This window comes from Staphylococcus caeli, from assembly GCF_051413795.1.
GTDB classification, from domain to species: Bacteria; Bacillota; Bacilli; order Staphylococcales; family Staphylococcaceae; genus Staphylococcus; species Staphylococcus caeli_A.
The window spans coordinates 1-57,671 of the sequence record NZ_JBOIRQ010000016.1; the positions used below are offsets into that span (position 1 = coordinate 1).

At 34.0% G+C, this 57,671-nt stretch carries 54 protein-coding genes and 1 riboswitch (1 of these 55 running past the window's edge); of the genes, 9 read left to right on the forward strand and 45 right to left on the reverse strand.

What is annotated here, in order from left to right; translation table 11 throughout:
* Together ACSULM_RS08915 and ACSULM_RS08920 are read right to left on the reverse strand one after the other, a co-directional pair.
* Positions 1-2,172 (reverse strand): fibrinogen-binding adhesin SdrG C-terminal domain-containing protein (locus tag ACSULM_RS08915; RefSeq protein ID WP_436862217.1); only part of this gene is annotated, 2,172 nt, incomplete at its 3' end.
* 190 nt (positions 2,173-2,362) lie between these two features.
* Positions 2,363-2,680: a fibrinogen-binding protein gene (locus tag ACSULM_RS08920; protein ID WP_436862219.1), complete on the reverse strand. Its 318-nt coding sequence runs from the start codon at positions 2,678-2,680 to the stop codon at positions 2,363-2,365.
* Between the two features lie 324 nt (positions 2,681-3,004).
* On the opposite strand from ACSULM_RS08920, the gene ACSULM_RS08925 reads away from it, so the two are divergent.
* Positions 3,005-4,435, forward strand: a complete 1,431-nt coding sequence (locus ACSULM_RS08925; protein ID WP_436862220.1) for an APC family permease — start codon at positions 3,005-3,007, stop codon at positions 4,433-4,435.
* A 78-nt stretch (positions 4,436-4,513) separates the two neighbouring features.
* Here the strand turns inward: ACSULM_RS08925 and ACSULM_RS08930 are convergent, their stop codons facing one another.
* The 6 genes from ACSULM_RS08930 to ACSULM_RS08955 all read right to left on the reverse strand — a co-directional run bounded on the left by ACSULM_RS08930 (position 4,514) and on the right by ACSULM_RS08955 (position 8,657).
* Positions 4,514-4,924 (reverse strand): MarR family winged helix-turn-helix transcriptional regulator, encoded by a 411-nt coding sequence (locus ACSULM_RS08930; RefSeq protein WP_436862221.1) that lies wholly within the window; start codon positions 4,922-4,924, stop codon positions 4,514-4,516.
* 133 nt (positions 4,925-5,057) lie between these two features.
* A complete protein-coding gene (locus ACSULM_RS08935) occupies positions 5,058-5,972 on the reverse strand; it encodes an ABC transporter substrate-binding protein (RefSeq protein WP_436862223.1) in 915 nt (304 codons plus the stop codon).
* Between the two features lie 231 nt (positions 5,973-6,203).
* Complete coding sequence (arsC, locus tag ACSULM_RS08940; RefSeq protein ID WP_436862224.1) at positions 6,204-6,602, reverse strand: arsenate reductase (thioredoxin); 399 nt, start codon at positions 6,600-6,602, stop codon at positions 6,204-6,206.
* Positions 6,603-6,617: 15 nt separating this feature from the next.
* The gene (arsB, locus tag ACSULM_RS08945; RefSeq protein ID WP_436862307.1) at positions 6,618-7,910 is read right to left on the reverse strand and encodes an arsenite efflux transporter membrane subunit ArsB; all 1,293 of its coding nucleotides are present in this window, start codon (positions 7,908-7,910) and stop codon (positions 6,618-6,620) included.
* Complete coding sequence (locus ACSULM_RS08950; protein WP_436862226.1) at positions 7,907-8,224, reverse strand: ArsR/SmtB family transcription factor; 318 nt, start codon at positions 8,222-8,224, stop codon at positions 7,907-7,909. The genes arsB and ACSULM_RS08950 overlap by 4 nt, the downstream gene beginning before the upstream one ends.
* A gap of 226 nt (positions 8,225-8,450) precedes the next feature.
* Positions 8,451-8,657, reverse strand: a complete 207-nt coding sequence (locus ACSULM_RS08955; protein ID WP_069994611.1) for a hypothetical protein — start codon at positions 8,655-8,657, stop codon at positions 8,451-8,453.
* Positions 8,658-8,840: 183 nt separating this feature from the next.
* On the opposite strand from ACSULM_RS08955, the gene ACSULM_RS08960 reads away from it, so the two are divergent.
* Positions 8,841-9,311 carry a thioesterase family protein gene (locus ACSULM_RS08960; RefSeq protein ID WP_436862228.1) on the forward strand — a complete coding sequence of 157 codons (471 nt, stop codon included), beginning with the start codon at positions 8,841-8,843 and terminating at the stop codon, positions 9,309-9,311.
* A gap of 130 nt (positions 9,312-9,441) precedes the next feature.
* Here ACSULM_RS08960 and ACSULM_RS08965 read toward each other — a convergent pair whose 3' ends face one another.
* The 9 genes from ACSULM_RS08965 to ACSULM_RS09005 form a co-directional block, all read right to left on the reverse strand.
* Positions 9,442-10,587 carry a bifunctional cystathionine gamma-lyase/homocysteine desulfhydrase gene (locus ACSULM_RS08965; RefSeq protein ID WP_436862230.1) on the reverse strand — a complete coding sequence of 382 codons (1,146 nt, stop codon included), beginning with the start codon at positions 10,585-10,587 and terminating at the stop codon, positions 9,442-9,444.
* A 6-nt stretch (positions 10,588-10,593) separates the two neighbouring features.
* Positions 10,594-11,487 (reverse strand): PLP-dependent cysteine synthase family protein, encoded by an 894-nt coding sequence (locus tag ACSULM_RS08970; protein ID WP_436862232.1) that lies wholly within the window; start codon positions 11,485-11,487, stop codon positions 10,594-10,596.
* A 253-nt stretch (positions 11,488-11,740) separates the two neighbouring features.
* The gene (locus ACSULM_RS08975; RefSeq protein ID WP_436862234.1) at positions 11,741-12,637 is read right to left on the reverse strand and encodes an ROK family protein; all 897 of its coding nucleotides are present in this window, start codon (positions 12,635-12,637) and stop codon (positions 11,741-11,743) included.
* A gap of 92 nt (positions 12,638-12,729) precedes the next feature.
* Positions 12,730-13,665 (reverse strand): mannose-6-phosphate isomerase, class I, encoded by a 936-nt coding sequence (gene manA, locus ACSULM_RS08980; RefSeq protein ID WP_436862236.1) that lies wholly within the window; start codon positions 13,663-13,665, stop codon positions 12,730-12,732.
* 17 nt (positions 13,666-13,682) lie between these two features.
* Positions 13,683-15,656: a fructose-specific PTS transporter subunit EIIC gene (locus tag ACSULM_RS08985; protein ID WP_436862238.1), complete on the reverse strand. Its 1,974-nt coding sequence runs from the start codon at positions 15,654-15,656 to the stop codon at positions 13,683-13,685.
* Positions 15,657-15,735: 79 nt separating this feature from the next.
* A complete protein-coding gene (locus ACSULM_RS08990; protein WP_436862240.1) occupies positions 15,736-17,604 on the reverse strand; it encodes a BglG family transcription antiterminator in 1,869 nt (622 codons plus the stop codon).
* A 178-nt stretch (positions 17,605-17,782) separates the two neighbouring features.
* A complete protein-coding gene (locus ACSULM_RS08995; RefSeq protein ID WP_436862242.1) occupies positions 17,783-18,715 on the reverse strand; it encodes a lactate/malate family dehydrogenase in 933 nt (310 codons plus the stop codon).
* A gap of 35 nt (positions 18,716-18,750) precedes the next feature.
* Positions 18,751-19,572, reverse strand: coding sequence for a MetQ/NlpA family ABC transporter substrate-binding protein (locus ACSULM_RS09000; RefSeq protein WP_436862244.1), 822 nt, complete (start codon positions 19,570-19,572; stop codon positions 18,751-18,753).
* Between the two features lie 84 nt (positions 19,573-19,656).
* Positions 19,657-19,762: riboswitch (SAM riboswitch) on the reverse strand.
* Between the two features lie 207 nt (positions 19,763-19,969).
* Complete coding sequence (locus ACSULM_RS09005; protein WP_436862246.1) at positions 19,970-20,725, reverse strand: CPBP family intramembrane glutamic endopeptidase; 756 nt, start codon at positions 20,723-20,725, stop codon at positions 19,970-19,972.
* A gap of 208 nt (positions 20,726-20,933) precedes the next feature.
* Between ACSULM_RS09005 and panE the strand changes: the two genes are divergently transcribed.
* A complete protein-coding gene (gene panE / locus ACSULM_RS09010; protein WP_436862248.1) occupies positions 20,934-21,851 on the forward strand; it encodes a 2-dehydropantoate 2-reductase in 918 nt (305 codons plus the stop codon).
* Positions 21,852-21,934: 83 nt separating this feature from the next.
* Here the strand turns inward: panE and ACSULM_RS09015 are convergent, their stop codons facing one another.
* From ACSULM_RS09015 to ACSULM_RS09055, 9 genes are all read right to left on the reverse strand, one after another.
* Positions 21,935-22,711: an AraC family ligand binding domain-containing protein gene (locus ACSULM_RS09015; RefSeq protein WP_436862250.1), complete on the reverse strand. Its 777-nt coding sequence runs from the start codon at positions 22,709-22,711 to the stop codon at positions 21,935-21,937.
* An 18-nt stretch (positions 22,712-22,729) separates the two neighbouring features.
* Positions 22,730-23,323, reverse strand: a complete 594-nt coding sequence (locus ACSULM_RS09020) for a LysE family translocator (protein WP_436862252.1) — start codon at positions 23,321-23,323, stop codon at positions 22,730-22,732.
* Between the two features lie 300 nt (positions 23,324-23,623).
* Entirely contained in the window at positions 23,624-24,982 is a 1,359-nt protein-coding gene (locus ACSULM_RS09025; protein WP_436862254.1) for a PTS ascorbate transporter subunit IIC, read from the reverse strand.
* 23 nt (positions 24,983-25,005) lie between these two features.
* Positions 25,006-25,290, reverse strand: a complete 285-nt coding sequence (locus ACSULM_RS09030; RefSeq protein WP_436862256.1) for a PTS sugar transporter subunit IIB — start codon at positions 25,288-25,290, stop codon at positions 25,006-25,008.
* A gap of 5 nt (positions 25,291-25,295) precedes the next feature.
* Positions 25,296-25,736: a PTS sugar transporter subunit IIA gene (locus tag ACSULM_RS09035; RefSeq protein ID WP_436862258.1), complete on the reverse strand. Its 441-nt coding sequence runs from the start codon at positions 25,734-25,736 to the stop codon at positions 25,296-25,298.
* Between the two features lie 17 nt (positions 25,737-25,753).
* Positions 25,754-27,694 (reverse strand): BglG family transcription antiterminator, encoded by a 1,941-nt coding sequence (locus ACSULM_RS09040; protein WP_436862259.1) that lies wholly within the window; start codon positions 27,692-27,694, stop codon positions 25,754-25,756.
* A 379-nt stretch (positions 27,695-28,073) separates the two neighbouring features.
* A complete protein-coding gene (locus ACSULM_RS09045; RefSeq protein ID WP_436862260.1) occupies positions 28,074-28,805 on the reverse strand; it encodes an amino acid ABC transporter ATP-binding protein in 732 nt (243 codons plus the stop codon).
* Positions 28,802-29,521, reverse strand: coding sequence for an amino acid ABC transporter permease (locus ACSULM_RS09050; RefSeq protein ID WP_436862308.1), 720 nt, complete (start codon positions 29,519-29,521; stop codon positions 28,802-28,804). Before ACSULM_RS09050 ends, ACSULM_RS09045 begins: the two co-directional genes overlap by 4 nt.
* On the reverse strand, positions 29,505-30,299 hold the full coding sequence (locus ACSULM_RS09055; protein WP_436862262.1) for a transporter substrate-binding domain-containing protein: 795 nt from the start codon (positions 30,297-30,299) through the stop codon (positions 29,505-29,507). The genes ACSULM_RS09050 and ACSULM_RS09055 overlap by 17 nt, the downstream gene beginning before the upstream one ends.
* Positions 30,300-30,743: 444 nt before the next feature.
* On the opposite strand from ACSULM_RS09055, the gene ACSULM_RS09060 reads away from it, so the two are divergent.
* Positions 30,744-31,226 (forward strand): CHAP domain-containing protein, encoded by a 483-nt coding sequence (locus tag ACSULM_RS09060; protein WP_436862264.1) that lies wholly within the window; start codon positions 30,744-30,746, stop codon positions 31,224-31,226.
* A 78-nt stretch (positions 31,227-31,304) separates the two neighbouring features.
* Entirely contained in the window at positions 31,305-32,552 is a 1,248-nt protein-coding gene (locus tag ACSULM_RS09065) for an aminoacyltransferase (protein ID WP_436862266.1), read from the forward strand.
* Between the two features lie 137 nt (positions 32,553-32,689).
* On the opposite strand, the gene nagB is transcribed toward ACSULM_RS09065, so the two are convergent.
* Both nagB and ptsG read right to left on the reverse strand, forming a co-directional pair.
* Positions 32,690-33,430: a glucosamine-6-phosphate deaminase gene (gene nagB, locus ACSULM_RS09070; protein ID WP_436862310.1), complete on the reverse strand. Its 741-nt coding sequence runs from the start codon at positions 33,428-33,430 to the stop codon at positions 32,690-32,692.
* 75 nt (positions 33,431-33,505) lie between these two features.
* Positions 33,506-35,044, reverse strand: coding sequence for a glucose-specific PTS transporter subunit IIBC (gene ptsG / locus ACSULM_RS09075; protein ID WP_436862268.1), 1,539 nt, complete (start codon positions 35,042-35,044; stop codon positions 33,506-33,508).
* Positions 35,045-35,773: 729 nt separating this feature from the next.
* On the opposite strand from ptsG, the gene ACSULM_RS09080 reads away from it, so the two are divergent.
* Together ACSULM_RS09080 and ACSULM_RS09085 are read left to right on the forward strand one after the other, a co-directional pair.
* Entirely contained in the window at positions 35,774-37,360 is a 1,587-nt protein-coding gene (locus ACSULM_RS09080) for an L-lactate permease (RefSeq protein WP_436862270.1), read from the forward strand.
* A 196-nt stretch (positions 37,361-37,556) separates the two neighbouring features.
* A complete protein-coding gene (locus tag ACSULM_RS09085) occupies positions 37,557-38,216 on the forward strand; it encodes a hypothetical protein (protein ID WP_436862272.1) in 660 nt (219 codons plus the stop codon).
* Between the two features lie 112 nt (positions 38,217-38,328).
* Here the strand turns inward: ACSULM_RS09085 and ssuE are convergent, their stop codons facing one another.
* The 7 genes from ssuE to ACSULM_RS09120 form a co-directional block, all read right to left on the reverse strand.
* Entirely contained in the window at positions 38,329-38,868 is a 540-nt protein-coding gene (ssuE, locus tag ACSULM_RS09090; RefSeq protein ID WP_436862274.1) for an NADPH-dependent FMN reductase, read from the reverse strand.
* Between the two features lie 186 nt (positions 38,869-39,054).
* Positions 39,055-39,453 carry a DUF1398 domain-containing protein gene (locus ACSULM_RS09095; RefSeq protein ID WP_436862276.1) on the reverse strand — a complete coding sequence of 133 codons (399 nt, stop codon included), beginning with the start codon at positions 39,451-39,453 and terminating at the stop codon, positions 39,055-39,057.
* Positions 39,454-39,539: 86 nt separating this feature from the next.
* Positions 39,540-40,325, reverse strand: coding sequence for a phosphonoacetaldehyde hydrolase (phnX, locus tag ACSULM_RS09100; protein WP_436862277.1), 786 nt, complete (start codon positions 40,323-40,325; stop codon positions 39,540-39,542).
* Between the two features lie 4 nt (positions 40,326-40,329).
* Positions 40,330-41,421, reverse strand: coding sequence for a 2-aminoethylphosphonate--pyruvate transaminase (phnW, locus tag ACSULM_RS09105; protein ID WP_436862279.1), 1,092 nt, complete (start codon positions 41,419-41,421; stop codon positions 40,330-40,332).
* 16 nt (positions 41,422-41,437) lie between these two features.
* Positions 41,438-42,439: an extracellular solute-binding protein gene (locus tag ACSULM_RS09110; protein ID WP_436862281.1), complete on the reverse strand. Its 1,002-nt coding sequence runs from the start codon at positions 42,437-42,439 to the stop codon at positions 41,438-41,440.
* Between the two features lie 5 nt (positions 42,440-42,444).
* A complete protein-coding gene (locus ACSULM_RS09115; protein WP_436862282.1) occupies positions 42,445-44,064 on the reverse strand; it encodes an ABC transporter permease subunit in 1,620 nt (539 codons plus the stop codon).
* Positions 44,054-44,809, reverse strand: coding sequence for an ABC transporter ATP-binding protein (locus ACSULM_RS09120; protein WP_436862284.1), 756 nt, complete (start codon positions 44,807-44,809; stop codon positions 44,054-44,056). Before ACSULM_RS09120 ends, ACSULM_RS09115 begins: the two co-directional genes overlap by 11 nt.
* Before the next feature lie 146 nt (positions 44,810-44,955).
* Between ACSULM_RS09120 and ACSULM_RS09125 the strand changes: the two genes are divergently transcribed.
* Positions 44,956-45,705, forward strand: coding sequence for a DeoR/GlpR family DNA-binding transcription regulator (locus ACSULM_RS09125; RefSeq protein WP_436862286.1), 750 nt, complete (start codon positions 44,956-44,958; stop codon positions 45,703-45,705).
* A gap of 74 nt (positions 45,706-45,779) precedes the next feature.
* Here the strand turns inward: ACSULM_RS09125 and ACSULM_RS09130 are convergent, their stop codons facing one another.
* Entirely contained in the window at positions 45,780-47,429 is a 1,650-nt protein-coding gene (locus ACSULM_RS09130) for an APC family permease (protein ID WP_436862287.1), read from the reverse strand.
* Between the two features lie 515 nt (positions 47,430-47,944).
* Positions 47,945-49,342: an MFS transporter gene (locus ACSULM_RS09135; protein ID WP_436862289.1), complete on the reverse strand. Its 1,398-nt coding sequence runs from the start codon at positions 49,340-49,342 to the stop codon at positions 47,945-47,947.
* Positions 49,343-49,622: 280 nt separating this feature from the next.
* On the opposite strand from ACSULM_RS09135, the gene ACSULM_RS09140 reads away from it, so the two are divergent.
* Complete coding sequence (locus ACSULM_RS09140) at positions 49,623-50,564, forward strand: nucleoside hydrolase (protein WP_436862291.1); 942 nt, start codon at positions 49,623-49,625, stop codon at positions 50,562-50,564.
* Between the two features lie 65 nt (positions 50,565-50,629).
* Here ACSULM_RS09140 and ACSULM_RS09145 read toward each other — a convergent pair whose 3' ends face one another.
* From ACSULM_RS09145 to ACSULM_RS09180, 8 genes are all read right to left on the reverse strand, one after another.
* Entirely contained in the window at positions 50,630-51,256 is a 627-nt protein-coding gene (locus ACSULM_RS09145) for a nitroreductase family protein (protein WP_436862293.1), read from the reverse strand.
* 366 nt (positions 51,257-51,622) lie between these two features.
* The gene (locus tag ACSULM_RS09150; RefSeq protein ID WP_436862294.1) at positions 51,623-52,924 is read right to left on the reverse strand and encodes an MFS transporter; all 1,302 of its coding nucleotides are present in this window, start codon (positions 52,922-52,924) and stop codon (positions 51,623-51,625) included.
* A gap of 168 nt (positions 52,925-53,092) precedes the next feature.
* The gene (locus tag ACSULM_RS09155) at positions 53,093-53,533 is read right to left on the reverse strand and encodes an N-acetyltransferase family protein (RefSeq protein ID WP_436862296.1); all 441 of its coding nucleotides are present in this window, start codon (positions 53,531-53,533) and stop codon (positions 53,093-53,095) included.
* 130 nt (positions 53,534-53,663) lie between these two features.
* Positions 53,664-55,037: an MFS transporter gene (locus tag ACSULM_RS09160; RefSeq protein WP_436862298.1), complete on the reverse strand. Its 1,374-nt coding sequence runs from the start codon at positions 55,035-55,037 to the stop codon at positions 53,664-53,666.
* Positions 55,038-55,224: 187 nt separating this feature from the next.
* A complete protein-coding gene (locus tag ACSULM_RS09165; protein WP_436862300.1) occupies positions 55,225-55,962 on the reverse strand; it encodes an SDR family oxidoreductase in 738 nt (245 codons plus the stop codon).
* A 13-nt stretch (positions 55,963-55,975) separates the two neighbouring features.
* On the reverse strand, positions 55,976-56,389 hold the full coding sequence (locus ACSULM_RS09170; RefSeq protein ID WP_436862302.1) for a cupin domain-containing protein: 414 nt from the start codon (positions 56,387-56,389) through the stop codon (positions 55,976-55,978).
* 24 nt (positions 56,390-56,413) lie between these two features.
* Complete coding sequence (locus ACSULM_RS09175; protein ID WP_436862304.1) at positions 56,414-56,734, reverse strand: carboxymuconolactone decarboxylase family protein; 321 nt, start codon at positions 56,732-56,734, stop codon at positions 56,414-56,416.
* Positions 56,735-56,930: 196 nt separating this feature from the next.
* Positions 56,931-57,671, reverse strand: partial view of a LysR family transcriptional regulator gene (locus ACSULM_RS09180; protein WP_436862306.1) — the 3' portion only. Its footprint extends 84 nt past the window's final position; 741 of the gene's 825 nt are visible here — the last part of the coding sequence; the start codon falls outside the window, past its right edge; its stop codon occupies positions 56,931-56,933.

The following is a 57,671-nucleotide window of genomic DNA, read 5'->3' on the forward strand; positions in this document are numbered from 1 at the left end:
TCCATCTGGTAACGTGTCTTCTTCCCATTCTATTGGTTTACTGTCTTCTTCTTCAGTCTTACCGCCATTATGTCCACTTTCTCCATCTGGTAACGTGTCTTCTTCCCATTCTATTGGTTTACTGTCTTCTTCTTCAGTCTTACCGCCATTATGTCCACTTTCTCCATCTGGTGTTGTGTCCTCTTCCCAATCTATTGGTTTACTATCTTCTTCTTCAGTCTTACCACTTTTGTGTCCACTATCGCCTTCTGATGCTGAACCTTCTTCCCATTCTATTGGTTTACTGTCTTCTTCTTCAATTTCACCATTATTGTGGCCACTTTCACCGTCCGGTAACGTTTCTTCTTCCCAATCTATTGGTTTACTATCTTCTTCTTCAGTCTTACCGCCATTATGCCCACTTTCTCCATCTGGCGTTGTGTCCTCTTCCCAATCTATTGGTTTACTGTCTTCTTCTTCCGTCTCACCACCATTATGACCGCTGTCTCCTTCTGATCCTGAACCTTCTTCCCAATCTATTGGTTTACTATCCTCTTCTTCAATTTCACCATTATTGTGGCCACTTTCACCGTCTGGCAACGTATCTTCTTCCCAATTAATATCATTATTTTCAACAATTTCTGTTTCACCATTACCATTAGCATCACTTTGATAAAATACTAAACCATTGTTCCATGTTGCATGAGCTGCATAATGCGGATAATGCTCAGGATAGCCAGAAATATTAGTTTGGAAGTTTAGATTTTGTGCATCACTTTGATACATGCCTTCATATCGAATTGCATAACGTTTATTTAACGTATCGAAATGTAATTGATATTGGCTTTCACCAACGCTCAACATATTTTTAACTTCTTCAGTAACATCTTTCCACATACTAGTATCATTTGTATTTGCATATACACTTTGTGGTGGATTTTCCTTACCAATATATTCATAAACTTTGACAGTTGGTAAAACACCGTTTGTTGTGTATCCGTTCGTAATTCTTCCATATATTGTAGCACTTTGAATAGTGTTACCTTGAGGATTGATATATGCTATATGACTGAACTTACTTTGTTCAATATCTAATGTCTCAATTGCACCATTTACACCAACACCTGCATTGTTAATGCCATTAAAATGTTGTACATATATTTCTTTAGATAATGTTTTGCCATTTAACGTAGATGTTATTGTTTGATGGCTATCTTTTTGAACTACTTTTGGATCAATATATAAATTTAAAGACAATTGTGCTTTCACATTAACTTTATCCTTAATATAATCAGTGAATGTATATCTAATCTTACCGTTTTCCAATACCTGACCTGTTGCCATGATAATAGAACCATTTTTAATATCTGGCACTTTTTTTCTAGCCGAAACACCATACGTGTTCACATTATTAGAAATCATAAGATCAAAATAGTCACCTGGTTCAATGCCCTTGTTAAACGTTAAGTTATACTTCAACTGGCTACGTTGACCTCCATGTGGATTCACAACATTTTCACTTATAATTTGCGAACCATCTTTAGCAACAACTTTATTTGTTACATCAACACCCTTTGTTTGATTAACACTTTCACTATACTGTTTATTACTTACCAGTTTAGATGGCGCTTGTAATTTATTGTTATTTTGAGCTGGCTCACTTATTTTCTCTGTGGACGCTTTGTCTTGCTTGTCATTGTCAACACCTTGAACATTGGCTGGCTGCTCGCCTTGACCTTCCTTAACTTCAACTGGCTGTTTTTCTGTTACAATTGGTGCCGTTACTTGTTCCGCTTTATTTAATTTTGCCTTCGAATCTTTTTCTGATCGTGCTGTTGCATTAAGGGTATTTTCTTCATCTATTTTAGCTGATGTTTGACTCTCCATAACATCAACTTCTTTTGGTTCATCCTCTATTGTTGAAGGTTTCTGAGATGAGTCTTTTAATGATTCTTGTGACGTTTCTGCTTGAATTTCATTACTTTTGTCCGCTGTTACTTCTGACGAGGATTTCCCTGTTCCCTCTAGTTCACTGGTGTTGTTGGCAGTTCTATTTTCTACCTCATTTTGCTCAGATGCATGAGCCGACTCAGGTTCATATCCACTGACCCATATTAATGTTCCCAATAATACCGAAGATGCACCTAATTTGTACTTCCTTATACTAAACTTTTCATTTCTTATTTCCCTCATAATTAAGCTCCTTTTAAATTCTAAAAATTTGATTTATAAAAAATGTAACATTTTTTTATTGTATGATTATATAATTTAAAAAATGTTTTGTGTAAAAGGTGACGGATTAGTAAGCCCATATGACATTTTTGTAATATAAAAATCCTTGCCAAACTTTGGCGAGGATTTTCACACATCATTTTTGGATATACTATTTAATTTTATTGTATTTCAATACAATGTTGATTTGCTTTTGCAGTTTTTGTTTTTCGAGCGCATAGTGACCAGAAACGTGACCATGAATTTTATTCACTGCCTTTTGTGCCGCTCTATGTGTTTTAATCGTTCTTGTTTTCTTAAACGTATTCACTGCTTTCTGTGCTTCTACTACTTTTGCATCTAAGCTTTGTACTGTATCATATTTCACAGTACTAGCTTGCTTTGCATCTGCAGCTGATTCTACTACTGTAGTCGTTAAACCGAGTACTGCTAATGACAGTACTACTTTTGCTATATAATTATTTTTCATTTAATTTCTTCCTTTCAATATTAATTACATATATGATAGTACTTTAAAATTATAATTATTTGAATTAACTATTCGTTAACTAATTATTAACTATTTATTAACTTAATACTTTCTAAATATTAAGGTACATTCGTTAAAAAGTAACATTTTTACCTTACATTGCTATATTCAAAACTCATTTCGTATAATACGCCCTATTTGTGTACAATTACACAAAATTAATTTAAATTTTTCTGAATATTTAGATATATTTGTGCTATGATATACATTATTATAAATACGTTATAAAGTTTCACGATATAGAGTCATTGGGAGAGATTGTTTATGAGTGAATTTTTTAGAAAGATTTTAAAAAGGGAAGATCCATCCGTATATCAAGTAAAAGATGCGTACTTAAATCGAACTTTGCGCGTTAAAGATTTCCTTGCTTTAGGTGTGGGGACAATTGTTTCCACTTCTATATTTACATTGCCTGGTGTTGTTGCAGCACAACATACTGGACCTGCAGTTGCGCTATCATTCCTATTAGCAGCTGTCGTAGCAGCACTCGTTTCATTTGCTTACGCCGAAATGTCGTCGGCCATGCCTTTCGCTGGGTCAGCATATTCTTGGATTAATGTTGTATTTGGAGAAGTCTTTGGTTGGGTAGCAGGCTGGGCATTACTGGCAGAGTATTTTATCGCTGTTGCCTTTGTGGCATCAGGCTTTTCAGCGAATTTACGCGGTTTAATTTCACCATTGGGCGTCGAGTTGCCAAACGCACTATCTAACACTTTAGGTACTGATGGCGGTGTTATCGACATAGTTGCTGCGGTCGTCATTTTACTCACTGCTTGTTTATTAGCTTATGGTGTATCTGCTGCAGCACGTATCGAAAATATACTTGTCGTTATCAAAGTATTCGCGGTACTTCTTTTCATAGTTGTTGGATTAACTGTGATTGATTTAAGTAATTATGTGCCTTTTATACCTGAACACAAAGTTACAGAAACTGGAGACTTCGGTGGTTGGCAAGGTATTTATGCCGGTGTATCAATGATTTTCTTAGCTTACATTGGATTCGATTCTATTGCTGCCAACTCAGCAGAAGCAATCAATCCTCAAAAGACTATGCCACGCGGTATCTTAGGTTCGCTCGCTATTGCAGTCATCCTATTTGTAGCTGTTTCATTAGTACTTGTTGGGATGTTTACTTATTCAGCATATGCAGACAATGCAGAACCAGTAGGGTGGGCATTAAGACAAAGTGGATTTGGTGTCATTGCCGCTGTCGTACAAGCTATTTCAGTTATCGGTATGTTTACCGCACTTATTGGTATGATGCTCGCTGGTTCACGTTTATTATATTCATTTGGACGAGATGGCTTATTACCTTCATGGTTAGGAAAACTGAACAGTAAAGGATTACCAAACCGCGCACTTATTATCCTAACGGTTATAGCGGTTATAATCGGATCAATGTTTCCATTTGCATTTCTTGCTCAATTAATTTCAGCAGGTACGTTAGTCGCATTTATGTTTGTGTCTATCGGTATCTTTGGCTTACGCCCAAGAGAAGGTAAAGACATACCAATGCCAGCATTTAAAATGCCTTTCTATCCGGTAATGCCTATAATTACTTTTATAAGCGTGGTCCTTGTATTCTGGGGATTAAGCGCAGAAGCAAAACTATATACACTCATCTGGTTTATCATAGGCCTATTGCTTTATATTTGCTACGGTGTAAGACATTCTAAAAAACGAAATAATGAATAGTCATCACAATAATATAGTAAAGGACTGGAACGTGTTTGTAATATAAACACGGCCAGTCCTTTTTAAATATTATTTATTTTATTCATCATCAATTTGAGACAGTTTGCGAATATTAGTAAAGCTGACTTTATCAATTAAATTTTCATAAGTGTCTAAAGCCTGTTCCGTTATTTCTAATCCTGCATCTGTTAAATAAATATACATTGCACGATGATCTTCAACACATTCTTGTCTGACAACAAGAGATTGTGTTGGTTTTTCTATTCTAGTAATAAGTCGAGACATCGCACTCTGACTCAAATCAACAATTTTAATCAAATCATTAATTTTGTACTTCTTGCCTTTTGCCTTATAAATTTCATATAAGACATAAAATTCTTTAAGACTCAGATTATATGTTTCTTTTAAATTTTTTTCAATCATTGTCTCTATATAATGTACATATTTGGTCAATTGAACCCAATTATCGATTTTTTGTTGTTTTTTCATTATATCCTCCCAAGATATAAGTGTTAATGAACTAATCATAACATTCCTTTCCTTAATGTACTAAATCTCTGTCATTATACTCCTTATATGATAAAAAAACTGCCGTAATATCACTTTACGACAGTTTTATTAATTATTTATGTTTTAGTAACTTTTCTTTTAAATCTTTACGTTCATATTCTAATGAATATGGATCATTTAACCAATAGATACCTTCATCTACTTTGAATGTTTTACCATTTTTAACCGCTTCAGTATTTTTCCAAATATCTTTCTTTTCAAAAGATAGATCAGCACCTTTTGCAACTGGTGTTACAACATAATCACCAGACATTTCCGGAATTTGTTCCTCAGAAATATCAGCTAGGTCATTCTTCTTAGTTGCTTTCTCTACTTTAGCTGGCATCTTCAATCCAAATGAATCATATAAAATCTCACTACCGTGACCATATGTTTTACCTAAAGCATAGATTTTTTTATCAAAATCTTTGATAATTGAAACCGTCGTATCAGCTCCAATTTGATCTTTAATTTCTTGACCATCATTTTGTGTCTTTTTATCCCATTCCTTGATCCAGTCGTTGGCTTTATCTTCTTTTCCAACTATTTTACCAAGTTCTTTATGTTGTTCTTTATAATCATGTTTCATGTAGTCAAACGCAATCGTAGGCGCAACTTTATTAAGTTTCTTTAAGTTTTTATCTGTATTGTACGTAATAATTAAATCTGGCTTAAGTTTTGCAACACTTTCTACGTTCTCTGGATCTACTTTATCCACATCTTTAAATTTATCTTTTAAAACTTTGCTGTCATCCACAATATTTGCGACACCTACAACATTCGCATCTAGTTGTTTCAAACCACCTGCATATGTAGCACCCAATACAACAATACGTTTCGGATGTTTCGGTATTTTAACCTTATCACCTGAATCTTGTTTGTATGTTGTTTTCGCTGTATCTTTTTTCGACGCTTTGTCACTTGATCCGTTGCCACATGCCGCTAGTATAAGCATCAATGCAAGCAATGGTAATATTAATTTTTTCATTTCTATGTCCCCTTTTCTCATCTTATTCTCAATTATACATGATGTTATATGAATCTCAATCATATATTGCACATTATTTTTGAATATTAAAATATATTTGTTAACGAAAAATATAAAAGCGTTACTTTCTAATAAATTGAAAGTAACGCTTTTATACGTTCATTGTGTAAATAGATGGCGTATATAGCAATCATATATAATAATTCAACTTGCAAAGTATATTTTGAAACTTTATTTTTGTTCATTAAATACTTCAATAGCATGTTTGATTTCGTCTCTCACGCGTTGAAATTCTGACCATGGTTTCCCTGCTGGATCATCGAACCCCCAATGCACTTTTTGCACATTTGACGGTAAAGTTGGACAATGTTCATCCGCATTACTGCACAATGTTACAACTAGATCAGATTGCTTTAATAACTCACTATCAATGATATCGGATGTCTGATCCGAGATATCAATATCTACTTCTTTCATTGCTTCTATTGCTTTCGGATTCACACCGTGCGCTTCGATACCTGCAGAATAGACTTGCCAATCATCTCCAAGTATGACTTTACCCCATCCTTCAGCCATTTGACTGCGACAAGCATTGCCTGTACATATAAAATAAATCACTTTTTTATCCATGATAAACCTCTCTTTTTAAAATATGATAAGTGTTAGGTATAATCCAATCAATGTGAATAATAACACTGGAATCGTGATAATGATGCCTGTTTTAAAATAAGTACCCCATGATATTTTCACACCTTTTTGAGCTAGGACATGTAACCAGAGTAATGTAGCCAATGAACCTATCGGTGTAATCTTAGGACCTAAATCTGAGCCTATCACGTTCGCATATATCATACCTTCTTTAATGCTCCCAACAGCGTGTGATTGACCTATCGCTATCGCATCAATTAACACTGTAGGCATATTATTCATGATAGATGATAAAATTGCAGCTATAAAGCCCATACCTAACACACTACTAAATAAGCCATAATTTGAAATATGTGATAGTAAATCTGCTAAAACGGACGTAATACCTACATTTTTCAATCCAAATACAACTAAATACATACCAATTGAAAATACAACAATATTCCAAGGTGCGCCTTTAATCACTTGTTTCGTATGTACTGCAGGTGATTTGCGCGCTAATATGACAAAAATGAGCGCAACTAGTCCAGCAATAATAGATACTGGGATTTGGATAAATTCACTAATAAGATAACCAATAAGTAATACACCTAAGACAATCCAAGAAAGTTTAAAGAGTTTTTCATCCTTTATGGCATTTTTGGGCGATGCAATATCATTGGTATCAAATGTTTTAGGAATAGAATTTCTAAAATAGAGCCATAATACGACAATACTTGCTATCAGTGAGAATATATTTGGGATGAACATACGACTCAAATATTCTACAAATCCAATATCAAAGTAATCCGCTGATACAATATTGACTAAATTACTTACAATTAATGGCAATGATGTTGTATCGGCAATAAAACCACTGGCAATAATAAATGGGAAAATCACTTTTTGATTAAATCCTAAATTTCTGACCATTGCCAGAACTATCGGCGTTAGTATTAATGCGGCACCATCATTTGCGAAAAATGCTGCTACTACCGAACCTAAAAGCATAATAAAAATAAACATTTTCAATCCATTACCTTTGGATGCGCTCACCATGTGTCTGGCTGACCATTCAAAGAAACCAATTTCATCTAATATTAGCGAAATCAGTATTACGGCTACAAACGTAAGTGTGGCATTCCATACAATGCCGGTAACTTCTATGACATCAGCAAAGGAAACCACGCCAGTGATGATGGCAATGATGGCTCCAATGAATGCTGTAACACCAATATCTAACCCTTTCGGTTGCCATATGACAAAGAGTAATGTTAACAAGAAGATTGTAATTGCTAATATTGTCATTATGAACACGCTCCTGACTTCAGGTTATTACATATACATCGCTGATTAGCCGTATTCATCGTTTTAAGATTTTCATTTACCAAATCAAATATCTCATGGTTGAGTTGATACATATGTTTGTTGCCTTCTTTACGCGTTATAACCAAATCACAATCTACTAAGGCCTTCATATGATGGCTTAGAGTTGGTTGCGAAAATTGAAAATGTGCTAATAAATCACACGCACATAATTCACCACATGAAATTAAATCTAATATTTCTAATCTACTTGGATCAGATAAAACTTTTAATAACGTTGCCAATGCTTTATAAGACATAACAAACCTCCTAGACATAACATAGACTAACATCAATATAGATAACTGTCTATGTACTTTATACAAAAAGGAGTGGAACAGAAATCAAATTTTTAATAAAGATTTCGTAGTCCCACTCCCGAAAAGGATGACTAATATCGATAAGTTTACCTGAGCTAAAGCTCATGCATTAATCTCACTAACTTAATGAATTAAGCAGTGAGACTTTATACTTTTTCTTAGATCATTAAATCATATTAAGCAACCAAACGAGACTGACAACAAATAAAACAATTGTAATGATGTAAATAATTAGTTTTTGAACACTACTCAGTGACTTCTCTTCTTTTGAAAACAAGTGAAATAGCGTGCCATCTTTGCCCATTAATAATGTAATAGAATAAATAAGTAAGACAATAGCAATTACAAACAGGACTATAGCGATGAATAACATAGGTTCACTCCTTTATAAAGTCCAAATGACTTATTTCAAAACTATGTTCCATACTATCTTAACAGTGGGTCATTTTAAAGAAAGACGCATATTTTTATACTTAACCAATCAAAATGGTAACACTCCTTTGCTAACATTGATACAATAGTACCGGTTAATGAATCTTTACATAGGAGTGATCGTGTGACAGAGGAATACATTTATCAAAATACTGTACAACCAACTTGGATAGATAATAATAATCATATGCATGATGCGCAATACTATGCTGTATTCAGTGATGCAGTTGCTGGCTTTTTTGCTTCTCTTGGTTTTTCACGAGAATATCGCCAAAGTCAAGAAGTCACGATGTTTACCATAGAAGCACACATTTCATTTTTAAAAGAATTGATACTAGATGAAGCTTTTTATATAAAAGTACATATATACAATTATGACGCTAAAAGAGTTCATTTATTTTTAAATATGTATAACAACCAGGATGAGCACAATGCGACATACGAAGTCATGATGATGGGCGTCAGTAATCAACAACGCAAGAGTATGAATTTCCCTGAGCCTATTCAAGCAAAAATCAAAGCATATTTTGCTCAACAACAATCATTTGAAACACCTAAACAATTAGGTCATGTCATTGGCATTCCACAAAAATAATGACTTTCTGACATAAAGATAACCCGAGTATATGATATAACCTCCTAAAACAAATATTTAATATCTGTCTTAGGTTTGTTTATCATATTTCCAGGGTTATTTTTTATATGTTGCTGATCATTTTATTCAATTAATTTAATGTATCTAATGCTTGCGTTAAATCTGCTACTAAATCTTCTGTACCTTCAATACCCACTGATAAACGGATGAGTCCATCTGCAATACCTTCTTTTTCACGAATATCTTTAGGAATTGATGCATGTGTCATTAATGCTGGTACCGACACTAAACTTTCTACAGCACCTAAACTTTCTGCTAATGTGAAATATTGGAGTTTACTTATGACTTGTTTCGCACTTTCAATATCTGCAACTTCAAATGCAACGACACCTGTATGTCCTTCAGCTTGCGCTTGATGTATATCGTGATTAAGATGTTCAGCCATGCTTGGATGGAATACTTGTTTTACAACTTGATGTTGTTGCAACATTTCAATAATCGCTAATGTATTTCGTTGAACTTGATCCATACGTAGGCCTAATGTTTTCATACCACGAATGAGTAAGTAACTATCTTGTGGCCCTAGCACACCACCCGTTGAATTTTGGATAAATCCAATACGCTCTGCTAAATCTGCATCTTTTGTCGCTACTAATCCAGCTACTACATCACTGTGACCGCCTAAATATTTCGTCGCAGAATGTAAGACAAGATCTATCCCCAATGCTAATGGGTTTTGGAAATATGGTGTCATGAATGTATTATCAACAACTGATATTAAATTATGTTTCTGTGCAATTTCAGATGATTTTTTAATATCTGTTACACGTAATAATGGATTTGACGGTGTTTCTATATATAACATTTTAGTTTCTGGTTTAATATATTGTTCAACTGTGTCGATATGAGTTGTATCTATGAAATCCGCTTCGATACCAAAGCGATTAAATACTTTCGTCAATGCTCTATAAGTACCGCCATAAACATCTGAGTTAATGAGTAAATGGTCACCCTTATCTAGTAACATCATAACCGCAGAAATTGCTGCCATACCTGAGCCAAATGCAAAGCCATGTGTACCTTGTTCTAAATCTGCAATCAACCCTTCTAAAGCGCTACGTGTTGGATTCGCTGAACGTGAGTATTCATAACCTTGTCTCATGTCACCAATGCCATCTTGTAAGTATGTACTCGTTTGATAAATTGGTGTAGTTACTGCACCTGTATATGGATCTGTTGTCATACCACCGTGGATAAGTTGTGTTTTTTTATTCATAATGATTTACTCCTTATAATTTAAAATTTGTTTAGACATGTATCGATCACTACCATCTGGAAAAATAGTAACGATGACACCTTGTTTAATATGCTTTTTAATCTCTAATGCGCCTTGTAGTGCTGCACCTGACGAACTTCCAACAAGCAAACCTTCTTGTTGTGCAATGCGTTTCACATTATTGAAAGCATCTTCGTCACTGACCTTGATAATATCAGCTACAAGCGACTTTGACAGAAAATCAGGCCACTTTTCAGAACCAATCCCTTCAATATCATGTGCATGAGACTGGCCACCACTTAATATAGAGCCTTCAGGTTCTACAATAACACTCTCAACTTGGTGTGCTGTTAAATGCTTAGCTACACCTGTAAAAGTGCCTCCCGACCCTACGCCACTGACAAAATAATCGACATTGTCTAACTGATCTGTAATTTTCTTACCTAATGTTGATTCATAAGCTTGTGGATTATGTTTAGACTCAAATTGATTTAAATAATAAGCCCCCGTACTTTGTTCATAAGCTTGTGCAGCAACTTGAGCACCAGTCATACCCAATGCTTGTTCTGTTCGGATGACCTTTGCACCTAAAGCTTTAATGATCGCTATTTTTTCTTCTGAAAAACCTTCTGGCGCAAAGATAACTGCCTGCACATCATAGTGATTTGCTGCTAACGCTATGCCAATCCCTGTATTACCAGCCGAAGCTTCTACAACCGTATCACCTTGTTGAATTTTATTTTCTTTTATAGCCATTTCAATCAAGTGTTTCCCTAACCTATCCTTCACACTTCCACCTGGATTAAACTGTTCTAACTTTGCATATATCTGCACATCTTTATTACTAAATGACTGTAACAATACAAGTGGTGTGTTTCCTATTAAATCAAACGCAATCATTGTTTTCCTCCGAGCTAGCCCCATTTTCCATTCTCTATTCCTTACTATACCGATAAGAATTATATATTCTTTAGCTCGAATTTGCAAATAATATTTTTCAGATCTTAATTTCATGGTTCTGTGTCATCAAAACGGCTTCTTAAATTTTAACTGTCTAAACAAGATAAAAGACTGAAACATAATAACTGTCCCAGCCTCCTTCAAATACAAATCACTTTACTAGCCTGTGATTTGCCTCATAATTAATTAAATATCATTGTATATCTATATCATATAAACCTGTTAAAACATTCGACTCTAAATCACTTATTTTCACTTTAAATGGTTGTGTTTGGATTAATTGATGTGCTGCAGCATAGGCTTCAATACGTAATTTATATGGTAATCTACTCTGCGTAACACCACCGCCTAGCACGATATTATGACAATTAAATATGCTAAACAAATTTGTGCATAATCGCTGCGTTAATGCTAATACTTCTTCAATCATTTCAGTTATAGTCGCATTACTATCATAGTTATACATTGCTATGGCTTCTTGAGTGCTTACCGGTTTCTGTAATATTTCGCTGGCTTTCCGACTTATTGCTACACCGGAAATTTCATTTTCTATACAGCCATACTGATTACATACTGGGCACTGATACACACTATTACTTTTAAGTATTGTATGTCCTATTTCTCCAAAATTGCCTTCACTGCCTGCTACTAATTTACCATTTCTAACATATGCCATTCCTACACCTGTACTGATTGTTAAATAGATCAAATCTTCAACTGATGTTTGAAGATGACGATATTCTGCAAGTATCGCTGCATTGGTATCATTGACAAAACAAGGTTGGAAGTCGCTATGTTTAGCAATATAATCCCCTGCATGAAAACCATTATATTGTTGTAAATTAGGTGGATTTAAAAATAGTCCCTTCGAATAGTCACATGGTCCAGGCATCGCAATATTAAGTGTAGTTGTCGCAACATTATCGTACTGTTGTACATATTCATGTGCCACACGCACAATTTCTGCAAATTCTTTTTCAGGATTATCGCTATATGTCGTAAATTTTTGCGAAGTGACAACTTCTAAATCCTGATTAATTAAACCTACGATAGTCTTAGTACCACCGATATCCACACATATTTTCAACATTCATCATCAACTCCGTCTTAAATATTAATTTTAGTATGAACAAAAAAAGTCGCAGAGCAGTCTAAAAACAATGCAATTCTCTGCGATAATATCTATACATAGCTCGTGATCAATGTCATATTTCCCTCAAATGTAATATCTTGATCTTCCGTTGTTAAAATAAAGTGCGATCCTTTCGTTATTTCATAGGTATCTTTACCTGTCGTAACACTACCACTACCTTCAACAACAGAGACTAAGCAATACGCTTGTGGCTTTTCATATGTTAATTGACCATCAATCACCCAACGTTCAACTGTGAAAAATGAATTAGACACAAACTGCGTGAATTGTTGTCCTTGTACCTCTTTGTGCACTGGCGTTGTGTTCGGTGAACCTGATGTTAAGTCAATGACTGCTTTACTTTCTTCTAAATGTAATGCGCGTTGGTTTCCATTGGCATCTTTACGATCATAATCATATATACGATATGTCGTATCCGATGACTGCTGAGTCTCTAATATCAATATACCTTCACCAATAGCATGCACCGTTCCAGCGGGTACATAGAAAAAGTCACCTGCTTGAACTTTCACTGTTTTAAACAATGCATCAAATTGCTCATTATCAATCATTTCATTTAGTGTTTGTTGATCCGTTGCATTCACACCATAAATAATTTCTGCATCTTCTTTCGCATCTAAAATGTACCAACACTCAGTTTTGCCAAATTCACCTTCGTGCGCTTGCGCATATGCATTATCAGGATGTACTTGTACAGATAATTTATCATTCGCATCCAAAATTTTAGTCAATAATGGAAACTTTTCTTCTTTTGGATTACCAAACAACGCTCGGTCTGTATTCCAGACTGTTTCTAATGTTTCCCCTTGATGTACACCATTTATAATCGTATTCGGTCCATTTGGATGCGCGGAAATGCCCCAACATTCTCCAGTATGTTCATTGGGAATTTCATACTGAAACGCTTCAAGTGCACGGCCACCCCAAATACGTTCTTGAAATACTGGTTGTAAAAATAATGGCATCAGTTTGTCCCTCCATCTTATATTTCTTTTAGTATATCGTATATTGCTTTTTTATGTGTTGCATCGATTAAACTTTGGCGTGTCTCATCATCCATCAATGCACGTGATAGACGTTGTAAGAGTTTTAAATGCGTGTCACTACTATCACTTGGTACTGCAATGAGAAAGACAATTTGGGGTAATGTGCCATCTAAACTATCCCAGTTGACACCATGTTTATTGTTCATTACAGCCACAATTGGTTGCTTCACCGCTTCGGATTTTGCATGTGGAATTGCAACATTCATCCCTATTGCCGTAGTAGATTGTGCTTCTCGTTTCAATACATCACCTTTCAATAACTGCTTATCCGTAATATATTGTTGTTGTGCCAATTGATCTACTAATTGATCAATCGCTTCATCTCTTGTTAATTTTGTATCAACAAGTGAAATAACATCTTTATTAAATACTTCAGTTGATTCTGCTTCATTTGAATGTACTGTTGTGTCATGATGTTGTGGTTGATTTCCTGTTGTTTCTGAATACCCTGGCTCAACGTCCTGCTTATCATTCATACCTGTCGCAATTTCAGATGAATCTACAGTTAATGTAGGTGAATTTTTTCTTAAAATTAACACCAAACTCATTGTCACAACACTACCTACAATCACTGCAACAAAGAACCAAACAATTTGGTCAATACCACCTAATACGGCTACAATTGGACCACCGTGTGCAACTCTATCTCCGACGCCACCAATAGCTGCAATTACTGCAGCAACCATCGCTCCAATCATATTCGATGGAATAATACGTAATGGATCTTGTGCAGCAAATGGAATCGCACCTTCTGTAATACCAAATAATCCCATCGTAAACGATGCTTTACCCATTTCTACTTCACCTTGATTGAATTTACGTTTGTTGATAAACGTCGCTAAACCTAATCCAATAGGCGGCGTACACACTGCAACTGCAACCATACCCATCACGGCATAATTTCCTTCTGCAATTAATGCTGAACCAAATAAAAATGCAACTTTATTTACTGGACCACCCATATCAAATGCAATCATTGCTCCAATAATCAACGCTAAGATAACAATATTAGTACCTTGCATACCTTTTAACCATGTTGTTAATACTTCAAAAATACTAGCAATCGGTGCACCAATAAGGAAAATAAAGATCAACCCTACAATAATAGATGAAATAATAGGAATAATGATAATTGGCATAATCGGTACCATAACTTTCGGTACTTTAATGTTTTTTATCCATTTTGCAATATAACCAGCAATAAAACCAGCAACAATCCCACCTAGGAATCCTGCGCCTGCGTCACTACCATAAAAACTTCCATCAGCTGCAATCGCTCCACCAATCATACCTGGTACGAGACCTGGTTTATCTGCAATACTTACTGCTATATAACCCGCTAAAATAGGCACCATGAAACTAAACGCTAAACCACCAATGCTTTCAATTGATTTCCAAAATGAATGATCAGGAATTTGCAATCCTTTAGGCGTTGCTTCTCCACCAAGCGTCAATGCAATAGCCATGAGTAATCCACCTACAACAATAAACGGTACCATAAAAGATACACCATTCATCAGGTGTTGATAGAACATTTGCACGCCACTTTTAGCCTCATCATTGCCTTGATTTGACTGTGATGCACCACTTGCATCGTGATAAATACGTGCGTCTTTGTCGATGATACGTTGAATCAATGCCTTTGGTTGATGAATTCCTTCACGCACACTTTCATTAATTAACAACTTGCCATCGAATCGAGATAAATCCACTTGGCGATCGGCAGCAATAATAATACCATCAGCCGCTTCAATCTCTTTGGCTGTTAATACATTCTCTGCTCCAACACCGCCCTGTGTTTCAACTTTAATATCTACACCCATTTCTTGTGCAGCTTGCTCAAGTTTCTCTTGAGCCATATACGTGTGTGCAATCCCATTTGGACACGACGTAATCGCTAAAATTTTCATATTAATCATCCTCTCTTATTTTTATTGTAAGCGCATTCAACAAAGAATAAAAAAACATAATTGCCGTTGCTAGTGGCAATTATGCTTTGATGAGCTTCATTATATGTTCTTTAAACTGTTGATCATCATAACGCAATAACGATTGAACATCTGTTTCAGTTATGTTGACAATCCTTTGTATCATTTTCTTCATTATAGTTATGTCATGTTCTGCAATGGCTAAGAAAAATATGATTTTCGCTTTGTTTTGTTTCCAAGTAAATCCTTGTTGATTTTTAAAAATAATGACATGTGATTTCAACACCTTTTCCGGATCACCATGAGGAATACTGATTGCATTGCCGATATAAGTTGATGAAAAACGCTCTCGCTCTAATGCACTCTGAATATAATCAGTCATAACTGAGTAATCTCTATCAAATATCTCTTGCGCCTGTTCAAACACGAATAATGCATTTAACGATTCTTGTTTATCTGCAACAATATCAAACTGAATATTAGCTAGTTCATCTTGTTGAATGAGTGGGTTTTGTTTATGGTGCATCGATGTCAAAATCTTTTTGCCATCCTCTTCTGAGAATAATGGTGACACTGCAATTAATGCAACATGGTCTGGCAATTGACCCGTTTCCATTACATGTGTCGTTACGAGTGCGTCCACATTTGTAAAATCATATTGCTCAACTTGCTCTAATTTCAAGGTATCCACAATCGCAATACGGTCATCTAAATTTGCAATTTTCGCTTCTAATAAACTAGAAATACCTACACCATAGTAACAGGTAATCACAATATTAAATATCTCTTTATCATTTCTATCTATTGAAGACTGAAAATGTAATGCTAAAAAGGCAATTTCATCTTCAACCAAATGTATATCTGAGTCTTTCGACAGATAAGTGACCGTTTCATATAGCGCGTTGAACACAAATGGATAATGCTTTTTAATATCATCGGTTAAAGGATTATTGATATAGACATCTTTAGCAATTCTTAAATATGTACGACTAAAGTGTTCAAAAAGATTTTCTTGGAGAATTGGATCTTTCGAGAAGGCAATACCAACGATTTTTTCCATTTGGTAAATCATGCGTTCAATATAACTTTTAACAAATATTTTTTCCAAGCCTAAATCATATTGATTGAAATAGTAACTGATAAAAAATGACAATAGTTTTGCTGTTTCTTTAGTTAAGTTATAACCCAAGGCTTGATTAATTTGTGTAACACATTGCTGGGCAATCTCATATGCAGTATCATCAATCACCCATGATTGCCCATCTTCATCATGTGACCTTTTAAAAATAATAATGAGATGAATGAGTAATTGCTTAATTCTAATTTTCGAAGTATGAATATGATATATTTTCAGTGTTTCTTCTATAATTTGTGTCATTTTGACAATATGCGCTTTCGGTAATTCATTTAAAATAAGCGTATCAACATTTTGTACATTTTCAGATAGTTGGTTTAAATGTAAAATAGCATTTCTAATATTCATCTCGCTACCACTAACCGTAATACCTTTGCGCTTCATGACTTTAATTGTCACATCAAAAGAGAGGCTCCATGCACTTATTTTATTTAACAAGTCATTAATTTCTGCTTTAGTTAAGTGATATGTGTTGGCTAATTGTTCAATCGTGATAGGTTGTTCGTACATTAATAATTGATATGCCAATTTGATAAATATTTCACTTTCTTTATTCTTATAATCAGAGAGTACATCATCTATTTGAGTCGCATTATATTCATCAAGGTTTAGTTTGTAACCTCGGCCTTTAACACTAATAATGAGGGCTGTTAAAACCTCACTATTGATAAACTTAATATCATTTCTCACTGTTCGATTCGAAATATTTAAATCCATGGAAATTTCGTCTGCGTTTATATACTGATTGCGCTTATTAAGTAATAATTGAATCATTTTTGCATGTCTTTCTAACATTATTACCTCGCACCCTTCATTTCAGTTAAAATTGCATCTTATATTTAAATTCATTGTAGCCAGTCACCATGAGATTAGCAAGAAGATAACGAGCGACAATCGTTCGATCCAGTAACAAAACAAAAAGCACCCATACAAAAGCATAGTGCTCATGCATGGGTGCTCATTGATATCTAAATTAACTGCGTGCCGTGTGTATCGTTTGCTTAATATAAGTGTAAGCCTCTTGAAGTTGCTGACGTTCTTGTTCATCTAACGTAATCGCATATCTCTGCACAATTCCCGTTTCATCTACCAATGTAGGCAAACTATAAGCGCCATCCGTCAGACCGTATTCTGAACTCACAGATGTTAGTGGCACAATCGTGCGTTGATTGAGTGCCATCGATTGTATCAGTTGTATCGTCACACGTGATATCGCTGCATTCGTCCAACCTTTTTGATAAAAAACATCCATCGACACTTGATTAATAATCGACGTTATATGAGCTTGATCTAATTTTGGACTATTACTCAATGTTTCAAACTCAGCTAAATCCATCCCATGAATGCGAACTTTACTCCACACTGGCACTGCATGTGTACCATGTTCTCCAATGACAAATGCTTCAACATTTTTAGGGTCCACTTGGTAATGGTTGGCAATAATTGTTTTAAACCTTGATGTCTCTAATGCCGTTCCCGTTCCGATAATTTTATTTAAAGGATACCCGACTTCGTTAGCAATATATACCATTGAATCAACTGGATTTGAAATTAAAATTATGCGCGCATTTTGAGTAACAGCAGCAATTTGAGTCATCACATTTTTTATGATTGAATAATTACCTTGAGCTAATAATGTACGGTCACCATTATTGATATCCGTCGGTTCACTCGCGGCGATAACGATAAAATCAGCATCTGCTAAATCTTGATAAACACCGCTTCGAATTTTGATGTGTGCTGTGTTGGTTAAACCTTGTGCATGACTATGGTCCAACGCTTCTCCACTTGCCACATTTTCTCTATCATCAATTAGTATTATTTCTGAGAACAAATTCAACTGTTGTACATCCGTTAGTACTTGTGTACCGACTTTGCCTAAACCTATAATCCCTAGTTTTGACATAAATACATCTCCTTCTTAAATCATCGGTCTACATTCTATTTATTTTCGTAAGGAATCACATCTTTACCATATTTCTTTTTAATAAATTGTTTCATATCCTCTGACTGTAATACTTTAATCAATTCTTGATATTTCTTGTCGTCTTTATGACCTTTTTGCACAGCTAATATATTAGCAAATGGCGATGATTCTGTTTCACTGATAATCGCATCTTTATGTGGCGTCAAACCATTATCTAATGCATAATTAGAATTCATAATAACTGCCGCGCCTTCTTTACTTTCATACGTTTTAGGTAAGAACTCGGCACCTTGTTTATTGTTAAATTTCAAGTCTTTTTTGTTTTCAACGATATCTTCAAATTTTGCGTCTTCGATGCTGACTCCTTTCTTAATTTTTATTAAACCTTTATCTACAAAAAATGATAAGAAGCGACCTTCTTCAGCAGGATTATTTGAAACATAAATTGTCGATCCTTTAGGTATATCTTCTATATTTTTATATTTCTTACTATAAACACCCATTGGCGTTGTAAATACTTTGCCCACTTCTTCAATATTATACTTATGGTCAGCTTTTTCAGCTTTTAAATATGGCGTATGCTGGAAAAAGTTCGCATCAACGTCCCCTTTATCTAACAATTTATTCGGCACTTTATAATCATTCACAGTCTTAACTTCTAGGTCATACCCTTTCTTTTTCATTTCTTCCTTCGCATGTTTCAACACTTCGCCATGTGGTGCTGGTGAAGCTGCAACCGTGATTTTCTTGTCATCACCTTTACTATTTGAACCACCACAAGCTGCTAGGATAATCGTTAATACTAATAATGAACCAAATGCAATCAATTTCTTCATTTTATACTCGCCCCTTCATCATTTTAGAACTATTACTATGTAAAAAAACTTCCTCTTAATAATTTTAGAGAAAGTTCACACCTTCTCTCATCTCCAAAAGTTCAATAACTTTTTGTGAATTAGCACCATTTCGTTCAACGACGGTTGCTGGGTTTCATCGGGCACGTCCCTCCACCTCTCTTGATAAGAGTAAATTTATGTAATTGTAATGCTTATATCCTAGCATTATGCTCACATTTAGTCAATGAATTTTTAGAAAATTCCAAATAATATCTTTGTAGTTATTGTTGCCAACACTAACAATGGCCGAGCCAACAATTGTCGGATCGACCTATATATATCGTTTGATTTTTAATTCAATCAGCTACTGCCTAATTGAAAAACATACTACGCTTAGTTATGTAATGATTGTTATAATATATGCAAACAAATTATTCATTGCATGCAATGCGATCGCTGTAGCAAGGCTGCGTTGCGTTTTTAAATATACATAGACAATGCCGACTGCAATAACGATATACATCACGATTTCCAGTGGCGACTTTGCTGAAGTGACATGCAATGATGCAAATATAAGCACAGAAACGACCGACATAACAATAAAGTTGAATTTCTTTCCTAATTCGCCAATAAGCAAGTACCTAAATAAGAATTCTTCTGTAACTGGTGCAATAATCACAATCGTAAAAAATGACAATGCAATAGCTAATGGCGATTGATACATACTTTCAATCAACTTATCATTCTGTGTTTGTTCAAACTTCCATTGTTCAGGTGCAAATATATCGACAAGAGTTGGATAAATTGCATTAAAAACAAACATAATAATAAAAGTAACACCGATGAGTTTCCAATGACGTTTTATATTCTGAAACCCTTGATACAACTGCTGCTTAAAGCTCTTTCTGTGAAACAACATCCAAAATCCAAATATAATAAGAAAGCTTACTATTTCTAAAGTGACTGTTGCGACATCTGATAAGCCGACATTAAAACTATCCGTCCCTTTGCCCTGTACTTCATTGATAACAATCAGAGTTGTCATAATTAACATAGAAAGTACGAAATTACCTACAAAATAAATCAAAGGTAAGAAAAAATCCCGGCCGTTAATATCTTTCCATCGATACTGATGCTGATTTCTAAATGTCATATGCTTCCTCCTTACATATCATATGGGTTACTACTATTTTGCACAAATTGTATTGTTTCAAAACATATTATAGTTAAAATAATTAATTTTTTGTTCGTTTTACATTTTTAATTTTAGTGTCACATGCGTATGTGGTATTACATTGTGGTATAAATAAATAAATAAATAAATAAATCAAATTCACATCATGTACAAGGAGATGTTGTTATTGCGTATTTTAGTATTAGGTGCAGGTGGTATCGGAGGTTATTTTGGTGGTCGTTTGGCTGAAAACGGACAGGATGTCACTTTTTTAGTTAGACCTAAGCGTAAAGCTTATTTAGATCAAAATGGATTAACGATCCAAAGTAAACAAGGCGATTGTCAACTAAAGCCACAATTAATCACCAAAGAAGCACGCGTTGAACCCTTCGATGTTATTCTACTTTCTTCCAAAGCCTATCATTTAGATCAAGCCATCGAAGATTTAAAACCTTTCGTAAATGAAAGTACGGTTATCATCCCATTATTAAATGGTGTTGCACATATACCAAGACTACAGTCTGAATTTGGCAAATCACACATTATGGGCGGATACTGTGTAATTGAAACGACATTAGATAGTCAAGGCGAAGTTGTTCAAGCGAGTCCATTTGATAAACTCTTTTTTGGTGAATTAGATGGTAGCGAAAGTGCTCGTGCTAAAGCAATTGCCGATGCATTTTCAGGAACAAAAGCCTCCTTTAAATTATCGAATCAAATCGAACAGGGAATGTGGCAAAAATATCTCATGATTACCGTATTATCAAGCATCACAACACTGATGCACGCACCTATCGGACCTATAAGAGATAGCGATGGTGGCACTAAATTTGTCCGTGACCTCTATGATGAGACGGCAGCAATTATGCATGCACATACTGCACCATTAGCAGACGACATTATCGAGCAGTATATGGAAGCTTTCGAACAATTATCTTATCATTTCAAAACTTCTATGCAACGTGATATGGAGAAAGGCTTAAATATTGAAACAGATCATTTACAAGGCTACTTATTAGATTTAGCTGAACATTATCAATTGGATGCCTCATTACTTCGTTGTGTTTATCAGCACCATAGAGTATATAAAGAAATGTTGAAGTAATATTCATATAGTGAAAAATAAAAAGAGCGCAATCGCTTAAAATGCATAACAAAGCGATTGTGCTCTTTTCTAATATAGAAAGTTTATTTAAGTTTGGACATAAATTGAAATGCTGTCACACCATATCGATATTTAAACACTTTATTTAAATGTGCTAAATCGACAAATCCACATTCAGTGACTGCCAAATAAACATCTTTCGTACGTTCTATGATTTGTTTCGCAACTTCTGTCTTATAATTAATATAATATTGATAAGGCGTAATACCTATCTGACTTTTAAAAAATCTTATAAACTGAAATTTTGATAATTGAAGTTCTTTGCAAATGTATTCTAATTTAAATGTATCAGCAACACTGCTTTTAATAATATCTTTCGCTAACCTTAGCTTCACATGATCTACGTCCGATTTCTCATAGTATGTATCAATTTTTAAACTATCGACAAGATTCTGAAATTGTTCATAACAAATGGCTTCAGAAGACTCATTAAAGATAGAATGAGCTAACTGCAAGACATGATGTGCAATTTTTTCATTATAAATAATTGGGTCTTGAAATTGAACGATATCCTTTAAGTTTGTCGCTTCTAGCAATTGCTCTGGCTTAATATAGAGCATCGCATATTCTAATCCCTCTTCACCATTAGACATCCCATCATGGTTCTCTTCAGGATTAAAAAACATCACACCATTTTGAAAAGACTGCCGCTTCTCGCCCTTCAAATGATATCCTTGTATGCCTTTTAACGTTACACCAATACTGTATTCTTGATGCGCATGTTTTTTATAAGCAAAATCATCCATTTTTGCACTTAATGCCGTTATGCCTATAGCATTTTTAAATTTAAATTCGTTCATCCGCCCACGCCCTTAATATTATAACCATACCATTACAGCAGCATATAATAAAAATAGTGACATTGTAACATTTACGAGTAGCTCATGATTTTGTAAAAATGATTTTAACATTGTGCCAAAAACAATCCATATACTAAACGAAAACAATGCAATGATTGAAATAACCATAACATAAATGACAACAATTGGTATAGACGGATGTCCCATCAATACAAAGGTTGGAATAACCGTCATTGTAAAAGTGATTACTTTAGGATTTAAAAACTGTAAGTTGAATCCTGCTTTAAAAGTTCCGATATTACTATGTTCTGGTTTATCACTATGTTCTGGTTTATCACTATGTTTTTTAAAAAGTGTATAGATGAGATATAGCATATATAAACTACCTATTACTTTCATAACGAATAATAAACTGGGCATGATAACAGCAAAAAATGTATTCAGTATTGTAGAAATGATGAGCAATAAAGTAAATGCAGTGATTGCCCCATAGGTATACTGGACACCACCCTTAAACCCTTTATTTTTAATCGTATTTAAAATATCTATATTCGTTGGTCCTGGCGTAACAGTTACCAAAAAAGTATAAATTAAAAAAGACACTACATTCATTGTGACGCACCTCGTTCATCTTTGTTTATTCATACTATTATATTGATAACTGGAATAACCATATAGTACATTATTGCAGTAATTCTGTTGTACTAGTTTATAAGACTATTTTTAATAAGTTTAATTTCTATGCGTTAGAGTTGAAACAGCACAAAATTCAACGGAAAGTCATAAAAATAACCCTATACAAATTAATGTATAGAGTTTGTCATTATAATAAAGTAATTTGATTTACGGATTAGCATAACCATTTTACAAATCAACAATCAACGTATTCATATCACACATACTTGCATTCTATTATGATTCTTTAACTTGTTCGTCATCGGAACGTTTTTGTAGCATAATCGCCACAATTGTAAGCACAAGGACTAGTATCACAATGCCTATCAATCCGAGGAATTTCGCTACATTACCAAAGACAATACCTACAACTAAAAAGTCAGTATCTGAGAATGTTGTAGCTGCTCCACCTAAATCTCCTAAAAATGGCAAGAAGAGTAACGGTAAAAACGTAATCAATAAACCATTTAGTGCAGATCCTGCTACTGCACCTTTGATACCACCACGTGCATTACCAAAGACCCCAGCGGTAGCACCCAGGAAGAAGTGCGCAACTACACCTGGAAGTATAACTACACCACCAAATAAGAATAAGACAAACATGCCAATCACGCCCACGATAAAGCTTACGAAAAACCCTATAAGCACTGCATTTTGTGCATAAGGAAAGACAATCGGACAGTCTAAAGCTGGTTTCGTATTTGGCACCAATTTTTCTGAAATACCTTTAAATGCTGGAACAATTTCTGCAAGAATTAATCTAACACCAGTCAAAATAATAAACACACCTGCAGCAAACGTCACACCTTGTATAAGTGAAAATACAATAAAATTCTGACCATTACTAATTTCTGCATGTACATAATGTGGACCAGCAAATAATGCTGCTACAAAATATAATAAAGTCATCGTTAATGAAATACTAATTGTACTTTCTCTTAGAAAACTCAGACCTTTTGGAAAGTTAATTTCTTCTGTAGATTTAGATTTTCCTTTAAATAACTTTCCTATTTCTCCCGCTGCCCAGTAACTTATTGTTCCAAAATGTCCCAATGCTACTTGGTTATTCCCCGTAATTTTCTGCATCGTTGGATGAGCCAATGCCGGTAAAATCGCCATAATCAAGCCTAGAATTATAGCACCAATAATCACTGTCATCGTTCCTGTGATATGGCCAACTGATAATAATATGGCTAAAAATGCAGCCATATAAAACGTATGATGTCCTGTTAAAAATATATATTTCAAGTTCGTAATACGCGCAACTATAATATTAACAATCATTCCGAACACCATAATTAACGCTGCTGTTGTACCATACTGTTCTAATGCAATTGAAATAATCGCTTCGTTATTAGGAACGACACCTTGCACACCAAAAGCATGTTGGAATATCTTACCAAACGGTTCTAAAGATTGTGTAACAACATTTGCGCCTGCACTTAATACTAAAAATCCTAGTATTGTTTTGATAGTTCCCGATGTAATATCTGTCGCAGATTTTTTCTGCATGATTAAACCAATCAATGCGATTAAAGCCACTAATATGGCTGGTTGCCTTAAAATATCAACAATAAAATCTAGTATGGGTTTCATATGACGCCCTCCTTATACACATTTTATAAAATATTTAACTCACTCAATTTTTCATTAAGTTTAGTTTGTAATTCTTCTTTATCTAAAATATTGTCTAAAACAATCACATCGCCTAAGTTCTTCGTATTTTCTTCTAAATCTCTGCCACAAATGAATAAATCTGCCATGTCTGGGCTCGCACTCATTACGTCACTATGTTCTACTTTAATATCTGATGGTGCATTTAAATTTTTCAAAGCTTCTTGTGCATTCATTTCAACCATAAAACTACTTCCTAAACCGTGACCACATACAACTAATATTTTCATAATTATCATTCTCCTTGTATTATATTTATAATTTCTTCAGCAGTTTGTGCTGTTAATAATTTATTTACTGTCTCTTGATTTCCTAAAATTGTCGCTAGATTTCTTAATATAGCTAAATGTGCTTCATTATCAATTGCACTGAGTACAAAAATAAGTGACGCATAATGACCATCTTCAGAAAAGTTAATATGATGATTGAGCTTCAATAAACTTAAGCCAACTTGTTTCACATCATCATTTGGTCTTGCATGTGCAATTGCAATTTCTGGTGCAATTACAATATATGGGCCTAATTGTTTCACACTATCAATCATGGCCTTAATATAGCTTTCTTCAAAATAGTCTTGCTTTAACAATGGTTGGGCAGCCAGATTAATGGCTTGTTCCCAGTCATCTACTTGATCAACTACTTGAACTTTATCTGCTGATAGCGTCTCCAAACTCATTTATACCTACCTCCTTATTACTGACTTATATTTTTAATATCCATCATCATGGCATCCTTATCACCAGAAAGCATTGTTTCCCTTGCCTCACTATCCATGATTAATTCGCTCAACTGACGTAATGCATTCAAATGAACTTGAGGTTGTTTTGTTGCTAATGTAATAATCACTTTCACAGGATCGTATGCCTCATGCGAAAAATGTACGCCTTCTTTAAAATGTATTAAGCTAAAACCGACCGATTGCCTAACATAATCATGATTTGCATGTATGAGTGCAATATGTGGGCTAATCACCATATATGGTCCAAACGCTTCCAATTGTTGAATAATCGCGGTTGTATACTGCTCATCTACAACACTCTCACTAACAAGTAATGAGACACTTTGCTTAATTGCATCATCTCTATTTTGCGCAACTTGTTGCGTTACTAATCTTGATTCAGGTAACACTTGAGCCAGTGTTGGTCCGGTTCCACGAACTTCATTAACATATTTTTCCCTTGATAGGTTAACTATGTTGTTTAATTGTTTACGATCTTCTTGGTTTAAAAATGGTGTAACATTAATGACTGGTACCGTTGTTTGTTGAAACGGGACGGTAGATATGATGTAATCGACACCTTCATGTTTTAAAGCCTTTTCATCTATTTCATATATTGAATATGCATCTACAACATCTAATTCAGGATAAATGTGTCGAATTCGACTTTTAAGTAACTGTGATGTACCGATACCTGAGCCACATAACAACACAACTTTTATTTTCGGTGCATTTTTGGTTGAAATACGCTCAATTGCTGATGCAAAATGTAAAACAATATACGTCAGTTCATCTTCATTAAAATGAATTTGATAATTTTCTTCGATGCCCCATAAATGATGTTCAAGTGCTGTTACCAACTGTCTATATTGCTTTATAATTTCTAATTTCAATGGGTTTTCATGTGTCATATCAAACTTTAACCTATGAAGTGCAGGTCTTAAATGCACTATTAAACCCGTATGCAATTTCGTATCAGACATTAAGTCCAATCCCAGAGCCCCACTCATTCTCTCAATTAACTGTGCTACTAAAATCTCCAAATCATCTACCTCATCATCTAGCTGAATAGTCTCTGAAGTTTTTGCGCCTAGTAAATGCAGCGTTATAAATGCCGCTTCACTTTTAGGGAAATGGATTTGAAATGTTTCTTCCAAACTATTTTTAATTTGAAGTGCAATCTCAAACTGTTCAGTGGATTGTAGTTTTTCATATTCTTTATGCGGTATTTCAAATACAAAGGCCTCATTCACCCTGTGAATTGCTATCATAATATGATAAATCAATCCATCAATCGCACTTTGTACGAATTGATAATTCGCGTTTTTCAATGCAGTCGTGACGCATAATCGAATCTGTTCTAATTCGTATGCAGAAAACATATGATGTCCTATTTGATGCGTGTGTGTTTGAAAATATTCATGTACCATTTCTGCATAACCTTTACGATATGCATGTTCTGAGCCTTCTATAACAAAGCCTTTATTTTTCTTATACACAAGTGTTAAACCATGTTGCTCTAACCACTGTTGCACAGCTTTTAAATCTTCAACAATCGTTCTTCTTGTAACAGAAACCATTGTTGCCAACGTTTGTGAAGAAGTTGGTGCTTTTGTTTCAAAAAGTTTTAAAGTAATATATAAAATGCGTTCCTGCTTTGAGTAATGAATGGCATTCGTATATTGCTTAGGTTCGTATTGTAGGAACTGACCGGTCGGAGAAGTCATTTTGATACCATCATGTTTATTTCTCTGAATCTCTAAATCCAATGTTCGGGCCATATCTTCAATATATTCAAGGTCATATTGAATCGTTCTTTCAGAAACATTGAACTGTGTTGCTAAATGATGAATTTGTACAAAACTTGCACGTTCATTCAAGAACATTACTATATGAAACTGACGTCTACTTAACATATGAGCAACCTCCTCACGTTTTAATTGTAACTGCTTTCTTTAAATGGTGGATGTGTAATCTTTTGCGTCTAATAATACGAAAAGTTGCACATCTGATAAAAAATCATTATATTTTCAAATTATAATGTGTTATAGGAATTATTTATAGCAATTAATATTAATTATTTTGATAAAGACATAAGTGTATACAAGATATCAAAAGTGTAAGCAAAATTACCTTAGTCTCACTTTTTAAGTACCTATACATTCACTAGACCAGTTAATATAATTACATTAACAAATATGATGTCATTAAATTCAATGCTAATTACAACACAGAAATAAAAAAAAACTAGAACAACATCAGTTGTCCTAGCTTTTCTTTCATATAATCATTATCTTAAACTTCACGAATCATATTTAAAAATCTTTGTAATTCTGCAGTTTGTGGATGATTAAATATTTGTTCTGGCGCACCAGATTCTCCAATTACACCATCATGCAGGAAGACAATTTTATTCGACACTTCTTTGGCAAAGCGCATTTCATGCGTCACAATAATCATTGTCATACCTTCATTTGCTAAATCTTTGATGACGCGAAGTACATCATTTACTAATTCTGGATCCAGTGCAGAAGTTGGCTCATCAAACAGCATTACTTTTGGATTCATGGCTAATGCCCGTGCAATCGCCACACGTTGTTGCTGTCCGCCTGACAAGGCACTCGGTCTTTGATCCTTCACTGCTGTTAAATCTACTTTTTCTAACAAAGCCAACGCTTGTTGTTCCGCTTCATTTTTCTTCACTTTTTTAACAGTGATTAACCCTTCCATGACATTTTCCAATGCTGTTTTATGTGGAAATAAATTATAGCTTTGGAATACCATACCGGATTGTTTACGCACTTTAATTTGTGATTTTTTGTCTTTATTACTATAGGTTTCACCATTTACATAAACGACACCTTCAGTTGGTAATTCTAATGCATTAATCATTCTTAGTAATGTCGTCTTACCTGAGCCTGAACGCCCAATAAACGTTACAACCTCACCTTGATTTACTTTTAAATCAATGCCGTTAATAACTACTTTATCATTAAATGATTTTTTAATATTTTTCAACTCAATCATGAACGATACCCTCTTTCAAGATAAGATTCATAGAAGTTTTGCACGATTGAAATAATAAAACATACAACCCAATACATTAGTGCTACGAGTAAATAGATCGTTAGATATTCATATGTCGTCGATGCAACTTCTTGTGCTTTTCTAAACATTTCAGCTACAAGAATAAAACCAAGTAATGACGTATCTTTAATTAAACTTAAAAACGTGTTGCCTAAGGCAGGTACAGAAACTCTAATTGCTTGTGGCAGAATAATACGTTGTATCGTTTGGCGATAATTCATACCTATAGAATATGCTGCTTCCGTTTGACCTTTAGGAATAGACATAATCCCACCACGTATGATTTCTGAAGCATATGCTCCAACGTTTAATGACAAACCTATAATAGCTGCTATAACTGGTGCTAACGTCCATTGATTATCAGAGTTATTCGTCAGTAATCTACCGAGTTCAGGAATACCGTAAAAGATAATGAATAATTGAACAATCATCGGTGTGCCTCTAATGATTGAAATATAAAAACGTGCAATCCCTCTTAAAATACGACTCGTAGATATACGCATTAATGCAGTCATTAGCGCAATTACTAAACCTAAGACAAATGTTATTAATGTAATAGGTATTGAAAATTTCACTAACCCCTCAAGCATCGGTGCAAATGCTTGGCCTGCTGCATCTAAGGCATGTTGCTGTTCTGAATTAAGACTTAGAAACATCTTCGCCAAACCATTTCTTACTTATTTTCGCTAATTCACCATTATCTTTTAATTTTTTCATAGCTTTGTTTACTTTTTTAATTGTTGCATCGTCTTCTTTTTTATTAAATGTCAATGCCGATTGACTCTTCTCAGCATTACCTTCAATTGCTTTCACTTTAGCATTTGGTTTTTGCTTTTTATAATCTAAATATGAAATATTGTCGTTAAATGTACCTTCAACACGGTTAGATTGTAATAAATCCATCGCTTGGTTGAATCCATCTACTTTCGTCATTTCTGCACCTTTAGATTTTGCTAATTTACCATAATTTGAAGTGAATGTTTGCGCTAAATTTTTCCCTTTAACATCATCGAAAGATTTAATATCTTTATTATTTTTGTTTACTACTAATACAGCTTTAGAATACGTATATGGTTCTGAGAATTTATATTTTGCTTTACGTTCATCATTGATACCTACTTGGTTTGCGATCACGTTAAAGCGTCCAGAATCTAAACCAGCAAACATAGAATCCCACTGTGTCTCTTTAAATTCAACTTTATAATCCATTTCTTTTGCGACTGCTTTCATGACATCAATATCATAACCTGTGAGCTTATCTTTTTTATCATGGAATGAAAATGGAGCATATGTCCCTTCAGTCCCTACCACAAATTTTTTACTTTCACTTGCTGTTTTATTTTTACTATCTTTGTTATCGGAACTGCCATTACCACATGCTGCAAGTCCAACTACTAGAATTAATGTAAGTATTGTTAATAATGTTTTTTTCATTTGCCCAACCTCTATCCTTATTCTTATTATTCTTATCGGAATAAAAATAGTTTATGCCTATCCCTCGATTTAGTCAATAACTTTTTTAATGTATTTGAATTTTATTTTTGTTTTCAGGTCACCTATTTATTAAAATAAAGTTTATTTACTTTTTTTAAATTCCACAAATAAAGTTCGATTTATCGACAAAATGTTGTTTTCAAAAAAGATTTATATTGTATTAACTAAAATGGCTTTTTAGAGTTTAGCACGTTTGCTCTAATCGTTGTCTTTATCGTTATTATCTAGTGTTAATTTCAAACAACATTCAAAACATTAATTTTAGTCGAAAAATAAATTTAAATAAATACGAGTATTTATAATTTATTTTTTAAAATTACTATTGAATATATTTCTAAGGATAACTATTCTTGAACTATGGATCTAGTAGTAAGGAGACGAAAAATGAACATCAAGAAAATTACATCATGTATTTTATTAGTATCCTTATTTTTTACGTGTGTACCAAACTTTGAATTAGGACCATTTAAAGCAAGTCACCACCAATTACTTGCAGCTGAAATTGATAAATATCCTAGACCAATAAAAAAACAACAAGCAAATTACCATTGGAAAAATAATTGTACTTGGTATGTTCATAATAGAAGAAACCAAATAAAACGTTATCTTCCATCTAGCTTCACTCACGCAAAAAATTGGCTGATAGAAGCGCAAAGGGCAGGATTCTCAACAGGTAGAAAACCACTAGTCGGTGCAGTAATGCAAACAAGTAGTGGCGGTGGCGGTTATGGTCATGTTGCATTTGTCGAAAAAGTTTACAGTAATGGAAGTATAAAAATTTCCGAATATAATTATAATGTGAGATTGGGCTATGGCACTAGAACATTAACAAAATCTCAAGCTTCAAAATATAACTATATTTATTAAACTTATTAAACTTACTAGATCCTTGGAAGCCTAGAGCGTATTCTGGGCTTCTATATATTATAGAAATAGGTGAATAGTATGAGATTTTGTAATTTAACTATTGAGGAATTTGAAGCATTTACTAATAAAAGCTTTGTACATTATACCCAATCTTCTTTACATTATAAGTATCGTCTTAAACATAAAAAGGATGTACATTTAGTGGGAGTAAAAAAAGATAATAAAGTCATTGCTGCATGTTTATTGACTGAAGCTAGGGCGTTTAAATTTTTTACTTATTTTTATTCACATAGAGGGCCAGTATTAGATTATGCTAATATTGAATTAGTAAAGTTCTTTTTTAGCCAATTGATTGTATATTTAAAGCAATCAAACGCGCTATTTGCATTAATCGATCCTTATATCTTAGAAAACATAAGAAATACTGAAGGAAAAATTCTCAAACACTTTAATAACAATATTATTAGAGAAATATTAAAAAATATCGGATATCAACACCAAGGTTTTAGTATTGGTTATTCTGATACAAGTCAAATTAGATGGCTCTCCGTTCTGGATTTAAAAAATAAAAGTGAAGATATCATTTTAAAAGAAATGGATTATCAAACTAGAAGAAATATAAAAAAATCATTAGAAATGGGAGTAGAAATTAGAACGCTAGATATTTCTGAAACTGATACTTTTTTCAAATTATTTCAAATGGCTGAAGAAAAACACAATTTCAAATTTAGAGATATGCCTTACTTTGAAGAAATGCAAAAAATATACTATAAAAATTCCGAACTAAAATTAGCTTTTATTAACCTTGAAAATTACATAAAGAATTTAACAAAATTTAAAAATAATATTGAACTAGAAATTGTAAGTACGCGAAAAAAGCTACAATCAAATCACAATATTAAAAAAAATGAAAATAAATTAAAACAACTTGAACAACAAAAAGCAAGTTATGAAAATAAAATTGATTCCTCTTCTGATTTGATGGCCAATGAAGGACGTATTCTAAATTTAGCATCTGCTTTCTATATTTACACGAAAGACGAGATTTACTATTTATCTAGTGGTTCTAATCCTAAATATAATCAATTTTTAGGATCATATCGAATTCAATGGGAAATGATTCAATTTGCTATAAAACATAATATCCCACGCTATAATTTTTATGGCATTACTGGTGATTTTAGCTCCGATGCTGAAGATTATGGAGTACAACAATTTAAAAAAGGGTTCAATGCATATGTTGAAGAATATATAGGAGACTTTATAATACCTATCAATAAACCAATGTATAAATTATATTTACTAAAAAATAAATTCAAACAATAAATCTACTGTGTTTAAATCGACTCATAAAAAAATTAGGCTAAGACAATAAATAATGTCTCAGCCTAATTTTTGTTTTACTATGACTAATTGAAATAAAAAATATTGCAATATTCACAGAACTTAATCATTAATATATACTACTCACCTACTTGGCTAAATCTATAAATCTCATCATCAACCACAACTTCTACATTCGGATGTTGTTGCAGTATAGATGCAGGTAGCGATTCAGTAATGTCACCATTTAACATTTGTTGCACTGCTTCTTTTTTATTACTACCAAACGCAAATAAAATGATACGTTTTGCGCGCATAATTGATGCTAATCCCATAGAAATCGCTTGTTTTGGAACGTCTTCAATATTCTCAAAATAATGGCTATTGGCTTTGATTGTTGATGGCGTCAAATCTACAACCCTCGTCACACTCTCAAATGATGAATCAGGTTCGTTAAATCCAATATGACCATTTTCACCAATTCCCAAAATTTGAATATCTGCTGGTCCTACTTCGTTAAGTAACTGTTCATAATTTAAGCATTCTTGCTCAACATCTGCTGCATCACCATCAGGTAAATGAATCTGATCTTTACGCCATCCCTTATTATGATCAAACAAGCGCTCATTCATATAGACATGATAGCTTTGATGATGATCTGCTGAAAGTCCTACATATTCATCTAAATTAAAGGTCTTAACATTTGTTACATCGATTTGATTGATATTGATGAGTTCCGATAAATGCTCGTAAACCTCAACCATCGTATTACCTGTCGCTAGTCCTAATACAGTGTCAGGTTTATGTTTCATTTGTTTCAATAGTTCTGTCGCTACGTACTGGCTCCCAACCGTACGATTTTTTAAATTCATAACATCCATTTTCATCATTCCACCTATACTCCCTCTACTCTTTTTTTATAATCTGAAGACCTATGTGTTGAAATTTGAGTTTATTTAATTATTTTCACTTTCTAGCAATTCTTCTACTTCATTTTTAATCGTAGTAACGTGCGGGCCGTAAATAACCTGTACGCCATTCCCTTTTTGAATCACACCACGTGCTTCTGTAGATTCCAACATTGCCTTATCGACATCTTTATCTGTATTCAAAGTGACGCGAAGTCTTGTCGCACAACAATCGACCACATCAATATTTTCTTTACCGCCTAAAGCACTAACAATTGTCTTTGCACGATCAGTTGCATCAACAGTTTCTACTGTCTCAGTATCTTCACGACCTGGTGTTTTGAAATTAAATTTCGTAATTAAAAATCTAAAGATGACATAATACAGAATAAACCAAACAATACCAATTGGAATTATCCACAAGTAGTTTGTCTTTGCATTACCTTGTAAGACACCAAACAGTAGAAAATCAATAAAGCCACCACTAAATGTTTGACCTACTGTTATATTGAAAATATCTGCCATCATAAATGCCAAGCCATCTAATAATGCATGAATCACATACAATATCGGCGCAACAAATAAGAAACTAAATTCTAATGGTTCTGTAATACCTGTTAAAAACGATGTCAATGCTGCAGAAAGCATCAATCCACCAACAACCTTTTTCCGCTCAGGTTTGGCAGTGTGGTAAATTGCTAAAGCTGCACCACATAAACCAAACATCATTGTGATAAATCTGCCAGACATATAACGTGAAACACCATTGAAGTATTTCGTTACATCAGGATCACCCAGTTGCGCAAAAAAGATATTTTGCGTACCTTGCACCATATGACCCTTAACTTCCAATGTACCTCCCAAAGCTGTTTGCCAAAATGGTAAATAGAAAATGTGATGAAGACCAAAAGGTCCTAATAACCTTAATATAAATCCATAGAAAAATGTCCCAATGACGCCCGTCTTATCTACAATACCACCAACGCCAAATATCCATCCTTGTACTGTTGGCCATACAAAGAACATCACGACGCCCAATACGATAGATGAAATCGCCGTAATAATAGGGACAAAACGTGATCCACCAAAAAATCCAAGGTATGCCGGTAGTGATATTTTATGGAACTTATTATGTAACAGCGCTGTCATAATACCTGTGATAATCCCACCAAACACACCTGTTTCTACTGTTTGAATTCCTAGAACCATACTTTGCCCATCTTCAGCTAAATTACCTTTAGCTAATGTATCTGTAATCGTTAGTAATCCATTCATTGAAGCGTTCATTATTAAGAAACCAAGCATCGCTGCAAGTCCTGCAGTTCCTTTATCGCTTTTTGCTAATCCAATCGCTACCCCCACAGCAAAGATGACTGGAAGATTCTGAAAGACAATGTTTCCAGCTGCTGACATTAAGATAAAGATATTTTGTAAAAATGCAATATCTAGTACAGGATAAGCTTTAATTGTATTCGGATTGCTCAACGCCCCACCAATCCCTAGTAATAAACCTGCTGCAGGTAAAATTGCTATCGGCAACATGAAGGATTTTCCAAATTGTTGGGCTTTTTCAAACAATTTACTCATATTCAATGACCTCCTATTTAACTTAAATATACAGTCAAAGAAAATATTAATCAATATAATTTTTAGTAGTGAAAATAATTTTCAAACACTGATGAATTTCTCTTTATTTCAAGTTTTAAATCATCATTAATTATAGTTATGATCGTTCAAAGTGTGTACATTCATTTATAATTATTATTTGATCATTTCCTCGCATACAATAATGTATATTTTTGCTGCATTTACGCATTATAAATTTCTGAAAACAAACACTTACGCAGGTTTTATTTTAAGTTATGCGTTACCCAACTTTTAAAGCATAATCTGTTGTAAATTAAGTATGTAACATCAATCCCATGGAGGTGAATTGTTATGTTTAAAGAAATTATTGCTGTCATTAAACAAATCGTTGCACAATTTGTATCAGGCGGCTTCCAAGAAAAATAAAACGTCCCACCCCACCTCATAATTTCATAATCATCCCTTAATGAAAGTGAATGAATCATTCGTCGATGCACATTCATTTCAAGCCTATTAGATACCCCCTTATATCTAATAGGCTTTTTCATTTGCTTTAAACTCATTTTCATCTTCCCTCAAATAAGTCAGTTCTATTACATATTTTACTAAAAATGATTGTTTCTTTATTTTGTATCTATTTAAGATTGAAATTTTAAATGATACCGATTACAATAAATATTATTTAGTCATCATATGACTTGATGAATTATTTGGGAGGCGTTATCTAACATGCTATTAGTTGCTTTGAGTGCAGTTATTGTACCATTCATTTTTCTTGTTTTACTTCGCATGTCAGCTTTAAAAGGAATGATTATTAGCGCAGTTGTTGTCACATGCTTAGCTATTTTTATTTGGGGAATGAAGGGCAATGTGATTATAGCTTCTATATTACAGGGCACACATAAAACATTTACCATATTGTATATTTTGTTTGGTGCACTTGTATTACTCAATACATTACGCCAAACAGGTGCTGTAACACGTATCAATGATGGATTCAAAAAGATTTCTGCAGATATGCGTGTACAAGTTATTATCGTTGCTTTCTTATTCGGTTCATTGATTGAAGGTGCATCTGGATTTGGCACACCAGCCATGGTAACTGCACCACTCATGGTGGCACTTGGTTTCAGACCGATGATTGCTGTTACTACAGCTTTGATTTCAGATAGTGTTGCTGTCTCATTTGGCGCAGTTGGCACACCTGTACTCGTAGGACTTAGTACTTTAAAAGATGCAGATAATAGTTTCTTTCAAACTACTGCCGAGCGTATCACAACGTTAGACTTTTTAAGTGGCATTTTTATTCCAATTATTTTAATTATTACTATGGTTATCTTTTTTGGTAAAAAGAACAAATTGAAGTCTATTATTGAAATCTTGCCATGGATTGCGCTTATCGGCATTGTTTATGTTACTGCTTCATTTGCATATGCATTTTTATTCGGACCTGAGTTCGTTGCAATTTTAGGTTCATTAACAGGACTTATAGTAGCCGTTGTCACTGCGAGCAAAGGATGGTTATTGCCAAAAAGTGAATGGAAAGAAGGCTTAGACGAGACATATAAAGTGACAACTGTCGAACAATCGATGCCTCTACTCACTGCGTGGGCACCGTACTTAATGGTGGTTGCACTTTTGCTACTTACTAGAACCGTACCTAGTATCAAACATTTTACTACACATGTATTAGACTTTTCTTGGTCTAATATCTTAGGCTTTAGTTCTATTTCATCAGATTGGCAATTACTCTATTCACCAGGTACAATTTTGATACTTTCAGCAATATTTGCCATTCTTATTCAAAGAAAGCCATTTCGTGATATTTCACGTGCAAGTATTCAATCTTTAAACACCATAAAAACAACAGGTATTACACTCATCGCAACACTTGCAATGGTCCATGTATTTATCAACTCAGGCATCAATGCGCATGATTTAATCAGCATGCCTGAATACATTGCCAAAAATATGGCTACATATTTAGGCCCCGTTTGGCTATTTGTTGCTCCGTTTTTAGGTGCACTAGGCTCATTCATTACAGGCAGTGCTACTGTTTCAACATTGACATTTTCACCAATACAGTTGAACATTGCCAATGCCATTGGTGCAGACCCATATACTATCCTGGCAGCACAAATCATTGGTGCAGCTGCAGGTAATATGATATGCGTACACAATGTCGTCGCTGTTTGCGCAGTCGTCAATATGCCAGGTAAGGAAGGCAGTGTCATTAGAAAAACACTTGGTCCAGCACTACTCTATTGTTTATTAGTTGGTGTTAGTGCATACCTTATGACTTTGATATTCTTTTAATTTATTATTTAAGAAAATGTGGATTAGGTTGAGACACGATGAACGTTTCGGCCGATTCACATTTTTTTATTTTACATGGGCTTCCGTAGTCTCAAAATGTCTAGCAATGTAAAATATTATCATCATCATTGTTATTCTGATAAAGTACAGTTAAAATACTGTTAAATCAAGTACAACATGGGGATGGGATGTACATATGAAATTTGAAAGTATCACATTATTAACTTCAGAATTTGAAGATACATTACAGTTTTATGAAGAAATATTAGAATGTCCTGTAATATCAATGAATGCCAATATGTTCACCGTGCAAATTGGGGAAACCGCATTACAATTTTGTAGAACCACTGATAATGAGCAACCTCATTATCATTTTGCCATCGATATTCCATATAATCATTTTTACGATATCAAAGCACATTTTCAAAATATTTTATTTTTATCTATGGAAAATGGACAACATTCAGCATACTTTGAAGCATTTACTGCGCACGCGATTTATTTCAATGATCCATCAGGAAATATTGTTGAATTAATTGCACGCGTGTCAAACATGACCGACGAACCTGAATTTTGTAGAATAAGTGAAATTGGATTTGTCTGTAATGAAAGTCAAAAAGTTTACCAAGCGCTATTAGATTACAATATAACTACATATCAAGACGCAGCATTTTCTCCACAGCATTTAAACTTTTTGGGCGATAAAGAAGAAGAAAGTTATATTTTACTTACACCCGAAGGCAGGCGTTGGTACTTTTCTGATAAAAATGCTGAAGCTTATCCTATTACGATACAAACGCAGACATTCTGCTTATCCTATGATGCAGACGATCAATGGCATCTATCATCTATCTAATGTATATCAGTAATCAACCACTTGTTTTACAATCTATTAAACGCGAAAAACCTTCTCTCATATTTCATAAGAGAAGGTTTTTATATTTAAATGCTATTTATGAAACAACATTTCATTCAGTTACTTGCGACTTATCACTCACAAATTTTTTCAACGTTTTATTCAAACCGTCTTCAGCCTCTTGGTCATAGTAATACGTACCATCCTCATTGGCAGTAATATGTTTATCTAAAATAAATCTGCCTTTATGAATTGTATCTGCACCTAATTCCTTAATAACTGGGTCAAGACTGTATTGAATAGCTAATACATGTGCAAAGGTACCTCCTAGTGCTAACGGCAATACCGTCTTACCAGTAAATGCGCCTCTCGGTAGTAAATCGAGATACGTTTTTACAATACCTGAATATGCTGCTTTAAATACAGGTGAAACAATGATAATACCATCCGCATTTTCTATTGTGCGGTGTGTCTCATTAATCATTTCATTTGAAAAATCAGCTGTAATTAGCGCTTGAGCGTCTAATTGATGTACATGAATGACCTCAGTATCAATACCAACCTGATTCAAGTATTGTTCTGCGTAATTAACGACGCCAGTCAATCGAGACTTCAGTTTATTACCACCAGCTATAATCGCTACACTTGCCATGTAAAAATCCCCTTTCAACACTCAATCATTGTAATGTGTTAGAGGTGCGCGCAATTTCGACATGCGGACACTTTTAATAATTTAATTGAGTTGCTTATAAAATATCTACTTTCCCTACCGTATCATCAATGGCACACAGTGTCATAAGAAACGGCTTAATATCCTATAAAAACACTCGAATTTAAATTACTGGGGAATATATTCTGTAATTACGGCATTATTACCCAAATCAATGTAGGCACATGTGCCTGCTGAAAGATCAATTTCCCATTTATATATGCCTGCTTGAGCCATTTCTTCACAAAATGTTGGAAAGTCCGTTTCACCTGCTTGATGGCGACGCAAAATGTCTTGAATTTGTGTCTTGTCTGAAGTATCGGCAATGGGTTGGCTACTTTTAATACCTTCATCTACAATTTTTGTACCATCTTTATGTGTATATGTCGTCGTGCCTTCCTGTATATTAACCGTGTTAAAAGCCATGTCCATATTTTTAAATGCCTTAAATAATTTCGGAAAATCCACACCTGTAAATTGTGCATGTGCTTGATGAATTGATGCCTTTGAAAAAGTTGAAAAGTCCATCCTCATTACTCCTTAAGTGATTATTACTAATCATCATAAGCTTAAAACATATATTCAACAAGCATTTCCTGCAATGTTGTTGATTTCTAATTATTATTAAGACGATCTAAAAGTTGTGGTAATTGAGTAATATCTTCAAGAATATAATCGGCTTGATGTTGCTTAAATGTATTGGTTGCTTGTTCAATATAAGTTTGACGATCACCTTCCGACAAATCAGACCATTGTTGCTCATTCAAACCTACTACCGAGCTACCCTTAATTACACCTACTGCAATCACACCTGCATTAACTGCTTCTTTAATATCTGAAACTGTATCGCCAACCTTGATCACAGATTTTACAGAATCTATTTCAAGTTCTTTCATATTTTCAAAAATCATATATGGATATGGTCTACCATAGCCACCTACTTGATCCGCCGTAACAATATTATCTGGACTATATCCTTTACTTTTCGCTTCTGGAATCACAATCTCCATCATTTCTTGTGTATATCCTGTTGTTGAACCTATAACATAACCGTGTTGTTGTAAATTAGCCACTACATCAACCACATGTGGAATCGGATCAGTAAATGATTTTAAATTTTCCATAAGTGCCTTTTCGAAATTTGCATATAAGGTGTCAATATCTTTTTCATTAGGTACTACGCCGTATACATCTTTCCACGCTTGATTAATGCGAGGCATCTCAGTCATTACTTTAATATGATCTCTTTTCAACATACCCATAGGCGCTCTTGCCTCATCAATAGTTACTGAAACGCCTGCTTCATTAAAAATGTCTACAAATACATTTACAGGTGCAAAACAACCAAAATCAATCGTCGTACCTGCCCAATCCATAATAATTGCTTTAATCTTAGTCATATAATTAATACTCCTCCGTTTGATATGTTTTAATATGTTGCATTAACTTTTCAAAATCTTCACGATGTAAATCGCCGATATTGCCAATCCTAAATGACGGAGTGTCCATTAATTTCCCGGGATATAATACAAATTGCTGTTGTTTCATGTAATCATAAAAATCATCAAAGTCAAAGTGCTCATTAGGATATAGAAATGTCGTAATGATAGGTGATTGATATTGAGACTCTACGTATGGCATAAATCCTAACTTCCTCATTGATTGAATGACATATTGGTTATTAGTTGCATACCTTTGATGACGTGCCTCAACGCCACCTTCTTGTTCTAATTCTGTGATAGCCTGGTGAAATGCAGCAACAACATGTGTCGGTGAAGTAAAGCGCCACTTTCCACTGTCTTTCATAGCCACCCATTGTGCGTATAAATCGAGTGATACACTTTGAGCATTTCCTTTAGTAGACTTGATTGCTTCGGTTTTAGCGATGACAAATCCGAAACCAGGTACGCCTTGTATACATTTGTTCGCACTACTAATTAAATAATCAATACCTAGCCTTTCTACATCAATTGGAACACCACCAAAGCTGCTCATAGCATCAACAATCACTTTTTTATCAAAACGTTGCGCTAAGTCACAAATTGCTTCAAGCGGGTTTAAAATTCCTGTCGTTGTTTCACAATGTACCATAGCAATATGTGTAATCGTTGGTGTCGTTTCTAGAATATGGCGCACTTCAGATATATCAGGTATTTCATTATAAGGTACGTTTAATTCAGTAACTTGCCTTCCTGTATGATGTGCCATTTCTAACATGCGTTTACCATATGCACCATTGCTAACAATTAGAATATGATCATCTTTCGATAACGCCGTTTGTAAGACGCTCTCTACGACAAAACTACCACTACCTTGTTGCAATACTGTTGTATAGTTATCAGAACTTACATTGGCAATATCTAGTAAACTTTGGCGAATTTGTTGTGTCAGTGTTTTATACGCATCATCCCAAGTACAACGATCTTCCAACATTGTTGCTTTCACCGTATCTGTCGTCGTTAAAGGTCCAGGGGTCAATAACTTATATTGTTCCATTTAAATTTCTCCTATTCTATTGAGTTTGAACTTCCTTTTTAGCTTGTTTAAATATTTCTTGATGTTGATCTAACAAATCAATGGTCAATCGGCCGTTCCATTTTTTAGGATATTTAGGTTGTTGCGCTTTAGAGACAGACTCACCTTTATATAATGGAACTGGGTATTGTTTTAATAAATCTTCACGTCCATATTTTTGAATGACTTGTACCATTGCTTCAGCTTTACGCTCTTTTTCCCCACCCTTGTTAACGACTGCTGCCGCTTCTACTAGAGAGAAATTCCCTTCTTGAGGATCAATATGACGTATGGGTTTGCCATTCTTTTCCGCATCTATTGCCTGTGCACGCAGTCCAATGCCAATCGCCGCTTCTCCTGATTCCACTTTTTTTAGTGGTCCTGAGCCAGAACTTTCGAGATGTGGTCCTACATTATTTAATAATTGTGTCAATATTTTTTGACCATCTTGTTTACCGTATTGATCTAGAATGCTCTGAATGACAAGCCAACCTGTAGATGAATCTATAACATTAGGCATAGCTACTTGATTTTTATATTCTGGTTTTGTTAAGTCTTTTATGGATTTTGGTGCTTTCAATCCTCTATCTTTTAAAGCCTCTGTGTTAATAAAAACTGCGCCCATATTTCCTAATAATGGCGTAATATAATCTGGGTATTTGTCTTGCGTTGCTTTATGATGTTTTATATTTTTAAACATATGATGCTCTTTTTGCGCACTCTCCAAGTAATACGTTGCTTGTGTTACTATGTCTGCCTCAATGTTTGTGCCTTCTGCCATCATTTTTCCACCTAATTCAGCAGTAGATTGTGGCTGAATAATGTATTCTCCCTTATATCCATGGTTATCCAATGATTGTTCCATTACTGCAATTGCCTCTTCATCCGCATTAGTTGAGATGACTACTTTATCTGTAGAAGACCCAAGTCCAAAATAGGAGAAATATAGTAAAACAAGTGCAACAATACTAAGCAAAATCACTTTTATTTTTATACTCATAGTACTCATCCTCTCCTTTTTTGGTAACTTAGCCAATAGCCACTCACGCTACGTACGACAATATTGGTAATGAAAATTAATATAGATAATATGAATATATCCGTAAACCTGTTGAAGTGCTGTAGTTGATTGATTTCTGTAGATACAAGTTGCGTTGACGTAGACACTAAAAAGATAACGCCACTAATCGTAACCATCGCATTGATAAAATAATAATTCATCATTTCAATAATTGTTGATTTCATATTCGGTAAAATGATTTTGAAAATTGTTTCATGCCAGCGATCAAATAATAATGTACTTGTAACATCCCAAGTATGATCTAATTTTTCCAAAGCACTCTTAGCCATAACAAATGGCGTTGTATAATAATGAACAATGATGCTTATAGTAACTATCAAAAATGTGCCCTTTATCGTACTATTTTGAAAGAACAATAAATATGCTAAACCTAAGATCATTCCAGGAACCGTATTAGTAATCAATGAAATAATTTGTAATGATTGTCTACCTTTCACCTTTGTACGAACAGTAATTAACGCGCCAGTAAAACTAATAATACTTCCAAAAAATGCAGTTGAAATTGCAACGAAGAGTGATTGTACGTAAACATGTAATAATATTTCATCTTTAAATAAATTAATAATATGTTCCAACGTAAAATCCATTTGATACGGATAATCTTTCGTAAACGGAACCACAAACATCACTAAAAATATCAATAAAATAATCGTCGTAATAATGACCGCGCATCCATTAACAATTCGGTCATGTAGTGACCTTAAAGGTGGTTGTGTATGATTAATATTCCGTTGTTGGAAATTCCATTTTTCAATTACATTTAAAAATATAAATCCTAAAACTGCAGGTATGAGCATCATCATTGCGATAACTGCACCTTCAGCAAATCTAGGAATCGACCCTAATATCATTTGATACAACGTTATTGAAATAACACCATAGTCTGCACCAATAGAAGCTGGTATACCAAAATCGGTAAAACTTAATATAAATGACAAGACAAAGGCATTCCCAATTGGTACAAATAATGGTCTTAACAACGTATGATAAAAACGTCTTAATTTGCCATCTCCCATCAATGAGGAAATATAATAAAAACGATGGTCAATATAATTAAATGCGTTTGAAATGATTAGATATGCTGCAGGTAAAGTATAAATCACATAACCTATAAGCAATCCATTTCTACCATATATAGTGAACGGTAGCGCACCAAAAATATTAGCTAATATACCCTCATTACCAAATAAGTACATTAAGATAAATCCATACGTTATCGTTGGTACAAGCATAGGCATCAATGTCATATTCTTAATATATGATTGTGTCCATTTCCTACTATTTGTCATGTGTGTGGCATAAGCTAAAAAGAATGCTAATATTGTTGTAATCAGTGCTGCGCTGAGCGAAACGTTCAAACTATTGAAAAATGCTTGCGTGATTTCTGGATTCGTTAATAAATTTGAGTAATGGTGAAGTGAAATATACCCTTCCAGGAAAAATGAGCGCCCTAATAGAAAAACAATGGGTAATACTAAAAATACAATAAAAAATAATATGAGCAGATAAAAGACAAGGTGTTGTGATTTGTACTTATGCACCATGACGGTCACCAAATAGATTATAAATATGGTCACGCTTAATTTTTAATTGTTTTAATATGAACTTTTCAACAAACGCACTTTTCGGTTGGTTAATAATTTCACTCGGTGTCCCAAATTGAGCGATACTCCCATTTTCAATAACTACAACTTTATCTGCCATCGTCAATGCTTCTTCGGGATCGTGCGTTACAATTATAGTTGTTAGAGATAATGTTTCTGCAACTTTCTGTATCATATCTTTGATTGACTCTTTAATTACACTATCTAGTGCACTTAGGGGTTCATCCATCAGCAATATCTCAGGTTCCATTACAATCGTTCTCGCGATAGACACACGTTGTTTTTGTCCACCTGATAACTCATGTATTTTTTTATTTAAATGCGGTCTTAACTCTAAAAGTTCTATTAAATCTGTAATCTTCTTATCATTTAAATCCCGTTTCAAATTTTTCAATCCATATACAATGTTGTCATATGCATTCAAATGAGGAAATAAACAAAAATCTTGAAAAACTATATTAAAATTCCTTTTTTGCATTGGTTTATCTTGAATTTCTACATTGTTATATAAAATTTCTCCTTGCGTTACTTCAGTTAACCCTAAAATCATATTCAATAACGTCGTTTTTCCACATCCACTTGGCCCAAGTAAACTGACGATTTCTCCCTTTTCAATCGCTAAATTTATGTCTTGAAGTACTTTGTGATCGTCAAAGCTTTTGCTAACGTTTCGTAATTCCAGCACTTTCAACACCTCCAATTTGTTATACTAAAAGTATAGAATGTTTTTATTGATTTAATATTAATTCCTTGTAAAAATTGATTAAGTTTTGACAAAGTTATTACAATAAGTTGACCATATTACAAAAAACGTAATGAGGAGGAAATAGATTGTTACCTGTAGAAAGAAGACAAAGAATCCTTGATATACTTAATGAAAATGAATTTCTAGAATTAAAAACGCTCAAAGATACATTGCAAATATCGATGGAAACCTTAAGAAGAGATATTCAACAGTTAGTCAACGATGATTTGATTACTAAAGAATATGGTGGAATTCGCATCAAACGCAGTACAAATGGCGAATCCGTAATTGAACAACGTTTAGACTTAAACATAGATAAAAAAAATACGATTGCCTTAAAAGCAATCGCAGAAATTTCAGATGGTGACTGTATTTTTTTAGATAGTGGCTCTACTACTTTGCAAATCGCTAAGTATTTGGATAAACTTCATAACCTAACCATTATCACAAATTCTATTCCCGTAATGTTACAAGCATTAAATCAAGGTCATACAATTATCAGTATCGGCGGAAAAGTGAGACAATCCGAACATTCAATTACTAGCTTTGACTTTTTATTCAACTTTGACCAATTAAATATCGATAAAGCCTTTATCTGTTGTAGTGGTATCTCTTTAGAAAAAGGAGTTACCGATTACAATCTAGATGAAGTAGAGACACGTAGAAAAATATTAAATATTTCAAACAAGGCATATTTAACAGCTGATAGTAGTAAAATCAATAAAATCGTAACAGTCAAAATTTGCGATATTACAGATTTAGATATTCTTATAACTGATAATGATATAGATTTACAACTTGTACCTCAATTAAGCGAAAATATCAGTATTCTTTAAATTGGTTTGCTCTTAATAAAAACAGGACTAACACAACATGTGCTAGCCCTGTTTCTTTATATTGTCCTTGTCATTTAATCTTCCGTAGTTTGATCCATCTTACGTTGCTCTCTTAAATTTGTACGCATATCTTTATTAATTTTTTTAGCTCGTTTAAAGTAGATACTTTCAAAATAACTTGTCGTACCAATTTTATAAAATATCAATGCAACCACTATAATAACAATAAAATCATATGGATAATGAATCCAGTTCATACCTTTAAATTCTTTACTACCTATAAATGATAGGGCTGCAAGAATTATTAAGTACAGAACAATCCATAAACTACCATTAATTTGTTTTTTGGTATTTTTCCAATTCATTTTATACTCATAAAAGAAATAAATTGGCAGACCCAAAATAATAATTAGAATAACCTGTGCTGTCGTTGGCCACATCGCCCAATAAATGGCTAATGATGCCATGACAAAAGAAAATGGTGCCATAAATTTTAATAAATTTGCACGAAATGGTCTATGCATCTTAGGTGCCATTTTACGTAATGAAATCACCGTCGTCGGGCCTGTTAGATACGCTACAAGTGTTGCCGTAGAAATAACACTCGCCAAAGTGCCCCAGTCGCGGAACAACGATACCATAATCATACTAACAATTGCATTAAAGATAATGGCAATACGTGGAATTTTATATTTTTCATTGATTTTCCCTAAAAATTTAGGTATGTGTCCATTTTGCTCCATAGCTCGCAATACACGTCCTGTAACTGCTACGAATGAAACGCCCGTACCAAATGGCGAAACAACAGCTTCCATATATAATAATATTGCTAGCCAGTTCAATCCAAGTAGTATTGCCATATCAGCAAATGGTGAATTGAAATTAATGCCGCTCCAACCATGTTCATGTATCATATCGCTTGGCATAGATGTGATGAATGTACTTTGCAGCACAATGTATAGAACTGCACTTAATGTTAGTGAAATGGCTATACCACGTGCAATGTTTTTCTCGGGCTTTTGAATTTCAGACCCCATGTTAATAATTGTTTGAAATGCATTAAATGAGAAAATAATACCTGAAGCTGTCGTTGCTGCAAATATTGGCGCAGATCCATATGGCATAAATTGATTAATAGAATGTCCATAGTGACCTGTATCAAATCCCGAAATCATTAACATAATAATTGTTAAAAGTGGTACACCTAATTTGAATACCGAAATTAAGCTTGTAAATGATGTTAATAATTTTACAGACCAGTAATTTAATAATGAAAAAATAATAATAATGACAAACACTGCCAATAATCCTGTATTGCTAATCGTGCCATCTTTCATTAAACCTGTTGTGAATTTTGCCCAATCCCAAGGCCAAGAACTCATATATTGAACAGCTGATACTGCTTCAATTGGAATAATAGTCACGAGTGACACCCAATTGGCCCATGCGGCAATAAAGCCTAGCAGAGAACCATGCGTATATTGTGCGTAGTTACTCATGCCACCTGATTGTGGAAACATCGTGCCTATTTCTATGTAGTTATACGCTATAGATCCTATGACTACAAAACCTATAATCCATGAAATAATCGCAGCAGGTCCAGCTATAGATGATGCTTCCCATGCTCCGAATAACCAACCAGATCCAATTAATGAACCTAATCCAAGTAGTACTAATTGCGGTAAATTAATTTTACCACTTTCATCTTTGTCTTTTTGTCTCATAATTACTCCTAAATTCGTCTTTTATATTCATATCAAAATCAGTGCACTTTATACACTGACCTGTATATGGTGCTATTATACGCATCTAAATAACCAAGTCAAATAAGCATATATACTCAAGTTATTTGTATATAATTGTATATAAATGCGATATGTACACATTAAATGTATAAAAGAATTGCACAACTAATACCTCACTAACTACTTATATAATCACCTTAAACTATATTTTTTGTATGTAACTCAATTATTCATTTTTAACTTATACTAATTTAACTTCGAATTGCATTAAAAATTACATTTAATGCTATAAACACAGTCATAACAGTGCTTTTATATACTTAAGCACCACATTTTTACATCACTTTTACTATATAAGTGTATTTATGCGCAAATAGAGCATTATCTACTATAAGTTCATCAAAAACCTTGTAGACAATGCTCACAAATATGTTACTTAAATATAAAAATTGAAAATGAGGTATATAGAATAATTAAAATCATCATACCCACTTTTAATCCTTCTTAATTTCTTCCTCCCACCATAATGCATCTTTTGGATTATCCACTACCGCATCATAATCTTCTTGATTGTCTACGTTTGGATAAGAGCCTCTTAATGATTTATTTGAAGTAGATTTAAACATTGTAATAAACACAATAAGCCCTATGACATTGATAAACATTAAATAATACGAAGGCGCTATTTGTTGACCTGTTGTTTCTACTAACGTTGAAAGAATAAATGGCGTTAAGCCACCAAATACTGCTGCACCAATATTATAAACAAGAGATAATGTACGCAGACGTACCTTGGTATGAAACATACTCGGTAGTAATGAAGGCATAACACCTTCAAACGTTGACATAAATAGTGCAATAATAAATAAACCTAGTATAATAAACGGAACCATAGGAATACTCATTAACCAAAATGCAAAAATTGAAAATAAGCTAAATCCTGCTAAACCGAATATAATCGTCCGCTTATTTCCCACTTTATCGCTATACCAACCAAAGAAAAAGACAGCTGGTATCATGACTAACATCGTTATCGTGCTTAATATTGAACCCATGGTGCCACCTAAATGAATTGTAGAATTCAAATACGATGGCATATAAGAAAGTACCATATAATTAGCAACATTTAAGAATGCAACACCCGTAAAGCATACAATAACGTCTTTCCAATAATACTTAAATATATCCAAATAGGAATATTCTAGTTCTTCTTTTTCCTCTAATGTAGATTCATAAGCAGGACTCTCATCTAAACTAGATCGTAATATAATTCCAATAATGCCTAGTGGTGCAGCAAGAATAAATGGAATTCTCCATCCCCAATCAGCCATTTGTTGGTCATTTAATAAGCTATACATTACGCCCGCCAATACAGCAGCCATAATATTGCCGGCAAGTGTTCCAATTTCTAGTCCACTCCCCAGTTTACCTCGCGTCTTATCTGGTGAAGTTTCAGCAATATAAGTCATTGCACCAGCATACTCACCACCAGTAGAGAATGACTGAATCATACGTACAACCAATAATAAAATGGGTGCCCATATTCCAATTTGATCTTGAGTAGGCAATAGACCTAACATCAATGTTGATGCTGCCATTAGCAGTATTGTAGTAGATAGTACAATTTTCCGTCCATATTTATCCCCTAAATGACTAAAAAATATACCACCAATGGGTCTAACGATAAATGCAAAAGCAAACACAGCAAATGTCGATACAATTTGCATCTCTTTCGGCAAGTTGCCAAAGAAATTGGCACTAAGAATAACTGCCAATTGCGCATATAGTCCAAAATCAAACCACTCTATCGCATTACCAATCCCTGTAGCGACAACTCCTTTCTTAGCTTGATCACCATCGACACGATTAACATTTTCCTTTTTAAATTTCACAAATAACAACACCCCTTAAATTGTTTCTATTTATATCACATAACCTATGTATTTTTTTATAAACAAATTAAACTTTACTGTTATTAAATACAAATTAGAAAATAATAATCACCTTACATTTTCATACGTAATCATATAGCCTCAAAGTCCAATGTAATGCTATTCGCTATATTTTGATATAATAAAAACATTAGATTATGAAGCAATACACTTTATTTTTAAGAATACATAAAGTGACTGAAACATGTATTCGTCTTATTTAAACTTGGAGGTATAAATTATGAAAGCAATTTATTTTAATCATGACGGTGGCGTAGATGATTTAATTTCACTATTTTTACTACTACATATGGATGATATTAAATTAATTGGTGTAAGTGCTATTGGTGCTGATAGCTATGTAGAACCTGCAGTCAGTGCATCACAAAAAATAATTAATCGTTTTTCAAACCAATCCATTCACGTTACTGCTTCAAACGAACGTGGAAAGAATCCTTTCCCTAAAGACTGGCGCATGCATGCTTTCTTTATGGACGCGCTACCAATACTTAATGAACAAACGCAACAACAATCTCAAGTGCTAGATCATGAGGCATACCAAGATATTATCGGCAAACTTCAAAATAGTACTTCGCCAGTAACATTATTATTCACAGGACCACTCACAGATTTAGCAAAAGCTTTAACCGTTGAACCAACAATCGAAAAACATATTGAGCGTCTCGTGTGGATGGGTGGTACCTTCTTAGAAAAAGGGAACGTAGAAGAACCCGAACATGATGGCACTGCAGAATGGAACGCTTTTTGGGATCCAGAAGCTGTCAAAATTGTCTTTGATACCAATATCAAAATTGATATGGTGGCATTAGAGAGTACCAATCAAGTACCAATGACGTGGGATGTACGACAAGGATGGGCAAATGAACGTCATTACTCAGGGGTTGATTTCTTAGGAGTAAGTTATGCTGCTGTCCCACCACTTACACACTTCCAAACAAATTCGACCTACTTCTTATGGGATGTGTTGACGACTGCATACGTAGGTATACCAGAACTTGTGCAACAACATCAAGTCAATGTTTCAGTGCATACCAAAGGCCCTAGCCAAGGACAAACCTATATCGACAATGAGTGTGGTCGCCCAATTTCAGTCGTTGATCACGTTGAACACGATGCATTTTTCAAATACATTACTGATTTAGCCAAAAAAGTAACTCTATAATATAAAAAGACAATTTATATTGCGCTAAAAACGCTCTATAAATTGTCTTTTCTTATACTATTAAATTATACATATTTAGTTACTGTCTCTGTAGGCAATCTATATGATCCATGGGCTGGATTTTTAGCCTTGCCAATCGCAACAATCAAGACAGGCACATAACGCTCTGAATCGATATCAAATGCGTCAGCGATTTGATCACTTTCAAATCCTCCAATTGGATTTGTATCATAACCATGTGCTTTTGCTACAAGCATAAATTGCATTGCCGCTAAGCTACTGTCTATTTTAACAATGTCGTTCATTATAGCTTTTGGTGCATTTTCATAAAGTGGAATGACTTTTTCCAACATTTCATTTTTTACTTCCTCTGGCATTAAACCTTCTTTAACTGCATTATTGTAAATGTCTGCTCCATGTGTCTGGCTCTGCATATCTCCAAAAATGACAACCATTGCAGCAGAAGTATCATTTTGGCGTGTATTAAAACGAATCAATGGGCGCAATTTATCTTTACCCTCATCACTTTCAACGACTAGAAATCTCCACGGTTGCATATTTACAGAAGATGGTGCTTTCGTTGCTTTTTTAATCATTTCATCCATTTCAGATTTTGGAATTTTCACTTGCTCGTCAAATACCTTAACAGATTTTCTATTCATTAGTATTTCTTCAAAATTATTATTAATCATCATCTATGACTCCTTAATTGTTTTTAACAAAATCAAATTATACGCAATTCGACATTTTTTTCAAATCATCTGTTTGCACATCAAATTCAACAATCTTCTATTTTTCCTTTCAAACTAAAAAAGGAGTGGGACAGAAACTCACTTTTCTAAAAAGTTTCGTTGTCCCACCCCGGCAAGGATGACTAGAATTGAAAGGTATACCTGAGCTGTAGCTCATGTATAAGTCTCACTAACTTAATGAATTAAGCAGTGAGACTTTACATTTTCAATTCAGTCATCTACTGCCCAATTGGAAAAATAACCTGAGACATCTGTCCCAGGTTATTTTTATTCATAAATTCATGTAATATGCATTAAATTATCCTATTAAAGGGATTTTATCTTCTTCTGTCCTGGTTTTACAAAACACATTGCGATAATTCCAATAATTGCAGCAACAACTGCAGATATAAACATAGATGAATAACCATAAGAAGTTACCAATATACCGGTTAATGTTGGCGCTATAATCGTCGCTGAGTTTACAAAGAAGTGCGTCATCCCACCGTATGTACCAGTCTTTTTAGGTGCAGTGTCAATAATAACTGACCAATATACTGCATTCGGTAAAAAGATACATGCATTTCCTAGCATCATTAGAAACATAATCCATCCAATTTGATTCGTTGTAGGAATAATTAAGAAGCAAATTGCAGCTAAAGTCATACCAAAAATTGCTAATCCTGATCTTGCAATTCTTAAACTGCCTGTCTTTTCACGCAACCAATCTGATAGTCGGCCCCCGAAATATGCAGTGAAGCAAGCACCAATCCAAGGTATCATTCCTAAATACCACAATGAATGAATTTCAAAATGATACTCATCTTGTAAATATTTAGGTGTCCACGTCAAAATCAAGAAATTGATATATTGAAAACCAAAGTAGCCAATCATGTTAAAAATTAATGTTGGACTTTTGAAAAAATGGTACCATTTTTCATGTGCATTTTGTTCGTTTTCAACCGTCTTCTCACCTTGAACTGTTTCATCTACAGTACGTATGCGTTTAATTTCCGCTTCTGAAACATTTTTATTATCTTCAGGATAGTCTGTAAATACTTTATACCAGATAATAATCCACACTAGCCCTAGTACGCCTAGGATGACAAATAGGACTCGCCATGTCGAAATTAATAAAAAACCTGACACAATTGGCGCTGTCATGAGCGCACCCAGTGGTACTCCAATTAGGCCTAATGCCGATAACAAACCACGTTCTTTGGGCGCTGCCCAGTTTGCATTCGTCTTACTAATCGTTGAAAATATAGGTCCTTCCGAAAGGCCAAACAGAACTCTTAGCAGTCCGAAGCCTGCTAATGCTGAACCTCCAAATAATGCCATACCGATTTCACCAGCAAAAGCCATGCCGATTTCAAATAACGACCACAATGTCCCAGCGATTAACCAAACAAATTTTGGCCCTTTTTTATCCGCCGTAACACCGCCAAACAATGAACCGAGCATATAACCATAACCAAAGTAACCTAGTATAGAACCCCAAGCAATATTGTCAAAACCAAATTCCTGAATTATATCTTCTTGCGCATAAGAAATTGCTCCACGATCAACATAATTAATCATCGTCATAATAATAATCATGATAATTATGAAATAGCGATAGTTTTTCATATAGCTTCCCCCGTTTGTTTCACACATTTATAAATATAGAAAAACTTATCCCTAAATGAAATCGCTGTCAATAATTTTATTGTGTTTTAAACTTATATTGAATGAAATATACACTTTAATCAGTTGATATTAAAGGATAAATTATATTTTCAAAAAAATTAAAATTCATTACTCTAAATTCATTTTCATCGTGATTTGGCTATCGTAAAAACCTACTTTTTCATATAATAATTTGGCATTATTTTCCGCAAAAACGTTTAATCTTATTTCATCTGCACCTTGATTCTTAAAAAGTATTTTAGCAAAATCAATCAACTGCTGTGCAACGCCTTCTCTTCTATAAGATTTAAAGACATATAACTCGTAGATAAAACCATATAATTGTTGCGAAAAAATATCTTCACCTTGATCAACAAGCATAAAACCTTTAAATTGGTCGTTTTCAACCAACACATAATAAATAGCGCCCTGTGCTTTTAATCGCTGAGACATAGCACGCATCGCTTCATCGCTTAACACACATGTAAATGTAATTGATTCTTTGAAAAATTGTGGAATTGTATCATTAATAATTTCTAATTCGGCATTATTTGCCCTTCTTATTGTCATAAACCCGCCCCCATCATTTACACTTAATTTTATTTACATCTAAAAACTCAGTCTATTATACTCAAATACATCAGTATCACTCGATTGTGGGTAATATTGAATTTCCATTTGAATTAACCATATATTACTGTCATATTTCATATCTACCCTGTTTCTTTTTAAACATAATAAACACATATAGCAACATAATAATTTGTATAATTAAACCTATTATCATAGCAATGAAAGTCATCATGTCATTAGAACGTTCCAAACGAAACATATGAGTCATCCATGTTGCAATAAGCAGTTCAAATACAATACCTGTAGATGCACCTATTTGATGTGCAAGATTTACTAAACCAGAAGCCATCCCTGATTGTTCTTGAGAAACCTTATATACACCCATATTCGTTAAGGGCGTAAATACAAATCCTTGTCCAATACCAATGATGGTCAACGGAATTATAAATATCGTAAGTGTTGCCTGAGTAGTCAAACAAACTACCAAGAATAACATGCCTATAATTGAAATCACTATACCTTGAATTAATATCCAAATGTTCGTCTGCTTTTTCAATAATTTATGGATATTTAATGCTACTATAAAATTCATACCAGTCGTAAAAATGAGCAGTAATCCTGTTTTTAATGGAGATAGGTTAAAAGTATCTTGAAAATAGATACTCATATAATACCAATAACTAAAACTTGAACTTAAAAATAGAAATCGCAATATATAGCCAGAACTGCGAATTTTATGCTTAAACAATTTCAAATCAATCATCGGTTCTGCTATACGTTTTTCATATAAAATGAGTACAACACACATGACAAAACCAATCACAATGAACATCAGATTTAACAGGCTATATGTAACATTTAAACGTTCCATCCCTAAAATAATGAGCAATATTGAAATCACAGACAATCCTGCACCAATACCATCTATACGACTGTGATCAGCTTTCGGAGTATTAGGTAATGTTTTTATCGCTAATATAATGAAGAAAACACAAATTGGAATATTAATTAAAAAGCATAAACGCCACGATACTAAAGTCGTTAAGATACCTCCTACTATCAAACCACCACTTGCCCCAATACCTGCAATTGCGCTATAAATAGATATCGTTTTTCTTTTTTCAGGACCATCTTCAAATATCGTATTGATAAAGGCTAATATTGACGGTGACACTATCGCTGCCGCAATCCCTTGTCCAGCTCTTGAAAACAATAGCATTTCTGTAGTGTTAGCCAAACCAGTTGATATAGAACATAGCAGAAATAATAGGAGTCCCGTTAAAAATATGCGTTTCAATCCTAAAACATCGCCCAATCTTGCAACAAAAAGCAATAGCCCTCCAAACAGTAATACATACGCACTTTGGACCCAAGTTAGTAAGCTATCAGACATACTTAGCGTTTGTTTTATATCATTTAAAGCTGTCATGGTAATAGACGTGTCCATCATAATTAGAAAATAAGTTCCTAAAACAGTCACTAATATCAACTTTTTATTCATACATGTGCCTCCTTCCTACACCTATATTCAAATACATTACGTTTTTCATACTATGTAAAAGGGCTACCGTTTCTCTCTATGAAAACAGTAGCCCTATCTATATTCATTTAGCATCAATATCAGTCATCACGACATAAATTATTCACGATTTCCAACTCATGCAACGTCATTCATACATTTCATATACCTATGGCAATTGTTTTGTTGGACGAATGACTACTTCATTGATAGCTGTCTGTTCATTCGTAGCTATGACATTGACAATGGCTTCGGCAACTTCGTCCGCATTCAATGCATCTTCATATACGTTTTCCATATCTTTTTTCAACGCATCATTTGTAATATGATCTAATAGTTCTGTGTCAATTGCTCCAGGTGATATAATTGTCGTTCTAATATTACTGCCTATCGATGCTTCTTCTTGACGCAATGCTTCAGTGAGTGCACGCACACCGAATTTAGTTGCACAATAGACTGCACCACCAGGATTTACTTGATGTCCTGCAATTGATGCTATATTTATGATGTGCCCTGATTTATGGCGTCTCATAATAGGGAGAACAGCTCCGATACCATACAAGACGCCTTTTAAATTCACATCAATCGTTTGATTCCATTCCGCTCTATTATTATCACCTAAATATGATTGTGGCATTAAACCTGCATTATTTATCAATACATCTACTTTGCCAAAAGTATCTTCCGCAGCTTGTATTAATGCATCTAGCTCTTCAGCTTTTGTTACATCTGTTGATTTAACGATTACTTCAGTATCTAATTGTGTCTTTAAATCGTTTAACTTTTCAATTCTTCTAGCACCTAATACTAATTTAGCGCCATGGCCACTTAATAATTGTGCCGCAGCTGCACCGATACCACTCGACGCACCAGTAATGACAACTACTTTACCTTCAATATTGTCCATTTATATCTACTCCTTACACTTCTATCTTATGATAATGTTCATCTGATACTGGTTCGAGAAATTCTGACGCTCCAGAAGTAATAGCAATATGCTCAAACCAACTATCCTTCGTTGCACCATGCCAATGTTTAACGCCTTTATGCGTTACAATAACAGAACCTGGCAATAATTTTTGTGCAGTTTTATTTTCTTCTTGATACCAACCCTCACCACCAGTAACGAGTAGTACTTGGTACCCTTCAGTATGAATATGCCAATTATTACGACATCCCGGCTCAAATGTCACATTACCAACTACAACATCAACATCTTGATCATTAACTAATGTATTCAAATAACTTTGTCCAATAAATGAATCTGCAAATGCATCATTTGTTTCCCCTATTGGGAATACTATACCTTGTTTGACTTCTTCATGTTTTGCCATAACAAATCTCCTCCGTTTAAAAAATTAATCGTTGTATATCTCTTTAGCAATATTAAATGCTGACCATGCTTTAGGCCATCCAACATAAAACGATAAATGTGTAATCATTTCTGATACATCTTCTTTTGTTACACCATTTTCTTTTCCAATTTTTAAATGTGCTGTTAACTGTTCAAAGTTACCTCCAGCAATTAAGGCCGTAATTGTAATGAGACTTCTTTTATATGGTGCTAATTCTGACTCTCTTGACCATACTTCACCAAATAAGACATCATCATTTAATTCTGCAAATTTAGGTGCAAATGTTCCAAGATTATCTCTACCCGTAGTTTGTTTTTTTGCCATCACTAACACTCCTCAACTTTTACTATATTTGATTTGAGTACAACTACAGGTTAACGCTAGTTCAACCATGCGTCTAATACCTAAAAAAATACAACTCATGCCTAATAAGCATGAGTTGTATAAATTTTCTTCTTATTTTATCTGATTCATTTCTTTAAATCTTTTTATAAATGATTTTAAAATTGGTGTTTGCACTCTACTTTTTTTTCCATACTAAAACACAATGGGTATACAATTCTGGTTTAAATGGTATAAATGCTAGATTATCTAATTTTCTATTTCTAGTAACACCTTCAATTACGACAGCTGAACCAACATTATTTTGTACTAATGAAAAAATATTAAACACTAAATTATAAGTCCCTATGATTTGTAAATCCTCAACTCTAGTTTGTCCCCATTTGGCAATCATATTTTGATTTTCTTGTCTTCTCGACATCAATAATTTAGTATCTTTCAAATTCTCGGGTATAATACTAGACTGTCCTTTAAGCGCCGAATCATTTGAAACAAGTAATCCCCAACGCTCTGGTCGAGGTAATGGTATTTTTTCATATTTATCTGTCGCAATAGGTTCAATCAGAATCGCAATATCTACTAACCCTTTTTCCAACATTTCACTAATTTCGCTCCCGATACCACTAACAATATGGAATGTAACATTTGGATGGTCATTAACCATCTCTTCCAAAATCATGGCAAGCGTATCAGAGTTATCCGCTTCTACACATCCAATCGTAATATGCCCTTTCAAAGCTTGATGTTTCTTATCTTCAAATTCCTGTTGGGTTTTATTTGTAAGCGATAAGATATCTTCTGCTCTATTTTTTAAAAATATACCTTCTTCGGTCAATACAATACCTTTATTTTCACGATAAAATAATTCTGTACCCAATTCAGATTCCAAATCTTGCATCTGTCTACTCAGTGTGGGTTG

Coding starts and splice junctions, on each gene's coding strand:
- ACSULM_RS09130 (WP_436862287.1), bottom strand. CDS start 47,429: ATGAGACAAAAAGACAAAGATGAAAGTGGTAAAATTAATTTACCGCAA.
- ACSULM_RS09085 (WP_436862272.1), top strand. CDS start 37,557: ATGAAATTTGAAAGTATCACATTATTAACTTCAGAATTTGAAGATACA.
- ACSULM_RS09145 (WP_436862293.1), bottom strand. CDS start 51,256: ATGATTAATAATAATTTTGAAGAAATACTAATGAATAGAAAATCTGTT.
- ACSULM_RS09020 (WP_436862252.1), bottom strand. CDS start 23,323: ATGAATGTAGTGTCTTTTTTAATTTATACTTTTTTGGTAACTGTTACG.
- ACSULM_RS08965 (WP_436862230.1), bottom strand. CDS start 10,587: ATGAATAAAAAAACACAACTTATCCACGGTGGTATGACAACAGATCCA.
- ACSULM_RS08990 (WP_436862240.1), bottom strand. CDS start 17,604: ATGTTAGAAAGACATGCAAAAATGATTCAATTATTACTTAATAAGCGC.
- ACSULM_RS09025 (WP_436862254.1), bottom strand. CDS start 24,982: ATGAAACCCATACTAGATTTTATTGTTGATATTTTAAGGCAACCAGCC.
- ACSULM_RS09095 (WP_436862276.1), bottom strand. CDS start 39,453: ATGGACTTTTCAACTTTTTCAAAGGCATCAATTCATCAAGCACATGCA.
- ACSULM_RS09110 (WP_436862281.1), bottom strand. CDS start 42,439: ATGAGTATAAAAATAAAAGTGATTTTGCTTAGTATTGTTGCACTTGTT.
- ACSULM_RS09170 (WP_436862302.1), bottom strand. CDS start 56,389: ATGGCAAAACATGAAGAAGTCAAACAAGGTATAGTATTCCCAATAGGG.
- ACSULM_RS08970 (WP_436862232.1), bottom strand. CDS start 11,487: ATGATTGCGTTTGATTTAATAGGAAACACACCACTTGTATTGTTACAG.
- ACSULM_RS09005 (WP_436862246.1), bottom strand. CDS start 20,725: ATGACATTTAGAAATCAGCATCAGTATCGATGGAAAGATATTAACGGC.
- phnW (WP_436862279.1), bottom strand. CDS start 41,421: ATGGAACAATATAAGTTATTGACCCCTGGACCTTTAACGACGACAGAT.
- ACSULM_RS09060 (WP_436862264.1), top strand. CDS start 30,744: ATGAACATCAAGAAAATTACATCATGTATTTTATTAGTATCCTTATTT.
- nagB (WP_436862310.1), bottom strand. CDS start 33,430: ATGGATGTTATGAATTTAAAAAATCGTACGGTTGGGAGCCAGTACGTA.
- ACSULM_RS08985 (WP_436862238.1), bottom strand. CDS start 15,656: ATGAAAATTTTAGCGATTACGTCGTGTCCAAATGGGATTGCACACACG.
- ACSULM_RS09040 (WP_436862259.1), bottom strand. CDS start 27,694: ATGTTAAGTAGACGTCAGTTTCATATAGTAATGTTCTTGAATGAACGT.
- ACSULM_RS09050 (WP_436862308.1), bottom strand. CDS start 29,521: ATGTTTCTAAGTCTTAATTCAGAACAGCAACATGCCTTAGATGCAGCA.
- ACSULM_RS09115 (WP_436862282.1), bottom strand. CDS start 44,064: ATGGTGCATAAGTACAAATCACAACACCTTGTCTTTTATCTGCTCATA.
- ACSULM_RS09155 (WP_436862296.1), bottom strand. CDS start 53,533: ATGACAATAAGAAGGGCAAATAATGCCGAATTAGAAATTATTAATGAT.
- ACSULM_RS09165 (WP_436862300.1), bottom strand. CDS start 55,962: ATGGACAATATTGAAGGTAAAGTAGTTGTCATTACTGGTGCGTCGAGT.
- ACSULM_RS09140 (WP_436862291.1), top strand. CDS start 49,623: ATGAAAGCAATTTATTTTAATCATGACGGTGGCGTAGATGATTTAATT.
- phnX (WP_436862277.1), bottom strand. CDS start 40,325: ATGACTAAGATTAAAGCAATTATTATGGATTGGGCAGGTACGACGATT.
- ACSULM_RS08955 (WP_069994611.1), bottom strand. CDS start 8,657: ATGTTATTCATCGCTATAGTCCTGTTTGTAATTGCTATTGTCTTACTT.
- ACSULM_RS08930 (WP_436862221.1), bottom strand. CDS start 4,924: ATGAAAAAACAACAAAAAATCGATAATTGGGTTCAATTGACCAAATAT.
- ACSULM_RS08920 (WP_436862219.1), bottom strand. CDS start 2,680: ATGAAAAATAATTATATAGCAAAAGTAGTACTGTCATTAGCAGTACTC.
- ACSULM_RS09065 (WP_436862266.1), top strand. CDS start 31,305: ATGAGATTTTGTAATTTAACTATTGAGGAATTTGAAGCATTTACTAAT.
- ACSULM_RS09030 (WP_436862256.1), bottom strand. CDS start 25,290: ATGAAAATATTAGTTGTATGTGGTCACGGTTTAGGAAGTAGTTTTATG.
- ACSULM_RS09150 (WP_436862294.1), bottom strand. CDS start 52,924: ATGAAAAACTATCGCTATTTCATAATTATCATGATTATTATTATGACG.
- manA (WP_436862236.1), bottom strand. CDS start 13,665: ATGCCATTATTTTTACAACCAGTATTTCAAGAACGTATTTGGGGTGGC.
- ACSULM_RS08935 (WP_436862223.1), bottom strand. CDS start 5,972: ATGAAAAAATTAATATTACCATTGCTTGCATTGATGCTTATACTAGCG.
- ACSULM_RS09035 (WP_436862258.1), bottom strand. CDS start 25,736: ATGAGTTTGGAGACGCTATCAGCAGATAAAGTTCAAGTAGTTGATCAA.
- ACSULM_RS09175 (WP_436862304.1), bottom strand. CDS start 56,734: ATGGCAAAAAAACAAACTACGGGTAGAGATAATCTTGGAACATTTGCA.
- ACSULM_RS09080 (WP_436862270.1), top strand. CDS start 35,774: ATGCTATTAGTTGCTTTGAGTGCAGTTATTGTACCATTCATTTTTCTT.
- ACSULM_RS09045 (WP_436862260.1), bottom strand. CDS start 28,805: ATGATTGAGTTGAAAAATATTAAAAAATCATTTAATGATAAAGTAGTT.
- ACSULM_RS08950 (WP_436862226.1), bottom strand. CDS start 8,224: ATGTCTTATAAAGCATTGGCAACGTTATTAAAAGTTTTATCTGATCCA.
- ACSULM_RS08925 (WP_436862220.1), top strand. CDS start 3,005: ATGAGTGAATTTTTTAGAAAGATTTTAAAAAGGGAAGATCCATCCGTA.
- ACSULM_RS08975 (WP_436862234.1), bottom strand. CDS start 12,637: ATGTTGAAAATATGTGTGGATATCGGTGGTACTAAGACTATCGTAGGT.
- ssuE (WP_436862274.1), bottom strand. CDS start 38,868: ATGGCAAGTGTAGCGATTATAGCTGGTGGTAATAAACTGAAGTCTCGA.
- ACSULM_RS09055 (WP_436862262.1), bottom strand. CDS start 30,299: ATGAAAAAAACATTATTAACAATACTTACATTAATTCTAGTAGTTGGA.
- ACSULM_RS09015 (WP_436862250.1), bottom strand. CDS start 22,711: ATGAACGAATTTAAATTTAAAAATGCTATAGGCATAACGGCATTAAGT.
- ACSULM_RS09160 (WP_436862298.1), bottom strand. CDS start 55,037: ATGAATAAAAAGTTGATATTAGTGACTGTTTTAGGAACTTATTTTCTA.
- ptsG (WP_436862268.1), bottom strand. CDS start 35,044: ATGAGTAAATTGTTTGAAAAAGCCCAACAATTTGGAAAATCCTTCATG.
- arsC (WP_436862224.1), bottom strand. CDS start 6,602: ATGGATAAAAAAGTGATTTATTTTATATGTACAGGCAATGCTTGTCGC.
- ACSULM_RS09000 (WP_436862244.1), bottom strand. CDS start 19,572: ATGAAGAAATTGATTGCATTTGGTTCATTATTAGTATTAACGATTATC.
- ACSULM_RS08995 (WP_436862242.1), bottom strand. CDS start 18,715: ATGTCAAAACTAGGGATTATAGGTTTAGGCAAAGTCGGTACACAAGTA.